Origin of the sequence: Psychrobacter maritimus, assembly GCF_904846345.1 — a bacterium.
In the GTDB taxonomy this organism is placed as follows: Bacteria; Pseudomonadota; Gammaproteobacteria; order Pseudomonadales; family Moraxellaceae; genus Psychrobacter; species Psychrobacter maritimus.
The window spans coordinates 634,385-692,055 of the sequence record NZ_CAJHAJ010000001.1; the positions used below are offsets into that span (position 1 = coordinate 634,385).

The window sequence follows — 57,671 nt, forward strand, 5'->3', positions numbered from 1 at the left end:
CAGTATTTGCGGCGCAGCAGCGGTGATTGCCGCAGAGCCGGTGGTCAAAGCGGAAGCACATAAGGTCACTATCGCCGTCGCCACCGTGGTGGTCTTTGGTACGATTGCCATGTTGCTCTATCCATTTTTATATCAGCTTGGCTGGCTACAACCTTGGCTAAACGCCCAGCAATACGGCATTTATACTGGTTCAACCATTCATGAAGTGGCGCAAGTGGTGGTCGCTGGTAATGCCGTTAGTACCGAGGTTGGGAATACGGCGGTCGTGACTAAGATGATACGGGTAATGATGCTTGCGCCTTTTTTACTGATTTTATCGTTTGCTTTAACCACAGCCAGTAGCAAAAATGGCAAAAAACCCTCATTGATAAATCGCGTACAACAAGTCAAAGTGCCATGGTTTGCCTTCGTCTTTATTTTGGTAGTGTTACTGCATACTTGGGTGCCAATGACGGCAGGCTTTGAGCGCAGTATGGTCATGCTCGATGATGTGTTGCTTACCATGGCAATGTTTGCGCTGGGCTTAACCACACACCTAAGCGCCATTAAACAAGCAGGGGTTAAACCGCTTATCTTAGGCGCAATGATGTTTGCTTGGCTTATCATTGGCGGCGGACTGATTAATATCGGCATTGCTGCACTCTAATTAATTCACTCTAAAACATTTACTGACTACACACCAAACTCTTAACACCAAACCAAAAATGCCTACGACTATAGTGATAGTCGTAGGCATTTTTACTTTAAAAGCTTTGCTTAACGCCTTATTATTAAGGCATTTACCATAAGCGATAAACATAAACAACAGACGAAAAAAAACGAACCCGAAGGTTCGTTTTTTATTCATCTTGCTCTAGTTGTCTATAAAGACAGATTAGATAGCAACGATGTTATGAGCTTGTGGACCTTTTTGACCTTGAGTTACAGTGAACTCAACTTCTTGGCCTTCAGCTAAAGTTTTGAAGCCTGAACCAGTGATTTCGCTGTAATGAGCAAAAACGTCTGCGCCAGTTTCTGGAGCGATAAAACCAAAGCCTTTAGCTTCGTTGAACCACTTAACTGTACCTTTTTGAGTATCTGACATATTGATAATCCTACTTTTTAATTTATTAATGGTCTAGTGACCGGTAACGCTTGCAAATAGCTACTGAACGATAAATATTAAAACGAAGGATTATAACTAATACTACGAGGTAATGATTTGGTGCAGAACTGCTCTTAAGCTTGGTCGTATTATAGGGAGGTTAGTTCAGTATCGCAAGCCTTATCTCACCTTTCGTGTAACTAAGTGCAAAGATTGACTGTTTTTTGGCCCTATTTAGCCTATTTTTAAGCATTGGGCAGACGAAATAAAAACACCGCTACGCTAGTACAGACAACGGCTAGCAGCCATGCGACCCATATCATATCGGCAGGAATGTTAAAAAATAACATTATTGTTGATATGGTCATCATTATGGTTGCCAACCACTTCGCATATAGCGGTACGGCGCGGCGATCTTCCCAATCACGGACGTATTTACCAAAATATTTGTGATTAATCAGCCAAAAATGAAAGCGTCGTGAGCTACGCGCCCAGCAACCCGCTGCCAATAGTATAAAAGGCGCGGTCGGCATCACTGGTAGCAAGATGCCAATAATACCCAAGACAAAAAAAACACAACCCAGTATCAAAAACGTCCAACGTACGGTTGGGCTGTTATGTTGATTGGTCTTAGGTCGATAATAAAAAGCTTTTTTATTTTGGCTCATATAAGTGACGTCATTGGCTGATATTGATTGGTTGATATTTGATAAAGATTAAACCGCTAAATCTCTGAATGAGATAGCTCTCTATATAACCACCTATATAGAGAGCTAAGCATGCAATAAAGGCTAAATCCGCTCAAGATTATTTTTGCATCTTTCTGTCATCTTTCGCACTGGCGAACCCTCAATCTGTAACTCACGAAACATTAACACCCATGATTAACAAAATAATAGATAGCGTCTATTTTAATTACTAGAATATTGTTGAATTATAAGGCATAATTTCTTTGTTGCTAGTTTATGTTTATTAGTAACTATTCATATCAACATGTTTTACTTCTATCAAAAACACTGTTATCAAATTGCTTTCTATAAACGTGATTTTGACAGAGTTTTCTTCAATAAATCACAGAAATTAAAACCATTAAAATCCAAAGATAAACCAAGGCATTGTCTAAATAAGAGACCCTTTTATGACCAAATTTAACACCCTTACTGCCAGTATATTGTTTACCGCTTTGAGCTTAACAGCTTGTGGTGATAACAATGATACAGTCGTTCAGCCCAATCAACCTGACACAAATACTCAAGAACAGCGTATCAGCGGCATGATCAAAGATGCCAATGGCAGCCCTGTGGTAGGTGCTGAAGTCAAAATTGGTAAAAGTACGGTGACTACCGATAGCGCAGGTACTTATTCTTTGAGCTTAGATAAGTCAGAGTCTGATGCAGTGATTTTAGTACGTAAGACCGGCTATCTGACGATGGCGCGTGAATTCAAAGTAGCGCCTAAGCGTTCGCATAAATTAGACATTACCTTGACTGTCGATCAAGTCACAAGCGCCTTTGCGACCAGTGCAGGTGTTAGTGAGCTACAAGTATCAGGCGCTAAGATAAGCATCCCCGCGAATAGCATCGTCAAAGCAGATGGCAGCAGCTACACAGGTACCGTCAATATCGCTGCCAACTACTACAATCCAGACTCTATCGCAGGGGCACAGTCCTTTGCACAGCCTTTTGCAGGACAAAATGATGATGGCAGTCAGCAGACAGATCTGGTCACCGTCGGCGTCATTGATGTCAAGCTCACTGACCCTGCTACAGGCGCAGCGCTTAACCTCAAAAAAGGCACTCAGGCTACTTTAATCTACCCTAAAGTATCAACTGACCAAAACCTACCTTCTATCCCTTTATGGTATTACGATGAAGAACAAACTGTTTGGGTAAAAGATGGTGTTGCTACTCGTCAAACAGACGGTAGCTATAAAGGACAAGTGTCTCATTTCACATTATGGAATCTCGACATTCCTATTAAAGATTATTACGCCATATTAGAGGGCTGTGTAATTGATGCTAAAACCAAAAAACCTTATGTAAAAGATGATTTTGCTGGTCAAGTGAAAGGACGCGGCAGTTTCTTTAGTGCTGGCGATGCGGATAGTGAAGGTAAATTTAGCATCAAAGTACCTTTTAATACCCCTTTGACCTTATCACCTTATGGGTATTCTGTTCGTTTTAACCCTATACAAATTCCTGCCTTGGCACAAAATGGTACTTATTCAATCAATAACGGTAATTGTATTGAAATAAAGAGTAATAACGATGATAGCGAGATAGATCTAAACAATAGTGATATGGGCGGAGTATTTGATGAGCTACCGTTAGCGCCTGTGCCTGTGACTCCTATACCTGTCATACCAGATGCGCCATTCCAGCCACCAACAGAACAAAATACAACGGGGTTGATCGGTTATAATTTCGATTTTACAACTGACTCAAATGCTGATTCAGAACTTGAGAACATCTCATTTAACACCTTAAGCACTAAAAATAATAACTCACTTAATATCCTTGAAAAATCATTATACCTAAAACAATATTACGATGATTTCGAAGCCGAAAGTGTGCTTTTGCTAACGGCGAATGGGATCAGCCCTCAATTTAGATTCTTTGTGACGGCGGATGGAGATCTCAATATAGAACAGCTTAATACTATATTTGTAAATAACAAATATACCCAAAGTCTGAACAATGGATTTATATCGACGGGCACTTATGCCGACGTCTCCCTGAGTGGTCAAAAAATAGGTAGCGTATTCGCCCTTGAAAATAATGACGATTACTATAATGACATCCCTGATAGCGTAATCAATAAACTAAACAACTTACCTAATTCATTGAGCGTGTTTAGTAGCGGTGCTAGCTGTAAAAAAGCACTGACCGGTAGCGTCAATGTCGACTTTATTGATCTTGCTTATAAACTACCTAACTTAAGCTTTGAGCAAGCGATAAAAGACTTTAGCAATGCTAAAAGAGGTACATGGGCAGGCATCCCTTGGGTTGCTGAAGTAAAAGATGTCAACGATGAAGATGATGATTCACCAGTCGCTGTCGTTAACTATAATAATGAAGTGTATGCTGCTACTTATAACGAGGCTCGTCTAGGGGGTTTAAAAGAATCAGAGAAGGATGATTGTGCTTTTTATAATGAAGTGGCCAAGAATCAGATCATGACTGCTTTACGTACGGCTTATCCTAAGCTTTAAAATATCGTAACTGCCCTAACATTTAACCAAAAACCGCTCACAATTTAGGCTGTGAGCGGTTTTTTTTGTTAAACATGCTATCCTAATTTATTTCGCTATCAATCCTATCTCACGTGCTTCTTTTAGCCAGCTTGGAAACTCTTCTAGCATGTTTTCATATAACGCTTCTTCACTGATATTATCCAAGTTATCTAATTCAAAAAAGTCGCAATTATCGATCACACGCCCTGCCATGTCGTCTAGTTTTTTTAGGATGCCATAACCACGACCACCCAAGCCCACGAACTGCCAAAATATCGGTAGTTTCGCAGCTTCCGTCATCACTCTCGTGATACCACGATTGTCATTCACTCCGCCATCACTGATGAATAGCACGTATACGGGCACATCCAAGCCGTCTTTTTGATAAAACTCCGTCACGGCTTTCATGACTTCTGCTTCGTTATTCACACGTGGGCCAAGTGCCCATTTGCGCCAGCCGCCATGAGCGTTGTCAATAAAACCGTCATAGTTACTCAGCCCAATCTCACCCAAATACTGCGGATCTCGGGCAAACGCCCAACAGTCGAGCGCTTGGTCGTCATCGAAGCTCACTGCCAATGGCAATAAGCGGTTAACCACCTCTTGTACGCGGCCTTTTTTGTACTGTCTGTTCATTGAGCCTGAGGCATCTAATACCAACGCTACCTTTGCGGTTAATTGCTGTAATTGGCGTTTCTCAAGCGATATCGTGGCCTTTTTGGCCAGATTTACCAGTTTTGGGGCTTTGTCTAGCATGACCTTTTCTAACGACGGTTTTGCTTGAACTGGCGTTACGGTCGCCTCTGCTGCTTGTGGGCTACTCTCTTCTACATCGCCACCGAAATGCTGCACGATGGCGGCAAGTCCACCATTAAAGCCTTGCGCGACGTTAGATACCCGCCAAACGCCACTCTTACGGTAAAGCTGCATCAGCATACTGGCTTGCTGCTGGGCAAAGTCTGATGCTTGATATTCTGCTTGCGCCTTTTGCGATTGTTGCCAAATGCCAATCTCTAACGATTGAATTTGATTCAGCGGCGTGTCGGCTGATAACACAAAAAACAAGCTGTCTATATTCGCAGCCAGTTTGGATAAATTGACTTCAAACTCGGCTTGGATGCCTTTATTAGCCGTTGGCTGCGACTCATAATGGGTGAGCTTGATTTGGCCGCACGGTGAGGTTGGCTGATTATAAAACACCATATAATCATCATTGATCAGTTTGCCCGCTGCGTCTAAGGCAAAGCAGCTGATATCCATCTCTATTGGGCTTTGACGAGTGAACTTAAGCTTAATTGGTGCGGTGTCGTCAATAGCGAGGTTGCTTAAAGGCGCGCGTTGTCCGACGGTGAGATTCATTATAATCCCTCTAATTTAAATAAAACATACTATTGAAACTAAGATAACTCATACCAATTTAAAGTGAAACGCTTTTAGACTGATAGGTAAGAATATATATCAAATGATTAAGGATTATTTCGGCGAATATATTATGATGGATTTTGACTTATCTGATGGTTTATCAACTAAAAAAGTCTACATACAAAACGATGGGTTATTAGCTTGCAATCCTGCATTTCAAAAGGTCTCTATAGAGAGTTGTACGGTACTTGAATATGAGTATTTCGGTTGTGTGAATAAAGAAAGCTTTATGAAAAATACAATTGCATACCACCAAATTTTTCAAAAATTAGATTAACAGATACGATTTATTCGTCGATTTCTAGATTTTATAGACAATTTTTTGAGGAGAGTAGATGACATTACTTGTAGCTTGGACTGGTGCTGACTACAAGAAAGGAGGTAATAAAATCTCCTCTCTATATCTCGCTTCAGACAGTCGTATTTCTTGGGGAAAAGCTAATGCTTATGACCATTATCAAAAAGTCTATGGCAGCAATAAGTATCCAGATTTGTTTGGTTTCTGTGGAGATGTTACGTTTCCAACACATATTTTATCACAGCTAATATCTCAGATAGATAATAATTTGCTTTTTAAAGATTGTGATAATGCAGATTTGAAACATGCAAAAGTTTTTGCAATTGTAGAGAAACAACTTTCTTTATATCCAGTTGAACAAAAGCAAAAATTCACTATATTACATGCAAGTAGACACAATGGAGAGTTTAAACTTTTTCAAATAGATTATAATAATATTTGCCGAACACAAGAAATCATTCTTTCTAATGAGTCAAAAGTAGTATTTGCCGGAGGTTCTGGAGGTTCAAGTTTTACTGACAACCTTTTAAGATGGAAAGATGATAGACATAATAATAAAGGAACAACTAGAGGGGTATATCATTGTCTAATAGAAACACTAGAAAGACTCAATGATTTTAGTGTTGGTAAGTCAATTCAGCTTATAGGGTTATACCGAATTAACAATGCACGAATAATTGGAACTACTATTAATAACCAGAGATATTTATTTGGAAAAGAAGTTGAACACAGTGAGCTTTATGATAATATTGAGTGGAGAAATGAAAAATTCGAAAGAATTAGCTCATCTGATCTAAAGTTATTGGAAGGCGCTCAAATTCAGCCTTTCTAAATGAGCGATCCCCTATCTCTCCGCCATCTTATAAATATATTATGGGGAGGTCTAGTGGCGACACTCTATCTCCAAAGTAGAGTGTTTTAGGGTATTCAACCAGCGTATATTCAATTATACGCTGGTTTTCTCTTTTATAATTAGGTTTATACCCATTGTGTCTCTACAACGCCTTCAACTCTTCCATCTGCCCCGCCATAGTCTTAATCTGCCCTTCTAGCTCAGCCAATTTTGCTTTTTCAGCATCGACCACTTCTACAGGCGCTTTACTAACAAAGCCTTCATTACCTAGCTTACGTGCGATACCTTCTGCTTGACCTTTCAACTTATCATATGACTTGCCCAAACGAGCGAGTTCAGCAGTTGGATCGATAAGACCTTTCATTGGCACAAGCACGCGTAGCTGACCAACCATACTTGATGACGATAATGGCACTTCATCACCTTCTTTTAGTATCTCTAGGCTCTCGACTTTGGCAAGCGCTTTAAACTGGTTTTTGATACGTGATAGGCGCGCATCTTCATCAGCAGAGATATTTTGCAGTAGGACTGGCAAGCGTACCGCATTACCGAGTTTCATCTCACCGCGAATATTACGCACGCTGGCGATAAGCTCCTGTAGCCACGCCATATCGGCTTCGACTTGCTCACTGATTTGGGCAGTATCGGTTTGTGGATAGTCAGCAACGACAATGCTATCGGTCTCTTTACGATTCAATAGCGGCGCAACCGTCTGCCAGATTTGCTCGGTCAGATACGGCATGATTGGATGGCTAAAGCGTAGCGCGGTCTCGAGCACGTGCAGCAATACATAGCGGATTTGCGCTTTACGCTCGCTTGATACCGAGTCATCATTGAGGCTGGCTTTGGCAAGCTCAACATACCAGTCACAGTATTCATTCCAGATAAACTCATAAATATCATGGCTGACCATATCGAGGCGATACTGAGCAAAATGCTGATGGATATTACTAATCGTCGAGTTTAGACGACTCATGATCCACTTTTCTGGTAATTCCCAAACCTCAGGATTCGCCGCTTGGTCAATCGCTTGGGCATTGCCTTCTTTATCCACACAATTCATCAGTACAAAGCGGCTGGCGTTCCAGATTTTATTACAGAAGTTACGATAGCCCTCGACACGCTTTAGATCAAAGTTGATATCGCGACCGGTACTGGCAAGGGAGGTAAAGGTGAAGCGCAGCGCATCGGTACCGTAGGCTGGGATACCTTCTGGGAACTCTTTACGCGTTTGCTTTTCAATTTTGGCCGCATCTTTTGGATTCATCATATTGCTGGTGCGTTTTTCAACCAGCGTTTCCAGATCAATACCATCGATCAAATCAATCGGATCTAAGACGTTACCTTTAGATTTAGACATCTTTTGACCATTGCCATCACGTACCAAACCATGCACATAAACGGTCTTAAACGGTACTTGCGGCGTGCCATCTTCGTTTTTGACAAAGTGCATGGTCATCATGATCATGCGTGCAACCCAAAAGAAGATAATGTCAAAACCGGTGACCAACACGCTGGTCGGGTGAAAGGTTTTAAGCACGCGTGGATCGGCGTTAGGGTCTGCCCAATCAAGCGTACTAAACGTCCATAAACCCGAGCTAAACCAGGTATCAAGCACGTCATCGTCTTGGCGCAATTTGACGTCGTCGCTTAGATTGTACTTAGTGCGTACTTCCGCTTCATCACGGGCAACATAAATCTCACCTGTCGCGTCGTCATACCACGCAGGGATACGATGTCCCCACCATAGCTGACGGCTGATACACCAGTCCTGCAAGTCGGTCATCCACGACATATACATGTTTTTATATTGCGCAGGGACGAATTCAATACGACCATCTTCTACGGCATCAATCGCAGGCTTGGCAAGCTTACTGACGGCAACATACCATTGATCGGTCAACCACGGCTCAACGATCGTACCGCCACGCTCAGCACGCGGGGCTTTGAGCGCGTAGTCTTCGATATCTTCTAGCCAGCCTTGCTCGCCCGCTTGCTCAACAAGGAATTTACGCGCCGCGAAACGCTCAAGCCCTGCATACTCACTCGGCGTGGTCTCTAATGTTGGCTCACGTGTTTGCAGATCAGGATAAACTTCCATCGCTGGCAAAATGTTGGCGCGCTCATCAAGGATATTAATCAATGGCAAGTTATGACGACGACCGAGTTCATAGTCATTAAAGTCATGGGCTGGGGTAATTTTTACACAGCCGGTACCAAATTCGATATCAACATAATCATCGGCAACGATAGGCACGATGCGACCAGTAATCGGCAAGGTAATGGTTTTGCCAATCAAATGCGCGTAACGCTCGTCCTTTGGATTAACCGCAACGGCGGTATCACCCAGTAAGGTTTCAGGGCGCGTGGTGGCGACGACCAGATAGTTTTTGCCATTTTGGGTTTGCAATTCTTTATCAGTGAAATGATAGCGGAAATGCCACAGGCTACCTTTCTCATCGACGTTTTCTACTTCCAAATCCGATAACGCCGTTTGGAACTTAGGATCCCAGTTGACCAAACGCTTACCACGATAAATCAAACCATCGTCAAACAGACGCACGAACACTTCTTTAACCGCATTAGACAGGCCATCATCCATGGTAAAGCGCTCACGCGACCAATCGACCGAGCTGCCAAGCCGACGAATCTGACGGGTGATATTGTCGCCCGACTCTTCTTTCCATTCCCACACTTTATCGATAAAGTCTTCACGCGTCATATCACGGCGCTTAATACCTTGCGCTTCCAAACGGCGCTCAACGACCATTTGGGTAGCAATACCTGCATGGTCGGTGCCCGGTTGCCATAGCGTATTATCACCATCCATACGATGATAACGGGTCAGCGCATCCATAATGGCATTATTAAAGCCATGACCCATATGCAGTGAACCGGTGACGTTCGGTGGCGGCAAGGCGATAGAGAACGACTCGTCTTTATCAAAGCTTGGCTTAAAATAACCACTGTCTTCCCAGCCTTGATACATGCCCGCTTCGACATCGCTTGGATTGTAGGCGTTCTCTAATTGACTTAAGGCGGCTTGAATAGATTCGGTCAGGTTGCTCTTGGTATTTTCAGGGGTATTAGGAGTACTCATAATAGAATGGTCTTTTATTAAAAATGAATGTGGTCAAACAAAGTTATCGAAAAATAGGGAAAATAATTAATAGAGTGATTTTAACGCAGATGGGCAGATTTTGTTAGATGCTAAGGTAATTTAGGCGTATAGCGCTTTGAAAATAGACTCTATCTTTGGATGATTATCTGTCATCCACTGATGACAAAGCTGAAAAAACTGATATTGCATTCGATATAACGTTACGGGATCATTATAGCCATGCGTGATGTATCCCATGTAGAAATTGTCGCCAGCATCCTCTATATAATAAAGCAAATCCTTGAACTTACTTATCTCTTTTAAATGACTATCATTGTTGAAGAACTCATCAAATTTATAATAAAATCCTACTGCCTCATTAGCAAAAACATAGTGATTGTTTGGTGCTATCGCATAATTGTTCATGAGCCTGTAAGTATAAATCCACTTAGATTGCTCTGTATCAATGTCTGGAAAACCTAAACTAGAAAGTGCTCTTTGGAACGATTCTTTATTGCCTCTTGGATATATAGGGTCATCGTCAATTATCGATAACATCGCATCATCATAATATCCATTATCGAGTAAGTAATGAGTGTATTCGACAATTTGATTATCGGATAATAAATCAAGCTTTAGAAGACTAGCCGTCACTGCCCTCTCGATTTGCCAAGAACTATATTTGGATAGTATCCGCATAACCTCTCACCACTACATTAAAAGAATAGATTTGACTAAGAATCAGGATAAAGAATTAATAACAGCAATTAGCTGAATACTAAACATAATAGATTATCGTCCTACTATAGAATAGACAATATACTAAAATCATGATCTTATAAACAGCGAGCCGACCGTGTCCCAAGAGACTGAGCACACCTATAGCAATAGCAGCCATTCTAAAGCTGACAACATAGATGATAAGCGCTTGATTGATGAGAGCGCTAATCATCTATCTAGTGCTAAAAATAAAGACGTTAGCAAACAGAACGTTAAAAAGCAGAACGCTGAAGATAAAAATGCGGATGTGCCAGACGACACCGATGCAACAGAAAATTTAGAATATGAGGATTTTTCTGAGGATATTAGCAAAGAAGACCAAGAAACCATCAAAAAATTCGCCAACGATGACAATTTAAGTCAAGCAAAAAGCTATGCCAGTATCTTAGTTGAGCAAGTGATGGATGCCAGAGAAACCTTTGAGCGCTCGCTTGGCTCGCTATTTACCAGTGCTTTTACTGCTGGCCTTGAAATTGGCATCAGCTTCTTTATGATTTTATCGGCTTTTGCGCTTTTGAGTGGCGTGCTACCGAGCCATTATGCCGTGGTACTCGCCTCCCTACTTTACCCGATTGGCTTTATTATCGTCGTCATTGGTCAATCATTATTATTTACCGAACAAACCTCACTCTTAAGCCTACCCGTCCTCAATAAAATCGAACCGCTCAATAAGCTGCTACGCCTGTGGGGCATCGTCATCGCCGGTAACGTCGTTGGTGGCTGTTTATTTGCGGCGTTGATGATAGGTTTGGGTTTAAACATGCAGCTGTTTAGCGTCAGCGACATTGATACTTATGCCGAGCATATCTTAGGGTTTAGATGGTGGGTGATATTCGGCAGCGCCATCTTGGCAGGCTGGATGATGGGCGTCACCGCGTGGCTTGTGACCTCAGCGCGCGATACCCTCAGCCGCATCGTCTTGGTGACGCTTATTACTGGCAGTATCGGCTTTTTGGGTTTGCATCATAGTATCGTGGGTAATATCGAAATATTTTCAGCCTTGCTCTATGGCAATACCGTCAGCTTAGGGCGTTATTTGCTATTTTTAGCCGTGGTGTTGATAGGCAATACCGTTGGCGGCGTGGTGTTTGTCGCGATACTTAAAAACCGTACCTTCCTATTTGAATTAGCCAAAGTAAAGGAAGAAACAGCTAAGGATAAGTTAGAGGCAAAAAACAATATCCGTGGACCTTACTAGAGATAATCAGCACCGTATTTTTAAATCTAACGCTAAAACTCCATAACCGACGTTAACTATAATAATTCCATTTAAAAATAGTACAGGGCTGCTGGGATAAATTTTACGCCGCATCGAGAGTGCAAAGCACACAGCAAGCAAGGAAAATTTATCCCGGCAGCCCGTTATAACATTTGTACTTATTTTATTTAGCACTGACTATATCGAAAACGGTTATGCAGCTTTATAACTAAAAAATTATGCCTGAATAATTATACAAATAACGCATCCCTACTTACAGCATACGCGCTGCCAACACACTACTTTCTATCTCAGACTTTCTCAGCTTATTGTGCCGAGCGCTAAATATACGCACCAAAATCCCTGCCGTTAGGAACATTACCAAGGTATAAATGGCGGGCATCATCGACATATCGTAGTTAGATAATAGCGTTAATGCCATAAATATCGATAACGTACTGTTTTGTAGACCGACTTCTAGCGTCACCGAAGTTCTTTGCGCTAAGTTAAGACCGAACCATTTGCTACTATAATAACCGAGCGCCATGGTTGAGACGTTTAATAATACCGATACAGGGCCGGTCGCGATAAAGGCATCGACAATGATATCGCGTTGCACATAACCTAAAAACAGCACTAAAAACGTTAAAAATATCACCCCAAATCGAGACACATAGACTTGTGAGCGATCGGCAACTTTTGGGGCGTAGCGTTTAATCAGCATTCCGATACTAATAGGCACAATCGTCAGCACCACCAAGGTAAGCACGGTTTTTACTACCGGTAATTCAAACTCACTACCGCTGCCCATAAAATAAATCAATGAAAAACTCAGCACAATGGGAATGGTAAATACGGTAATAACGCTGGCAATCGCTGTCATCGTCACCGACAGCGCCACATCACCTTTAGCCAAATAGGTAAATAAGTTTGAGGTAGTGCCGCCCGGACACAGAACGAGGAGCATAACCCCGACGGCGTATTCTGGGCGTAATGGCATGATATTAGCTAGGGCAAAGCCAATGATTGGCAACAGTATCAGCTGATTGGTCAAGCCAATGCCGACAGCTTTTGGGTATTTTAATACCCGTTTAAAATCATTGGTAATCAGGGTCAAACCCATACCCATCATGATTAAAAACAAGCAAACAGGAATAACAACGGTATTTACTAAGGTGACTAAAGCCAGACTTTCCATAACTACATCCCTGTAGATAAGACCTATTGCTAGGTCAATTTATAATGATTAAATGATGCCTGATTAGCAATCCTTGCTAATGCTTATAGATAACGGACATCACCCGTTTTAAACAATACTTATTTTGAACGATTTTTTATAGCATCTTTCATAGCATGTTATTGCTAACTATCAACAATAATTAAGAATTAATAAAGGGAGTATATAGGGCAAAAGTTAGGTTTAGCTGTTTTATTCAACGACTCACCAGTCAAATACGGCATATCGTGACTAAGTAAAAATAAAAAGGATTTTGACGAGATTAAATGAGAGGGTTTACCGTGAGCTTTCAGATAATTTGGATTCTGATAATTAGCGCTAAATACTTTTAGTTAAATAGCTATGACGGTATAAGAAGTTATATTTTGGAAATATTGATGGAGGTTTTGGTCGGCATAGTGATGGAAGCGTCAGTAGACGCTTTAGTAGAATTCTCAGTACTAAGCACTGCCGTACCATAGGCAATGGCTTCGACCATGCTGCCCAACTGATTGATATTACTCACTTCAAGACGTAAACCATAGATATGGTTATAACCTTGCGCCTGCGCTTGAGTGCGCATACGTACCAATGCTTCACGGCGAGCGCGGTCAAGCAAGGTTTCATAAGTGGTCAGATTTTTGCCAAAGATACTTAAGATGCGCGCTATGACCATTTTAAAATAATCTTGTGCAATCACCACGCTGCCCATGACCAGCTGACCCTCAGTATCCGCAGCAAGTTTTGGCACATAAAAGCGCTCACTTGAGACGATAATATGACTGAGTTCTTGCTCTGCGACTCTTAATTGCGCCAAATGCTGACGCTCATGCCGCGCCCCAAAAAACCAGCCCAGCACAAACAGAACGATAAGCGGCGCGTAGTTCATCAGCATTTGGGTAAGAGAGTTATTCATGGGACGTCTCGTGTCATCAAAAAGCGTTGCCGCTTTTTATGGTTTATTAACCAAAAGGGTTGAAACGTGGCAAATCATCAGCAGCGGTGCTTGGCGACTGAGGCGCTGCTTGGCTGTGACTCTGATCGTTATTGTGATTATTGAAATCCGTATGACCAGAGGGATTGCTCGGTGGTTGCTGAGACAGCGGGACGGCTTTGACCGCTGTACCATAAACAAACAGCTCTGATGCACCTTGGGCAATGCTCGAGGTCGAAAAACGCAGGCCCACGACCGCATCAGCGCCCAAAGCTTCTGCCTTAACCACCATACGATCGATCGCTTCTTGACGTGATTCTTCTAACAGCTCGGTATAAGCCGTCAACTCACCGCCGACGATGTTTTTCAGCCCAGCAAATAAGTCTTTACCAACATGCTTTGAGCGCACGGTACTGCCATATACGACATCTAAGCGTTCGGTAATCTGATAGTTGGGTAAGTGCTCAAGATTGGAGAGTTGCACAGTCATAGTACAGCCTTATCGGTGACTTATAGGGAGTTCAAAGAATATTTAAGGATTCAGCAAATAGTAAGGAAGAATGCTTATCGACAGCATTTATTTGTAGGCAGCGTTTATTGGGATAATGATATCCATTAACGCTGCCTATCTGTTTCTTTATTTAGCTATCTGTTCGTTCGTCTGTCTATTTATATACAAACGGCTCTAGTCGTTGGTATGAAACAATAAAAACAGTTCAGTCAAATTACCTTCGATACTATTGGCCATTTGCGCCATTTTATCTTCATCGGCACGCATTTGCGCGAGCTCAGGATCTTCATCATCAATGCCACTGAGTACAATCATCGGCAAGGTTAATACCGCCACATCTTCTGCAGTTTCTTCATCTTCAAACCAATCACTGGCTTCATCGCCATACATCGCATCAACAAAGCCAATCGACCAAGCTACGATATCTGACTCGTCTGAAAAATCGACCGCCACTTCTTCGTTACCGGCATCTTCACCAAACGGTAACTCAATCGGCGTCTCGTTTTTTAGTTCCGCCATAATCGATTCGCGCCAGCGCTGGATACCGTCGATAACATTTTCTGGAATTTCACTGACATGACCTTCAAACAATGCTTCTATCCAATTTGGCAACGGACGGCCAATGACAGTCGCGGTCAAAAAACCATGGGTGGCAACACTATCGAGCACAAACGCGCTTTCTTCATTGTCCAAATAGTCTAATAATTCATCGAAACTGAGTGGGTTATTCATAGTGTGATAGTCCTTGGAGGATAGATTACGTCAGGCGCAATAAATAAGTTATGAAATACAAGAAATATAAAAGGCGGGAAAGCTAAAAAGCAATGTAGACAACAACAAAAACTGTCTGAACGCATAAAACCTGTCCAAAGCACTTTTATAAAACATGTCTATTGAAGAGCGCTGATTGCCGCGTTATTTTTAATAACCCAATAGCATTATTGAGCAATATTATTAAAAAAACTTAACAACCAGCTTAGCACAATGCATTCGACAGCAGGATTTTAAGCTTGTCAATCGGTTTAATCAGTTAACAACTTTCGGCTAAAAATCACGGAGCCAAGCCATTTTCCTTATCCGTTAAACGGCAGCTGCAACCCGATAATGGGCATGACAATTTAGAGATCGTCATCATCCCAGTCATCACCATCTTCATCAAAATTATCGATATCATCAAGATCGTCTTTTAGCTCTTTGGCCAAACGTTTTTCTTCTAGCAAATTATCGATCAAACGGCGTTTCTCTAGGCTGCTTAAGCGTGTACGCACACTTGTTTCGGCCTCTTCCACCATCTTTGCATCATCATCATCTACAAAATCATCATCAAAATCGTCATCAATATCAGCGTCACTCATGACAAACTCCTATCATTTTTCGGCAAGGGTATTAAAAATACATGAATATATATATGCCTTATAAAGTCTCTATTGAGTGTTGTCAATCCTTTTTATCACTATCATAGCATCACGTACAAAGTTAAAGCCTGCGCAAACGCTTATCGCACAGGCAATTGTAGAGGCTCACCTGTATCTAACGCTACGATTTACTCTTGCTCTTCTGTCTCTTCAATCATTAATACTGCATTGCGCACATCGGCCAAACGCTGAATCATGGCATCATTGCCGCCATCAAATATCGCGCATTCGCGCTCATAAACAGTGGTGGGACGCATGATGCTTTGTACTTGTACATGATGGCTGATTTGTTTAAGACCAGCATTGGGTAGCAAAATAAGCATTTGCTCTTTTTTACCCACGCTATCTAACAGATGGCTCATTGCCTCGACTTGCGCATTATCGCTCACCCCCGCTTTTGCTGGTAAGGCAAAACGTGATAGCTCGACATGCTTATCATGAATGATTTTATTCAGCATCAAATACAGTTTGCCAAGCATCACACCTGCCAACGCGACTTTGGCGTGGCTGTTATTTGCTTTTAGCATCACATAAGCGCCGCTTTCATCAAAGTGTGGTTCATTGAGCGCGCTCACCCCAAGTAGCAGAGGCTGCTTAAGTAGCTCAGTCACTGCTTGGTTCAATAATTGGGTACATAACGCCAAATAAGGCAGCCGCTGCGATGGCGCTAGGCGCTCAAGCATGTTGAACTCATCGTGAAAGACAATCTGAACGCTAACACTATCGAATGGGCGGGTAGCCGACAAGCGCGCAGCACTAGCAGATTTATGGCTACTGCCATTCTCATGACTAGCCGCTATTTCGTCTTGTGTGCTGTCCGTATTATTACTGCCCGCACTATTTACCGTATAGTTTTCAGCGTCATTGCCATTATTGCCCTCATTACCATTATTATTGGCATCAGTGTTCAGCGCGGTGTCCTGACCTTGTTGCCCTCTGACATACTGATTTACCGCACTATGAATGTTTAATTTTCGAGTATGCGGTTTTTTGCTACTGGCATCGTGAGCGGTTTCTTTAATCGCGCTATCGAAACCAGTTGGGTTAGAGGCAGATCCAAGGTTAAGGTTAAGCTCACTGTCTGATTCGCTTTCACGATTAAGGTTGCGCTCATAACCGCGCTCAAATTCACGTTGATCAAGTTGTCGATACTGCTCGCGATGCAAGTCTTGAATATCACGGCTTAGCGCATTGATTTGCTCTCTACTTGGACGCGCAATATAACCATATATCAGCCATAGCAATAAATGCAGCAACATCGAGCCAATGACAAACGGCCATTGCATGGCGATAATCTCACCCTTGCTAATATCTTTTAGCGTCAAGGCCACACTACCGATGACCGCATCGCCTTTGGTGGCGATTTGGCTAATGGTATCACCCTGCTGCATCGGCGCATTCCCGACCGGCACCAAGACATCGCCATTATTGTCTTTAATCAGTATGCGGGTCACGTCCTGCTCACTGGTATAGCGATTGGCTATGACGCTGAGGCTGACGCGGTCTTTATTTTCTAAAGACAAGCGCGCCTCATCAATAAGCTGGGCGACCATTTGCTCGCCCTTTTGGGCACGGCTATTGCTCAGCTGCTGATCGGTACTGATGACCAATAATAGGGTCTGCAAACAAAAACTAACCAGAAGAATAATGGCAAACAACCCTTGCCGCGGCGCTAAATACGTCATGATATGTTAAACTTTTTTGGATAAATGGAATTAAAAAACGAGGCTATGGCTCATTTTCTGGAAGAGTATGCAGCTATCTTTTTTATATTTACTTTGGCTCAATTTACTACCGCAGCTACTCGCTAAATAATATTTAATCAAATGTCATTTACGAGACCTGACTATCGTACATGAGATTTGTTGTGCAAGTATGTTTGGCGCACGCGCACATCGACAAATCCCCGTTTATTTTCTCTACTATATCACCATACTAATGGTGATGGCGTCAGCTAATATCATAAATTTATTGTAAGAATTTTCTTTTATTCAACGGCGATTTTTGCTCATACCAAGCATTTTTATCGGACTGTGAGACTTTATACCTCATCTATAGGCGCTGCCCAGTAAAACTGTTATTATTCCTAATCTTATATCAGCATACAAGGGACAATTGAGCGATGCAAAAAAATACATCTTACTCGTTACCAAAAGACAGCAAAGCATGGCAACAAGCCGTCGATTCTGTAGCGTCATTATTGCCTGCGGGTACTAATCTGCATGATTTTGATGCGCTGCAATCCTTGCCTATTTTTGCGTTGATTGTGGTATTGCCTACGCATGTATCTTCGCTCGATATCCATCAATATGTGCAATCATGGGTGGATGAGCAGCCAAACTGGCATTTGGTGACCGTAGCAGAAGATGCCGACGCCAATTTTGTCGATGTTGAGATTGCTGATATAGACACTACGCAGCCATTTGCCAAGCACTCGTTTATTGATGTGCAAGTGTTCCGCTATTTGCTGGTGCCAGTCACCGATACGCTGATGCACCCTGCTAAAAAGACAGCAGCAGCGTACATTATCGATGACCAATTGACCACGCGTCTACGTCATGACTTAGCCGAAGACTATAAAAACTCGCAAAGTGCAATCGCGGGCGAGCATTTAAATGTTGTCGATTGTCATATCTTATCGCTCGGTCATATGTTACGTACCCATAAGCTTGCCTGTTTCGATATGGACTCTACGTTGATTGAGCAAGAAGTCATCGTTGAGCTGGCAAAAACCGCTGGTATCGGTGAGCAAGTCGAAACCATTACCGAAGCGGCGATGCGCGGTGAGATGGATTTTGACGAATCTTTTGCTCAGCGCGTGGCCTTATTAAAAGGTATTCCAACCAGCGTGCTCGATGATATATGCGGCCGTTTGACCTTGTCGACAGGTGCGCGCACGACTATCAGTGCGCTTAAAGCCTTGGGGTATCATACGGTCTTAGTGTCAGGCGGCTTTACCTATTTTGCCCGCTATATCGCTGAGCAGCTGGGCATCGATGAAGTACATGCCAATGCGCTGGATATCGAAGATGGCGAAGTCACCGGTCATGTGCAACTGCCGATTATTAATGGCGCGAAAAAAGCGGCGATTGCTGAACATACCGCTGAGCGCTTAGGCATTGATATGTCGCAAGTAGTCTGCGTCGGTGATGGGGCCAATGATTTACCAATGATGGCACTGGCAGATTTGGGTGTGGCGTTTAATGCCAAGCCCATCGTCCAAGCGCGAGCAGACGCTGCGGTCAATGTTACAGGGCTTGAAGGCGTGCTTTATGCGCTTGGCTATCCAGCCTTTGTACGTACAAAATAACGCTTAACTATTCTAAAAATAAGCTAGGTTAAGGATTTGTCTTTGACCTAGCTTTTATGATTGAAAACTTTATGTTAAAGCCTTTATATATCTATATCTCTTTTGCCCTATTCATCTCACTTTTATCTTGTTAAATAAGAAAGGAATGTCCATGACGGCATCACAATCACCGCGGCCAGATGCGCCGTCATCTTCCACTCATTTAGATAATGAGCATTTAATTAAAGAAAGCTCGCCTATTTATCACGACAATCCAAAGCAGCTATTAGGTGTCTACGTCAAAGGTATTGCGATGGGTGCAGCGGACATTGTACCCGGTGTTTCTGGCGGTACCATTGCCTTGATTGCGGGGATTTATGAGCGCTTAATTAATGCCTTAAGTAGCGTCGGTCCCAATCTATGGCAGATATTTCGCCAACAAGGCGGGCTTAAAGGTTTCATTGCAGTATGGCGACAGGTCGATGCTACTTTTTTAGTGTGCTTATTACTTGGTATCGCCACCAGTTTTGCCACCTTAGCCGGACTCATTAAGCATTTATTGGACAATCAGCCTTTACTGATTTGGTCGTTCTTTTTTGGCCTAGTAGTCGCCACTGTCTTTATCTTATTAACTGAGATTACGCGCTGGAATATAGGACGGCTCGCATTATTTTTGCTGGGGGCTGGTAGCGCGGTCGTCATCAGTAGCTTGCCGTTATTGACCACGGCACCAAGCTTACCTTATTTATTCCTTGCGGGCGCGATTGCCATTTGTGCGATGATATTACCCGGTATCTCAGGGTCTTTTATCCTATTGTTAATGGGCGCCTATGATTCGGTACTCGAAGCGGTGCATACGCTAAACTTTAGTATTATTTTTACCGTCATTGCCGGTATGGCAACGGGGTTATTATTATTTACCCGTATGCTCAAATGGCTGCTATCACGCTACTATCAAGCAACCCTTGCCTTGCTGACAGGCTTTATCGCCGGCTCACTGGTAAAAGTATGGCCATGGAAAACCGATGCGCTCGGTACATTAAATAGCGATGCCATCAACAATGTCATGCCATGGCAGTATCCTACGGGTGCTCATTGGCTAACTACGTTAGGCTTGATGCTGTTAGGAGCCGTGTTGGTAACCGCTCTATCATGGTGGGGGCGCCGCGGCGTTCGTCCTTAAAGTTAAATAGACCTCAAAAAACACTTTGATTCCAAAAAAGCGCCCATGATTGTGGCGCTTTTTTGTTGGTAACAATGGCAGAATTTGCACAGTATTTCCTTAATATCATTTAAAAAATCAAACGTCAGCTGTTGTCGCAAAGTCGTCGCTAGCCTCTTTAGCTTTAGGTCACAAACTTCCATAATGACCGTGTTGGAATTCACCTGATGAAGAGCGAGATGAACAATGTTATTAACAATATTTTCTATTTTTGCCAGTGAAACATGGGGCGCTGGCGCCATACTAGGTACTGGTCTGCTGCTAGGCTTGCTACTGGCGCTTGCCTTATCGTCGCAGCGTTGGTTGCTATGGTATCTGTTCGGTGGCATGGCCTATTGGTTGGCGGTTGAAGCCATTCATAGTTTATTAAGCTATTGGTTGGTGTTGTCAGAATGGCACAATTATGTGGTTGCTATGGGTATCAGCTGGCTACCTTTGGTTGCTTGGGTACTTTATAGAGCATTGCGTTACGAAGACGTCAGTCGCACTGTCCATGAGCAACGTGAGCTGCAAGCCGCCCGCTATATTGAACATACGCCCGTCTATGATGATGACTATCAACCGCGCTTTCAGTAATTCGGTCATTCAGTAATTCAGTCATTCACTAAGTTTGCCCAATCATACTGCCGTCATCGAATGTTACAAGATACTTAAGGCTCTCTACGTAACTCCTAAAGAATTGAAACCTATCATTCGTTCAATCGTTTATAATCTAATTATATATTTGTCGCAAAAATTGTTATAAAGTACGCATTATTTTGCGTCTCATTCTTTAGGAGTTCGATTATGTTTACTGTTCCTGTATTAGATATTAAGTCTGATCCATTAGATGTTTTATTGGCGGTGATTGGTTACCGTTTATCGATGTTGGCTGATAGCGATAACGAAGACGTCAAAGCGCTGTTTGCTGACCGTAAAGTAACCATCGAGCTTGCTAGCACTGAAGCTGATGTGGCGCGTTATTATAGCTTTGATAATGGTACATTTAGCCAACATAGTGGTCATGCTAAAGCAGCCGATTTGACGATTAACTTCAAAGACTCAATGACCGGCGTTAAGCTGTTGACCAAAGGCAGTCTTCCTGCGTTTATGACCGCTGTGCAAGAAGGCAACTTAAGCATCGAGGGCGATTATAGCCTAATGATGTGGTTCAACAAGCTTGCCAAACACATCGTGCCAGCCGTTCCAGAACAGTGCAAACCTTACATCCAACAAGCCAAACCTTATGCTTATAAAGCCCAAAAATTTGCCAACCATTGGCTCGGCGTTGCTAAGCACAAGTTGGGTAAATAATTGCGTCACCTAATTAAGTAGCTGACCAACCTCTAACGAGCTACTTAGCACTATTCTGATTTTCTAAAAAGGTTGCGGTATACTATACGGCAACCTTTTTTATTGCCTAGATTTTATCGTTTTAACTTTAGCAAGGGCAAAAAATTCAAGGTTACTCAATTCTTCTTAATTTAACTAATAGTTATTAATTTATCTAACACTTCTAAATACCGTTATAAAAGGATTTATCTCATGGCAGGATTGCTTAACATCTCAGAACCGAATGCCAATAACCATAATCATAACCACACTGATACAACACTTAATAATAAAAACGCGTCCCATGATTTTCTAGCGACATTAGCAACAGACGCGACTAATACCAAGCAACAAGCAGCCAGTAAACACAGCCGTGAACAGATTGCTCAGCTGTTTGACTTGCCTTTGATGGATTTATTACTGCAAGCACAGACGATACACCGCCAACACTTTACCGCCAATGAAGTACAAATCAGCACCTTGCTATCTATCAAGACCGGTAACTGTCCAGAAGATTGCGGTTATTGCTCCCAGTCTGGTCATCACCGCGATACCACTAAGTTACAAGCGGAAAAACGTATCGAGGTCGATAAGGTCATCGCCGCCGCTAAGCGCGCCAAAGCCACAGGCTCATCGCGTTTTTGTATGGGTGCAGCGTGGAAGCACCCAAGCGCCAAAGACATGCCTTATGTGGTCGAGCTGGTCAAAGAAGTCAAAGCATTGGGGCTTGAAACCTGTATGACCCTTGGCATGCTAGATACGGATCAAGCAGCACAATTGGCAGATGCGGGTTTAGATTATTACAATCATAATCTCGATACCTCAAGAAGTTACTACGAGCAAGTAGTCAGTACCCGCAGCTATGATGAGCGTCTAGATACCATTGCAAACGTACGCAATTCAGGTATTAACGTTTGTAGCGGCAACATCGTCGGTATGGGCGAAAGCCGTGATGACCGCATCGATTGGGTCCATGAGCTGCTTAAAATGCCAAAAGCACCCGAGTCTATTCCGGTCAATCTATTGGTTCCTATTCAAGGTACACCGATCGGTGATAAGGTTTTAGCAGAAGGTCAGCTGCCCGTCCTTGAATGGATACGGACGATTGCCGTGACACGTATTTGCTGTCCAAGCAGCTACGTACGCTTATCTGCTGGACGCGAAAGTTTATCTGACTCCGAGCAAGCATTGGCATTTATGGCAGGGGCAAATTCATTCTTTTATGGTGATAAGCTACTGACCACGGGCAATGCCAGCCAGTCAGGTGACGATAGATTGATGCGCGAGCTTGGGTTAACCAAGCAATTTGCCGCACCACGAGCGCCAAAGCAAGTACCGGTGCTTGACGCCATGAGTGGTCATCAGTCGCAAGTTGTCTTAGCAGAGTAAATGCCATGCGTGCCGCTACCATTATCGCGTAATCTGCGCTAAGCTTGCCGACATTATTAATCAAGAAATTGTGCATAAGATATCAAATCTTAAGAGAGAATATGATGGCAGATTATTTCAATTGGATTAAAGCGGCACACATTATCTCTATGGTGTGCTGGTTTGCGGCGATATTTTATTTGCCGCGCCTATTCGTTTATCATGCGATGAGCGATGATAGCATCAGCCACGAGCGCTTTGCCATTATGGAGCGCAAGCTCTATCGCGGTATCATGACACCATCGATGATAGCCACCTGGTTGTTTGGTTTATGGATGTTGGGCATGGGCTGGGATGTTTATAAAACCCAAGGCTGGCTACACGTAAAATTATTATTAGTGGTACTGCTATCTGGTTATCATGGGGCTTGCGGATTTTATCGTAAAAAGCTCATTGATAATCCGCATTATAAATCGCATAAATTTTGGCGCTGGTTTAATGAGGTGCCAGTATTTGCATTAATCTTTATCGTAATTTTAGTGGTGGTAAAGCCCTTTTAAAAACAGCTAACAATAAAGCTTATTTACCTTATAAGCATTTTTATCTTGAGTCTAAAATCCATAAAAAAGCGTCCGTTACTCTAATAAGTGACGGACGCTTTTTTTATCTCTCAAGTAAGCTGAATAAATACCCTTAAAAATCAAACGTTTGGTCGCATGATTTGATAGACATTGCTTAAATCATAGACACGGTAGCGCGCAGGCTCACGGCGATTTTCACCGGCATAGCTCAGTATCAAGGCTTGCTTGGCGCGCTCATCGACCCAGCCAACAAACAGTCCGCTATGCTCGACGCCATTGTAGCCGTGGTTTATATAATAGAGCCAATCACCGACTTCAATATCCTTGCTACTGGCATAAGGACCTTGACCGTAAGTGCCTTTATGGATGGTATCGCGGCTCACCCCTGCTCGATTAAACACCGCATTGAGATAGTCCCAGCAGCCACCTTTAATAATCGTCCGCTCATTTAACGCCATCTTGCGCGCAGTGCTAATCACTTCGCGCGCCGCCCGACTGCTTTGGGTTTCAGCATTGCTTAGCAGCGGTAAATATTCGCTATCGACATTATCATAATTGCCGGATAAAAATGCGGGCAGAACAGATGGTGCTTGACGTTGTACTTCTGGATAACGGTCATTGCTTTGGGCATTACCGATGTAAGCATTTTGATTAGAATAGGAGTTATTAGAGTAGTTGTTATTAGAAGAGCTATTACTAGAATAGCTTGGTTGGCCGTTGCTCGAATTCGAGCGATAGCTAGTGGCATTGCCAGCACGTTGAATGGTAGAGCGTGTGCTAATTTTGGCCGAAGGAACCGCTGAATACGTTGGGGTATAACGGGCGCTATAATCAGGTTGGACAGATTTTTGCGCAATCAAGGCGCTCATACTATCGGCATGAACCTGACCGGCCGCAGCAAAGGTAAATAATAAGGCACTGCACGACGTTGTGATTGACCAAAGGGACAAACGCGACATGACTAACTCCTTGTCAACATATTATTGATTAGCCGACTCAATTTAATATTAATAAACGGCTATCAATGCTCAGTATCAATAAGCGTATTAACGATAAGTAAGATAAGATTTTTCAATCCTATTTATAAACCATTTGCACAGGAATCTGCAAGTCTTATTGCTTGGAGATAAGCGATAAAAGGTATGAAATTGAGGATAAACGGTAAAACGAGATAGGAGTTTTAGAAATGAAGGCAGAGATTTAGGAAGGATAATATCATCAGTTCAATATGAAAAAGGTATATTCAACATAGCGTTCTGCTGGAACAAGTTTTGCTCGCTTGCTGTGTGCTTTGCACTCCAGAGGCTTGGCAAAAAATTTTCCAGCAGCACTAAATTCTTTTTCAATTGAATCAGCTATAAGCTATGTTAAATATAACTCACAGAATGAACAGACTAAAACCAATCGACAATCTAATCGTTGCTCATCTTAATATTGGCATGGCGTTTGCTCAGCGGTTGGCCTTGTAAAATGGCTTTGGCCGCGTTAGCTTCTTGAATATTATCAAAGCCGCCAATCAGATATTTACGTATGTCATCACAATCGACAATCTGTAGCTGTTCACCAATCAGAGTAATTTTATCGCCATCAGTCAGGTGAATATGCTCACGTTTGCCTTGATTATCATGCACCAGCTCGCCATCACGCACCCACAATACGCCGCTACTAATAATACCGCTCATGGCTTGTTTATGTTTCAGGCGTTGCCGATTAAAAATAAAACTACCAATAATCAATAAGGCCAAAGCGCCAATAGCCAAGCGCTCAGGCAACAGACTCATGGCTAAAGCAACCGCCACTGCCCCAACCAGTAATGCGGAGCCAAACCAAAATAGCCCATTGTCAGCCGCTGGCGACTGACCTTGTAAGGTGATTTTAGCGCCGTCATCAGTCAGCTTTAGCATGCGCGATTACCTGTTCAAAAGCAGTGAATGGTTAAAAGTTTAAATAAAAAGTCATAAAAGAACGTTTAGAGATTTACCAACCTAGTGCTGTTTTTTGCATAGCAATCAGCTCAGCGATACCTTTTTCCGCAAGAATCAGCATATCGTCTGCTTGCGCGCGGGTAAATGGCTTTTCTTCTGCCGTCCCTTGCAGCTCGATAAATTCGCCCTTTTGCGTCATCACCACGTTCAAATCTGTATCGCAGCTGGCATCTTCTTCGTAATTTAAATCAAGATAGGCTTCGCCATCTTTCATACCAACCGATACCGCAGCGACCAAACCAATTAATGGATCGGCTTTGAGCTTTTTGGTTTTTTGTAGGCTTTCTAGCGCATCGATAAGAGCAATAGCTGCACCGGTCACACTAGCGGTACGCGTGCCGCCATCTGCTTGCAATACATCGCAATCAAGATAAATGGTATTTTCGCCAAGCTTACTTAAATCAATCATCGCCCGTAAACTACGACCGATTAAACGCTGGATTTCTTGCGTACGACCTGATTGCTTACCGCGTGCGGCTTCGCGCTGATTACGGGTATTGGTCGCACGTGGCAACATACCGTATTCTGCGGTAATCCAGCCTTTGCCTTTACCTTTAAGCCAGCGTGGTACGCCCGACTCAACGCTCGCAGTACATAATACTTTGGTATCGCCAAAGCTGACCAATACTGACCCTTCGGCATGCTTAGTGTAATGGCGCTCAAAGCTGATTGAGCGAAGTTGGTTAAGCTCACGGTTGTCAATACGCATAAAATTTCCTAGTACGATGTTGTAAAAGCAGAGTGATGGTTGTATAAAGTTATACAATAACAAGTTCGTCGTTACGTCGACGGATATGCTCGCAGACGTAAATATGACGATATCCTAACGTGGCAGCGGCGCAATAGCAAGATTCTCTCAAGCTATTACGCCGCTGCTTTAGCAGGATTTAGCGTTAACTTTATTCTAAACCTTCCATCTTACGCAATTCTTTACGTAGGATTTTACCGACGTTTGATTTTGGTAATTCATCAACGAATTGGATATGACGCGGACGTTTGTAGCCGGTCAATTGCTTTTTACCAAAATCAAGCAGCTCTTGCTCGGTGACATTGCCTTTTTTGACCACAAATAGCTTTGGATCTTCACCGCGGTCATCATTTGGAATACCAATAGCGCCGCATTCTACCACAGCAGGATGCTCACTCATGGCTTCTTCGATCTCATTTGGATAAACGTTAAAGCCCGAAACCAAAATCATGTCTTTTTTGCGGTCAACGATTTTGATAAAGCCTTTTTCGTCCATGATGCCGATATCGCCCGTTTTCAAGAAGCCACTAGCGGTAAAGGTTTCAGCCGTTTCTTGTGGACGATTTTGATAGCCAATCATTACCTGTGGACCTTTGACACAAATCTCACCGCGATCACCTAATGCCACTTCATTTTCATCATCATCGATTAAAATAATATCAGTGCTAGAAGCAGGAATACCAATTTTTCCGGTAAATTCAGAAATAGTCATTGGGTTAAAGGCGACTACTGGCGAGGTTTCAGACAAACCATAACCTTCAACGATAGGCAGACCAGTGATTTTATGCCACTCTTTTGCGACGCTTGGCAATACCGACATACCGCCGCCAATCGAGGCTTTTAGGTTAGAGAAATCTAAATCTGCAAAGCCTTCTTTATGTACTAAGCCATTAAATAAGGTGTTTACCGCAGGGATAAACGATGGCTTGTATTTGCCCATCTCTTTAATCAAACCATCTAAATCACGCGGGTTTGGAATCAGCAAACCGGCATAACCTTGGTACATACCATACATGCCGCAAACCATAAATGAGAACACATGGTATAGCGGGAGCGCGGTCAAAATCACATCATTGGCATCGACATCATCATCAAAGGCGCTGTTCATCAGGACACTAATCTGTAGCATATTAGCGACCAAGTTACCGTGCGATAGCATCGCGCCTTTGGCAACACCCGTCGTACCACCAGTATATTGCAACAAGGCCACATCGCTTAAGTTCAAATCAGGACGCTTATACTTGCTAGCTGAAACCGCATTTAACGCATGCTTAAAGCTGGTGCTCTCTGGCAGACGATAAGCGGGAATCATTTTTTTAACATGACGCGCGACCAGGTTGACCACTGCCCCTTTGACCAAGCCAAGCATATCGCCAAGCTTACAAACGATGACATGCTTCACTTGCCCTTTATCTTCGGCATCTTGATAGGTTTTTGCAAAGTTCTCAACGATAAACAACGCTTTAGCGCCACTATCATGCAACTGATGCGATAGCTCACGGCTGGTATACAAAGGATTAACATTAACCAGTACCATACCTGCACGGATAATACCCAAAGCCACCACTGGATACTGCAAAATATTGGGCATCATCACCCCAACTTTATCGCCCTTTACCAATCCTAACGACTGTAAATAGCTGGCAATTTGGCGACTGTATAAGTCTAATTGCTTAAAGGTAATGGACGCACCCATGCAAATATACGCAGGTTTTTGCCCATAACGACTAAAGTTACGCTCGAACACTTCAAGTAAAGACGTACTGTCATCTGGCATATCGATGGTCGCATCGATGCCATAGCGCTCATAAGCACTCAGCCACGGACTGTCGCTATCTATCGTCGGCATGGTAGGAAATGCATTTTCAACCATTGATTGAGCGTTGCCCGCAGCGTTATGGTTGGTGGTTTCTTTATTGATACTGTCCGTCATAATCGTCCCTAAATGTTACTGTTAAAATATAGAGTATATGTGCTGCCCTTACCGTGGTCGCCAACCACGTATTGATAAAATCAAAAGTTTGTGAATAAATAACTGCTCATCACCTAAGCTCTGAGCGCAATTGTTATTCACAAACTTTTTACATCAAAAATCTTTAGACATATAAGCCGCATGCCTAAGTTTACTCTCACTATGATGCAAATGCATAAAAGCCATTGTATCACCAGTTGCAAACGCATTAACGCAAAAAGCTATTATTCAAATAGCCAGCATTGTCGATGCTTTTATAACGGCGCTAAGCACTTAAGCATGCACTTTTATCGTGAAATACAAAAATATAATCGGCAGGAACTATAGCAGTTTTGCTCGCCATTCTCTATGCGTACTGCCAAATCATCATAGAAAAATAAAAAAAATGATAAGGTCTTATACAAACGACCTTATCATCTTTCAGTATGACACCAGCGAATATCCGGCTATTTTCGACCCTATTTATCATGTATTAAGGGTGATAAATGTGGGTAAAAAAAATGATATTCGGTGCTAAATTACTTAACCGTGATTCTTCTCTTCTAAAGCGCGCAAGTCTTTATGTAAAATCTTACCGACGTTAGATTTCGGTAACTCATCAATAAATTCAACATAACGAGGACGCTTATAACCGGTTAGATTTTCTTTGCTATAAGCGAGCACGTCTTCTTTAGTCAAGCTGTCATCACTGCGCACGACATAAATCTTCGGTACTTCGCCGCTCTTTTCATCATCGACACCGATAACGCCGCATTCCAAAATCTTTGGATGACCTGACATCACATCTTCTACTTCGTTTGGATAGACGTTAAAGCCTGATACCAAAATCATATTCTTTTTGCGATCGACTATCTTAAAGTAGCCCTCTTCGTCCATCACGCCGATATCACCGGTACGGAAATAACCATCAGACGTCATGACCTCAGCGGTGGCATCATCACGTTTCCAGTAGCCTTTCATGACCTGCGGACCACGAACGCAAATTTCACCGCGCTCACCAAGTGGCACTTCATTGCCCTCTTCATCCAAGATGGCCATGTCTGTGCCAGGCATCGGTAGACCGATATTACCTGAGAACTCGCCTGTACCTTGCGGATTTGCTGAAGCAACAGGAGAGGTTTCCGACAGACCATAACCTTGCACAATGATGTTGCCAGTTATTTTTTCCCATTTAGCCGCGGTATCTTTTAATACTGCCATACCGCCGCCCATCGACATCTCAAGCTTGCTATGGTCTAAGGCTTTAAATGCGTCACTATTAGCGAGCGCATTAAATAGCGTGTTTACCGCTGGGAAAAACGCCGGTGGATAATCTTTATAGGCTTTGATTAAACTTGCGCCATCACGTGGATTCGGTACCAGTAGACCGATACAGCCACGATAGAGGCCATACATACCACAAACTGTAAATGAGAAGATATGATATAGCGGCAAGGCTGTCATAATAACAGGCTGCTCATTACGCGCTTCAAACTTATCAAACGCATCGCCAAGATAGGTATCACACTGAATTAAGTTGGCGACCAAGTTGCCGTGCGTTAGCATCGCGCCTTTTGCCACACCTGTGGTACCACCGGTGTACTGCAATACGGCGACATCATCAAGCCCGATATTGGTTGGGCGGTTATACTTTTTCGCAGACAATTGATTGAGTGCTTTTTTAAAGTTCACGCTCTTTTTAAGCGTGTAATGAGGCACCAGTTTTTTCACATGACGCACGACAGCATTGACAATAAAACCTTTTAACGGGCTCATTAAATCGCCCATCGACGTCACCACCACATGATCGACCAAATCTTTACCGATATCTTCATACGTTTTGGCAAAGTTTTCTAAGATAAACAGCACTTTGGTCTCAGAATCTTCTAACTGATGCTGAAGCTCTTTGGTGGTATAAAGTGGATTGACGTTAACCAAGGTCATGCCAGCACGTAGGACACCTAATACGGCAACCGGTAACTGCAAGATATTGGGCATCATAACGCCGACTTTATCGCCTTTTTTTAGGCCAAGCGACTGTAAATATGCGGCAATCTGTTTGCTATAACGGTCTAAATCTTCGTACGAGAGCTTTACATCCATGCACACAAAGGCGGTACGACCAGCATGAGTAACAAAATTCTGCTCAAGAATATCGATTAAAGAGGTATTGGCGGGCGGCATATTAATCTCGTACTGTATGCCAAGCTTTTCGTAAGTTTTGAGCCACGCTTTGTCATTACGACGAATTAGGTTACCTTGATTTTCCATAATCTTACTGCTCCTAGTAATAGTGTGCTGCTATTAACCCATCTCTATCACAGAGTGATAAACATACCAAACCTCATCGTTCAAGCTAACCATCCATATAACCATGATGGCGGGCGGCTGACGATATAAGCGTCTGGCAATGAGTCAACAATATAGCGATAAATAGCCCTTTGTTGATTAACATACACACTTTATACAAACTACTCAATATAAAAGATTGCTACCTGAGTTCTTAAACGTACTTGACGGCCGTTAATTATATTACTATCAAATACTTAACCATTAAATGACCGGCCATACCACGGATTGTTACCAATTATTTATTACCAAACATTGTTCTATTGTTAATAAAAATAACCGTACCTTACGCTTCTCTTAACGTTTACTATCAAGGGCAGCAGCAAGCTCGGTTAGGGTCACAAAGTTACGCCGCGTGCCATCCTTATCACTATCTGGTTTTTGAGCCAGAGTACTGGTCGCAAGTTTGGCGCTATGGCTATAATGCCAGTCATTAATATAATTGCTTTGGCTTAAGCGTTGACCAAACCCTGCTACGGCGATGGCAAACTGGGTATCGATATTGGCTTTATTTAAAGGGCGGCTGGCATTAATAATCGGTTGGTTAATCAACTTAGAGCTGCCACCTTTTGGCGCTTTATAACGAATATTTAGATAGCCTAGCTCGTTTGTTTTTTTGCCGCGAGCCGTCTTCTTTGATTCATTCTCATTATAACGGCGCTCGCTAAACAATCCTTTTGCACCAGTTGGCGTCACTTCAAACAGCGCAATGACTGCCTTACCTGCTCCAAGCTCGCCGGCATCGACTTTATCATTATTAAAATCTTCCTCATTAAGGACGCGGTTTTCATAACCGATTAAACGCCATTCGCTGACCACATTTGGATTAAATTCGACTTGCACCTTGACGTCTTTGGCGACGGTGTTAAAGGTCGCCGCTAGCTCATCGCTAAAAACTTTTTTGGCCTCAGTCAAACTGTCGATATAGCTATAGTTACCATTACCGTTGTCTGCCATCTGTTCCATCATGTGGTCATTGAGATTGCCACGACCAAAACCGACGGTCGACAAGGAGATACCGCGATCACGATTGGCTTTGACCAACTCTAGCATCTCATCAACACTACTAATACCGACATTAAAATCGCCATCGGTCAGCATCATAATGCGATTGATACCGTTCTTTTTCATGCCTTGTTCTGCTTGTCTATAAGCCAACTTTAAGGCGTCTTCGCCATTGGTCGAGCCAGCGGCAGTTAAGCTCTCTATCGCCGCGAGTATTTTTGCTTTTTGGTCACCACTGGTCGCAGGCAACGCCACACTGGTAGTGCCCGAATAAGTGACAATGCTAATACTGTCTTGGGCGCGCATCTGCTCGGTGAGTAACTTCAATGACGATTGCGCTAGTGGTAGCTTATCGCGTGATGACATGGAGCCTGACACATCGACCAAAAATACCAAGTTGGCGGGCGGCATAACTTGATTGGTGCTTTTATTAGACCAGCTATTATCAACTGCTTTAATCCCAACTTTGACAATTTTATTATCCTGATCGGCCTTGTCCCACGGCGAATCAACCACTTCTGTTGCGACCACAAAAGGTGCGTTGGCAATGCGCTTGCCATCATCAAATTGATAATTAAAATAGTTAATCAACTCCTCTACGCGCACGGCATCGACAGGTGGCAGCTGCCCCTCATTAAGATAGCGGCGCACATTGGCGTAGCTGCCAGTATCGGTATCGATGGATAGAGTGGCAACCGCCATCTCAGTGGTGCGGTGTACCGGATTGGCGTCGTTTTTTTGATAATTATCACGTACTGGTAGCTGTACGCTGATGCCAGATAACGGACGCACACTCCATTGTGGCGCGGAACGTGTCATGCTGCTCATGCTATTACTCATGGTGTTATTGGTAGCGCTCATAGCATTGTCAGCTAAGACAACACGTGGCATCGCCACGTCCGACTCGGCGACTGCTACAATAGGCGGCATAGATTTTTGATTATCTGATTGCTTTATAGCGTTTTGACCGATAGTGCTACGGGTTTGCTCAGCCATCGGCTGACTCACTGGCGATGAGCTACACGCCGTCAATCCCATCATACCGGCGACAGCACTGAATAATAGCGCATTTTTGGCTAGATGCTGAGCACGCGTTCGTGATAAATAGGCAGGTGATATAGATGACGATGACATAATAGCTACTCCATATGATAGACGGCTTGGATAGATAGACGGCTTGGATAGATAGACGGCTTGGATAGACAGTTCGATGATAACGGTTCCGTGTTACAGCCTTTATAATAATTATTGCTGAGCACTATTGCATAGTGCCTTATGAAACAGGCGCTTAGTAAAAAGACAAACTATATGCGTCTGATTCACTATACTTCTCTTATTTTGTAAAAGCTATCAGCCAAAACGCAATCAGCACGTCTATCTAGCACGTCACGACCTGTCGTCTATTCTGACTTATGCCTTTTTAATTTTGCCAATATCCTTTACGATAGCACTATCCTATTTGCACGCTTGCACCAATTATTTATACCTATTAAAACTGATAAGTGAACCCTATTTTATGTCCGATGTTATTGATAATACCATTACACCCATTATCCCAAATGAACCAATGGATACCCGCTCAGTCGCGGAATTCACTGAACAAGCTTATCTCAACTATGCCATGTACGTCATCATGGATCGGGCGCTGCCCAATATCGCCGACGGGCTGAAACCTGTCCAGCGCCGTATCGTCTATGCGATGAGCGAGCTTGGGCTAAAATCGACAGCGAAGGCGAAAAAGTCTGCGCGTACCGTCGGTGACGTGCTGGGTAAATATCATCCGCATGGTGATAGCGCCTGTTATGAGGCGATGGTTCTGATGGCACAGCCGTTTAGTTATCGCTATCCGCTCATCACGGGTCAAGGTAACTGGGGTAGCTCAGATGATCCCAAATCCTTTGCCGCGATGCGCTATACCGAAGCTAAAATGTCGGCTTATGCCAATACCTTGCTTGCAGAACTCGGACAAGGCACGGTCGATTGGCAAGATAACTTCGATGGCACCATGCAGGAACCAACCACCCTACCTGCCCGCCTGCCTAATATTTTATTAAACGGCACGACTGGTATTGCCGTCGGTATGGCGACCGATATCCCGCCGCATAACCTAAATGAAGTGGTACGCGCGGCTATTCGTTTGCTAAAAAATCCTGAGCTATCGGTTAAACAATTAACCCAATCGATACCAGCGCCTGATTTGCCAACCCCTGCTGAGATCATCACCAGTAAAAAAGACTTGCAGGCCATGTATGAGAGCGGCCGTGGTAGCTATAAAATGCGCGCGACCTTTCATATTGACCCTAAAGAGAAAAATCTCGTCATTATCGACGCCCTTCCTTATCAAGTCTCAGGCAATAAGATTCAAGAACAAATCGCTAAGCTGATGATTGATAAAAAGCTGCCGTGGATTACTGATATTCATGATGAATCAGATCATGAAAACGCTTGCCGTATCGTCTTAGAGCTAAAATCTACCCGCGTCGACGTGCAGCGAGTAATGAGTCATCTATTTGCCAGCACTGATTTAGAAAGCAATTACCGCGTCAATATGAACATGATTGGCCTAAATGGTAAACCTCAAGTCAAAAACCTCAAAGAAATTCTTGAAGAATGGCTCGTCTGTCGCCGCTCAGTGGTCACGCGCCGTCTGCAATATCGCCTCGATAAAATCGATAAGCGCTTGCATATCCTTGCAGGCTTACTGATTGCCTATCTAAATATCGATGAAGTCATTCGTATTATTCGTGAAGAAGACGATCCAAAATTATCATTGATGCAAGACTATGACCTGACTGAGATACAAGCCAATGCTATCTTAGATATTCGTCTGCGTCAGCTCGCTAAACTAGAAGAGATTGAGCTTCGCCGCGAGCAAGATGAGCTGGCTGCTGAACGCGCTATCATTCAAGAATACTTGGACAATCCAGACAGCCTGACCAATCTGATGATTGATGAGCTTACCGCCGATATGAAAGAACACGGCAACGAGCGCGTATCACAATTGGCGGAACGCGAGGAAGCGCAAGCATTAAAAGAGTCTGACCTCGTACCGAGTGAGCCTGTCACCGCCATTCTATCGAAAGCGGGCTGGATTCGCGCCGCTAAAGGGCATGACGTCGATGCTGCTGGCATGACCTATCGCTCAGGCGATAGCTATCAAGCCCACGTGCGCGCTAAATCCAATGAGAGAATCTACGTGCTCGATAGCACTGGACGCAGTTATAGTATCGATGCGCATAGCCTCGCCTCCGCCCGTGGTCAAGGCGATCCGCTGACCAGCGTACTCAAACCGCCAGCAGGTGCCAGCTTTGAGCAGCTATTAACGGGTGCTGACGATCAACGTATCATCCTTGCTAGCTCAGCAGGTTATGGTTTTATCAATACTATTGGCAATCTCGATAGCAATCAAAAAGCGGGCAAAAATATCATCAATCTAGCAGCTGATAGTCGTCTGCTCCCTGTTGCGCGTATCGATGCGCCAGCGGATATGACTGCCAATGCTAATAATGAAAATGCCGAAGGTGAGAATAGCAGCGCAAGCGCGATGCCTGACCATGTTGCTGTCGTGACCAATGCAGGATATCTATTGATATTTGCCCTTGATGATTTGCCTGAACAGGCACGTGGTAAAGGTAATAAGCTGATCAAATTAAAAGACGGTGAAGAGGTGCTTGCCATCACGCCACTTAGTCAGCAAGACAGCCTAATCATTACCGCTGGCAAACGTCATGTGACGCTGAAGCCTAATGATTTGGCTAATTATACGGGCACTCGTGGTAATCGCGGTGGGCAGTTGCCAAGAGGCTTTCAGAATGTGACGAGTGTTGAGGTTGGTTGATAATATCTATACTTCGCACTTTAGTCTCTAACATTTAAAGCTCACAATATTCTTAACAAAAAGCCGCCTATACACAAGGTATAGACGGCTTTTTTAGGCAAGCTAAAGCAGATGACAATTATGGTAAAAAGATATTACTCATCTAAAAATTGCTGGATTCGGTATCTGCAAAAACTGCTGTCAAAAAGCTTTCAATCTGATTACTTGTCATGAGATAGGGATTATAGTCAGAACCTGCTGAGAAGCTTTTTAGGGCATATTCTTCATCTTCAGCGCTTGATGTTAGATATTTAACTAAAAACCCATTCCATTGACGCGATTCAATTTCCTCTATATTAACAATATTAGGGAAAATGGTTGAATGCTTGTCAAGTATTTTTCCTAAGGCAATATTGATAGCAGGCCTTGTACCTTGAAAACTTTGAACGAAATAACCTTCACTAATGACTAAAGCTGAAACTATATTGTTTTCTTCAAAATATCTTCGCCAATACTCAAATGCACGAGTCAGCTCGATTCCCGAATCTAGGTCGACATTTTTGGCGATATATGTCATGTTGATAAGAATATGCTCGCCATTTCTTTTTTTGCTTTCTGGAGTATGGCTCGTCGTTATCTGCATAAAAAACCTTATTTATAAAATACTTATCTAAACCAAGATACACTTTATGATGAAATATAATCAATAATATTTTTGGATTTTGACCAATTTCTTTATCAGATATCATGATTTCTTAGAGTTATAGCTATCGTAGATACCATCTTGTACATCTTACTCTGACACTCGAACTAACTAAATATATTGATGCCAAAAGTATCTACAATAAACATGGTCGCACTCAATAATGCACCGATGAATAAACACAGTTTCATGCCAAACGGCATATATTTAAAGGGTATTTGGGTAACACCGTATAGATGCAGGTTTTCAGCTTTGCTAATGGGATAAAACATGATCCCAACAGCGAGCATAAACGTAAACGGTGCCAAAAAGTAAAGGTGCTTTAGTTGTGTTGGCATATCAGCAGTATACAAATTCAACGTATAAGCACTCATCAACATAATAAATAGCGCAATAAAACGACTGGCTAAACGGGACTGAGCAAATTGCTTGGCATGTCTTTGTACATCATATACCCGTTGCGTCTGTGCTTTAATGACAGGGTCTGGATAAAGTTGTTGCTGCGCTTTGATAACAGAGATTAATCTTCCTTTCCTGACAAAGCTACTTATTGACGAGTACGCCCAATAGGTTAAGACTGCGCTCATAAGAAACAGCCACCATATCACGCTGGGGTATGTCGCCCATACCATCAGGATGACTATGAATAACATTAATAGCGCGAGAAAAAACTGTAAGAAATTTCTTATTCGACTAAACTGCAAGCTGAACAATATCATACGCTTTCGAGTAGCGAACGTGGGAGACTCTGCACCTAGTGGAATTTCACCCGCAATTTTTTTGCCAATAATTCTGAACATACCCTTGATACTGCTATCATTTAAACCCGCTCCATGATGTAGCACTTCTACGATCGCATCAGTACGAGCTTGTTCTTTATCGTTCATCACAATATCAATTCCGTTGAAGACACCTCTCAGAATTTTAGGAGTAGTTTTAGTATTTTACAAGCTGCAACGTTGTTTCATTAATGAATAGAACAATTTAAGGCCCAATACTCAAATCCTAACCCTGCCTCAACCCCAAAATCGGAATCACTAAATCTTCCTCATCGGTCAGATGTTGTGAGAGTAAATCGGTCGCCTCCACCAAAGTCTGATGCAATTGCGCTGCCAGCATTTTATCCTCAACCTCACTTCTCGCCAGCACATCATTTTGCACTTGCAACTTATCGAGTAGCGCATCCAAGCGCACATGGTCGCGACCCAATATCTCAAACCCTGCCTGTAGCTGCGGATACATCCGAATAAACTCAGGGAAAAACCCCTCATCCTCGACGCCATGATGCTGATGCAATTTAAGGATATGCATATTGATACGCTTAAGCATCTGCGAGCGATACGCTGCCCAGTCGTACTCGCCAGATTGATAGCCTGCACTAATCTGTGTCAAGATACGCTGACGCTTGCGTATGTTAGTATGTACTTTTAGCCAGCCCGATGTTTTGTAAGCATAATCTGCGCTAAACCATTGATCTGGCGGTAGCTTGTTGAATAAGAACAACCAATCCGTTTCAAGCCGACTGTCAGGATGACGCGGCGACAAAGTAAATAAATCATCGTCTAAGGCTTTTTGGCTCATATTATTTTCGGTAGATAAGCTCATTATGCTGTCCTTATCGGGCAAGTTTGCATTTTATATATTTATTAAGAATACTAAAAGAAATGCTATTTTTATTTAGATCTTATATAAAGTCAAAAAGTATAAAATCAACCGTTTGCTGGCCAGCGCCTTCTAAATATGAAAGGCATTTATCGTTATAAAAGCGCTACATAAATGAGTCACAACCACCCTATTGCTGTATTTTTAGTCATATAAAATTGAATACTTATTGATAAATACAAACTACATTCTTAGCGATAATACTTAAAATTATTCAGTAAATCTCAACGACTCTCAATACCTGCTCTAATTACCTAAATAGTCGTTTTTCAAATATAAAGGATACTCATGTTTATTGTAGATAAGGCGGCGACAGCCAGTATGAATCATACATTGCCTGTGCCAAAAGTGATATTTTTTGACATTGACGATACGCTTAGCCGTAACGGTGTTATCGCCGCGCACAACCAAGCGACCCTTGAAGCGCTTGCCAAAACTGATATTAAATTGGTGATTTCGACGGGTCGCTCTAAAGCGATATTGCCAGCAGATATTTTAGCTTTGTTTGAAGCTGATGTCTTAGATGCGATTATTTGTATGAATGGGCAATATAGCTTTGATAATAAGGGTGTCATCAGTCATTACCCTTTATCTGCTGAGCAGACGGACAAAATCGTCCAGTTATGTGAAACAAGCGAGCTGATTCATAAGTTCGACTCGGCGACGCATATCGCATGGTCAGGTGAAAACGCCCGCTTGCATGAATACAACGCCATAACGCCAAACTCTATTCTTGACCCAGATTATCATAAGGCAAATACGGTTTATCAATGCTCAGTATTTTTTAACAATCCAGAAGAGAAGATGCAAGATATCGACTTTGCAGAGGACGATTTAAAGCTGGTACATTGGCATCATATTGGCGCAGATATTCTGCCAGCAAACGCCTCTAAAGCACGCGGTATCAAAGACGTCTGTCAGTATTATGGCGTAGATGTACGTGAATGCATGGCGTTCGGTGATGGCATGAATGATTTAGAGATGTTTGATTTAGTCGGCTATGCGGTAGCGATGGGCGATGCTCAGCCCGCGTTGATTGAGCGCGCAGACTTCGTCACTGGCACGATTGAAGAGTACGGAATACAAGCAGTGCTTGAACAATTTAATATAGCATCGTAAGTATAAGAATCTTAAGAGAAAGTAGTCATAGCGTTTATCTTTATAACCAAAAAAAACCCCTTGCCAATCGCTGACAAGGTTTTTTGTTTTTCTAGTCATTGCTAATTTTTGGTTGATAACTCACAGCTGGGCGCAAGAATAATGCCGCATATAACTATCTTAATAATTAAATATAGAGCAAAAAAGGACTTAACGCTTCCTTGTCATCAGACTATAAACCCAGCCACCAATTTTATAAAAGCCGACGACCATCAGGATAAGCACCAGCGCTGCCAGTACATAGGCCAGCCAATTAGGCACACTACTCAGCCAACCAATGGTAAATGCCAAGCCCATATAGGTTTCCACCGGCCAGTTTAGGATAGGCGTCGGTGAGCCAGCATGGAACATCATCATAAAAGCAACCATCCCAATTACTGCGGCGATGATTCCAGCTCGTTTACGGTTATTCATCTTATTCCTCTATCTCTTATTTAATCAATGTGGTTAGAACTGCGCTTGTTTTTTATTTTATCTTGCTATTTTTATCAACGTTTAGATATCACGGCCTCAAAGCATCATGACCTCAAAGCCTTAAGGCATCGTCAAACCACCATCGACAGCGATAGACTGTCCGGTGATGGCCAAGCTCAAATCAGACGCCATTAATAGCACCGAATTGGCAAAGTCAGCCACCGAGGTTGCTTGTCGTAATGGCGTGGTGGTGGCGATATAATCAAAGACTTCTTCAGTCGTTAAACGGCTCGCATCCGTGGTTTGTAGCAATCCGCCAGCCAGCAAGTTAACGCGGATGCCGTATTGTCCAAGCTCCGCAGCCAAGTTACGCGTCAGCCCAATCAATGCGGATTTGGCAGTGGTATAGTCGTAATAAGTGACCACCGGATTATAAACAAGATTGGTCGAGATATTGATAATCTTGCCCAATTTTTGCGTTTTCATTTGTGGTAGTACCGCTTGTACGCTATTGACCGCACCTTTGACAATACCGTCAAGCTGCTGCGAAAAATGCGCCCATTTGACGGTTTCGATACTGGTATAGTCGGCACTGGGATTAAACTGATAACTTGGCAAGGCGTTATTGACCAATATATCAATGCGACCATAACGCGCAACCACTTCAGCTGCCAGCGCTTGCATTTGTGCTAAATCGCTAACATCAGCTTGATAAGCAAATGCTTGACCACCTGCGGCGATGATACCGGCAACCACTTGGTCGGCAGCCTCTTTACTATTAAGATAATTGACGCAAACGCGTGCGCCAGCTGCTGCTGTTTGCTCAGCAATCTGAGCGCCAAGTCCGCGACTAGCGCCAGTGACGATAGCGACTTTATCCGTGAGCAGCGCTGGAATCAGTGGGTTACTCTGAGTCATGATGTTGCATCCTTTATTATTGTGTTATGGTTAATCTATTTGTTTTATATAAACTATATTGTTAAGTGATGGCTGAAAAATAAACCAGCGCCCATCATAACATGATTATTTGCGCTTATAATCTTACAAAAGTTTAGCGGAAAACCTCATACTATTAGTTTTAAATAATTCTTAGCCAGTTATTAGCATGAGCCTTAATAGTGGTATGAATATCGGTTGCATCCTTACCCTTTAAATTATTCACAATCATAGCCATAATAGTTTCACATTTGGCTCGATAGCTTATATTCAGTACTTAACACTTAGTATTCAACACTTAGCACTTAGCATTAACTATCTACCATCTAACTTTTACTCATTTGCATCATTCTTATTTAGGAGAGATATTTTGACCCATTTATCATCGTCCCACTCTGTCGCTCACAGCATTGTTCGTGGCACTCGTATACTGCCAAAAGCGCTTTTAGCGGTGACAGTCGGACTTGCACTTGCCAGCTGTAGCAACTCTGACAATGCGGCAACTGACGGTACAACTGCCAGTACAGAAACGCTTAATTTGTATAACTGGTCTGAATATATGCCGCAGGAAATTCTCGACGGCTTTACCGAAGAGACGGGCATTCGGGTCAATTACACTACTTTTGATTCTAACGAAGCCATGTACGCCAAGCTCAAATTGCTTGATGACTCTAGCCAATATGACTTAGCGATTCCATCGACCTATTATGTCGAAAAAATGGCCAAAGAAGGGTTGCTGCAAGAGCTGGATAAATCCAAATTAAGCAACTTTAAGAACCTTGATACCTCATTTACCAATACCAAAGTTGACCCAGAAAACAAATACTCAATTCCTTACATGTGGGGCAGCACCGGTCTTGCCATCAATGGCGAAGCGGTCGATCCTGCGACCGTAAATAGCTGGAATGACTTATGGCGTCCTGAGTATAAAGGTCAAGTGATGCTGATGAATGACATGCGCGAAGTGTTTGGTATGGCGCTATTGACCCTTGGCTATTCAGGTAATAGTAAAAACCCTGACGAAATCAAAGCTGCTTATGAGAAGCTGACGACCTTGATGCCAAATGTGAAAACCTTTAACTCGGATGCCTCGCGCATGCCGTATATGGAAGGCGAAACCACGGTTGGTATGAGTTGGAATGGTGAAGCTATCATCGCCAATAACGAAGGCTTGACCAGCTTGGTGTATAAATACCCAACTGAGGGCGCTATCTTATGGATGGATAACTTTGTGATTCCCAAAAACGCCAAACAGGTCGATGCAGCACACAAATTTATTGACTACTTACTGCGTCCTGAGAACTCTAAAATCGTCAGCGAAGAGATTGGTTATGCCTCACCCAACATCGCCGCGCGTGAGATGATGCCAGAAGAGGTTAGAAACAATCCAACCATTTATCCAAGCAAAGATGTGCTAGCAAAAGCTGAATTCCAAGAAGATGTCGGTGATGAAGCCTTGCAAGTTTATCAGCAGTATTGGGATAAGCTGAAAACCGGTCGTTAATCATTATTTGTTAAAATATGATTATTAATGGCTGATGGTTAATAGCTGTTTTTACTAAATATGGCTATAAAAAAACGCTGACTTTATAGAGTCAGCGTTTTTTATTTGTCTTTTATTTGTTTTTCTATTTATAAATGCAAATCAGTTTCGCTGCCTTTATGCTCAATACGGCGCTGCTCGCGGCGCTGATAACGTAGACCTGAGGCGGCAAACCATTGCGGCTTGGTGGTTTGTAGCAAATCACTGAGCCGCTGCAGTTGTAGTTGTAAGGTTTGAGTTAACCAGAAATAGCCTTGCCACTCAAAGCCCAAATTTTCTACACTTGGATATTCTGATACCGCAATGCGCGTAATAGGACGAAATACCTCATCGTTTGGGCTACGTAATACCGCCGCCATATGCTGCATCGCTTGCGTTAATTCATGCTGATAATGGATAAGCAAAATATGATTTTCATCATCAATCTCAATATTCGCCAAGCGCGGCGCGGCACTTAATAATAAATCAATGGTACCAATAATATTACGATGGGTACGCTGAATGGTCTCTAGCGTTTCTTTTTCAATGCCCGATTCACTGGCTGTCGCGGCGATATGCGGGCGCACGGCAAGCAAGCGCTTATTGATTTTTTGCAGGGCTTTGACCAAAGATTTATTAACGGGTGTATCTGGTACAGAGCTGCTCTTTGGATAAATAATACTGGCTGAACTGGTCGCCTTACTATATTTAAATGGCTTGGGTACCAAAACTTCCGCATCAATATGATTGCCAACCCCAGCGTACAAATTACTGCAGGTTTCAAGATTGCTTGCCAATAAAAACCGCCACATCAAGGTCGATTTAAGCGGTAAAATCAACGTTGCTGCGACCGCCACCCCTGCACCAAGTAAGATATTAAAGGCGCGATATAAACCATCTTGGGCGATATTGCTATGGTCAGGGCTTGAAACAATCATCAGCATCGTAATCCCTGTCAACAGACCAATATAGCCCAGCTGCTTGACCGCTACATAACCGATGATGCCACTGATAATACCAATCAGCCCGTAATATAACCATAGCCAATGACCCGTATCTTGAATCAGCCATAAGAAACTAAGCCCGACCACCACCCCAAGTAAAGTGCCGAGTATCCGCTCTTTGGCCTTGGTATAAATCGCCCCTTGATATTGCAATAAGCCCAATATCACAAACACGGTAATGGTCGTCCACTCGCCATGCGGCAAGTGTGTAAACTCATTTAACAACAGTGCAATCAGCACGGCCACACCCAAACGTATGGCATGCAAAATATCCGCATGCTGATAGCGGGCATATGGCTCCACAAACGGTGCAGTAAATCGTTGCCAAAAAGTCGGTTTCACGCAGGCTGTCTCTTATAATAAATAAATGAATAAAAATGCGGTTAAATAATAACTGCTAGCTTAACTATTGATAAAGCGATAATAAAGCAATGGTCAAAAAATAACGCCTTTCATCTATTAAAAGATAAAAGACGTTAAAGGTCAAAACATGCTAGCACATAACAACAAAAAAGCACGCTAAGATAGTGCTTAGCTGAGAACGTCTGGCTAAGAGCATGTGGCTATTGCTAGAGCCAAATGCTACACCTCTAAGAAATCTAGAATGCCTTCCGCCGCTTCACGACCTTCCCAAATCGCTGTCACGACCAAATCAGAGCCGCGTACCATATCACCACCAGCAAAGATTTTGGGGTTACTGGTTTGAAATTTAAAGGTTTGTTTTTCGGCGGCTACGACCCGACCCGAGCTGTCCATCGAGATTTGCTGCCCTGCAAACCAATCAGCAGGGCTAGGACGGAAACCAAAGGCCAAAATAACCGCATCACATGGGATAATTTCTTCTGAATTGGGAATGGGCTCGGGGCGCTGGCGACCACGGTTGTCAGGCGCGCCTAGATGAGTGGTAATCACTTTGACCGCGTTCACTTTGCCATTTAAGCCAATGATTTCTGTCGGTTGACGATTGAATAAAAACTCAACACCCTCTTCGCGCGCATTGACCACTTCGCGGCGGGAGCCTGGCATATTTTCTTCATCGCGGCGATAAGCACAAACCACTTGCTGCGCCCCTTGACGAATACTGGTACGGTTACAATCCATCGCCGTATCACCGCCGCCTAGCACCACCACTTTTTTACCTTTTAAATCGATATATTCTTCTGGATTTTTCTCCCAGTCGTTGCAGCGATTGACATTGGCAATCAGGTAATCTAGCGCATCATAGACGCCCTCTAGCTCTTCACCAGCAAAGCCGCCACGCATATAGGTATAAGTACCCATACCCATAAATACCGCATCATACTCGCTTAGCAGCTCATCAATGCTGACATCAGTACCGATTTCTGTCTCTAAACGAAACTCCATGCCCATGCCTTCAAAGATGACACGGCGGTTGCGCATGACGTCTTTTTCCATCTTAAATTCTGGAATACCAAAGGTTAATAAGCCGCCAATTTCAGGGCGTTTATCAAAAATAACAGGCGTTACACCATTTCTAACTAAGATATCTGCGCAGCCCAAACCTGCTGGACCAGCGCCAATAATAGCGACTTTTTTGTCCGTCCAAATCACATCGGACATATCAGGACGCCAGCCAAGGGCAAAAGCGGTATCGTTAATATACTTCTCAACATTGCCAATAGTCACCGCGCCAAAGCCGTCGTTTAAGGTACAAGCGCCTTCACATAAGCGGTCTTGCGGGCAGACACGTCCACAAACCTCAGGCAAAGTATTGGTACGGTGGCACAATTCTGCCGCCTGAAATATCTGACCTTCACTCGCCAGTTTAAGCCAATTGGGAATGTAGTTATGTACCGGACATTTCCACTCACAGTACGGGTTACCGCATTCAAGGCAGCGATGCGATTGCTGCGCCACTGACTCGCTTTCAAATGGATGATAAATCTCTACGAACTCGGTTGAACGGGTAGCAATATCTTTTTTGGTGGGCTCAAGGCGTGGTACATCTAAAAACTGAAAACTATTTTCTAAGCGTTTTGCCATGGTATTGTCTCTTTTATATAGAGGTATTTTATAGTGGCTAACGACAGCCAATATCTGCAGCCTCAATGGGGCAAATTTACGGATACCGGCTGTCATTTACCTGCTTAAAATGTGCATTAAGGCTATGTATTAAAACTGCTCGTAAACCTCTTGCTGACTCATCCCGTTTATTGTGGATCAGCCGTCGTGGTCTTAAGCAAGGTCGCAACGTTCGCTGCTTTTGGTTTCACCAAATAGAACTTACGCGCATAATGCTCAAAGTCCGCTAAGATGGTCTGCCCCCACGCACTACCGGTTTTATCGACATGGGTTTCAATGACGTGTTGCAAGTAAATACGATGACCTTCCATTTGCTCACTCGAGATACGATTTAAATCAATCAGCTCATGATTACAGCGATCAAAAAAGTCGCCATCCATATCGAGTACATACGCAAAACCACCCGTCATACCGGCGCCAAAATTCAGACCCGTACGACCAAGGATAGTAATGATACCGCCGGTCATATACTCGCAGCAATGGTCGCCTGTGCCTTCGATGACCGCATGCGCGCCAGAGTTACGTACGCCAAAACGCTCGCCCGCCGTGCCAGCCGCATATAGCTTACCGCCCGTGGCACCATACAAACAGGTATTACCGATGATAGCAGTTTCTTGCGCATGAAAGCTTGAGTCTTTCGGCGGATAAATGACAATCTCACCGCCCGCCATGCCTTTACCGACATAGTCATTGGCATCGCCTTCAAGCTCAATATGTAAGCCGCCCGCATTCCAAACACCCAAACTTTGCCCTGCGGTGCCGTTTAGATGAAGCTTAATGGGCATATCACTCATGCCAATATTGCCCCATACCTGTGCAATCTCACCTGAAATACGCGCGCCGATAGAGCGATCACAGTTGCCGACGGCGTAGCTATAATCGCCGCCGTTCCCTTGACGAATATTGAGCAGCATATCGCTAATCATCTGCTCAGCAAGCAAGCCTTTATCAAACGGCTCATTACGCGCAACCTGACAGGTTTGCGCTTTGCCTGCACTTGCTGGATGGCTAAATAATAACGGCGTTAAATCCAAATGACGCTGCTTATCGGTATTGCCTTCTAGCACTTCAAGCAAATCGGTGCGTCCGACAAGCTCTTCCATACTGCGTACGCCTAATGCGGCAAGCCATTCACGCGTTTCGGTTGCGACAAATTTAAAGAAGTTAATGAGCATCTCAGCTTCACCGATGAAATACTCATCGCGGAGCTGGGCTTTTTGGGTGGCAACGCCGGTCGGACAGTTATTAAGATGGCAAATGCGCAAGTACTTACAACCAACCGCAATCATCGGCGTGGTACCAAAGCCAAAGCTTTCAGCCCCAAGAATTGCGGCTTTGACCACATCAAGACCGGTTTTTAGACCACCATCGGTTTGGATACGGACTTTATCACGCAAGCCATTAACACGTAGCGACTGATGAGTTTCAGCAAGCCCTAGCTCCCACGGCGAGCCAGCATGATGGATAGAGGATAGTGGCGATGCTGCGGTGCCGCCATCATAGCCTGAGATAGTAATTAAATCGGCATAGGCTTTTGCTACGCCCGTTGCAATCGTACCAACACCGGGACGCGAGACCAATTTGACCGAAACTAAAGCATCTGGATTGACTTGTTTTAAATCAAAAATCAGCTGCGCCAAATCTTCAATCGAATAAATATCATGATGCGGCGGCGGTGATATGAGCGTCACCCCCGGTACCGAATAACGCAGACGTGCGATTAACGCATTGACCTTACCGCCCGGCAGCTGACCACCTTCACCGGGTTTTGCGCCTTGGGCAACCTTAATCTGCATCACTTCTGCTGAACGCAGATAGGCCGGCGTCACGCCAAATCGACCAGAGGCAATTTGCTTGATTTTTGAATTACGCAGCGTGCCATAACGTACAGGATCTTCGCCGCCCTCACCAGAGTTTGAGCGCCCACCGATGGTATTCATCGCCATGGCAATCGCTTCATGAGCTTCGGGTGATAATGCCCCTAAAGACATGCCAGCTGAATCAAAGCGTGTCAGGATTTCCGAAATATCTTCGACCTCATTAACATCGATAGCGTTATCCGTCTTTAATTGCAACAAATCACGTAAGGTCGCTACAGGACGGCTATTGACCAAATCGGCATAATGACGATAATTATTATAATCGCCTGTCCGTACGGCGGTATGTAGACTGTTAATCACATCGGGATTAAAGGCATGGTATTCTTTATTAAAGACAAACTTCAGCAGGCCACCTTGATCGAGCGGCGCACGGCGTTTAAAGGCATTGGCAGCCAATTGTGCTTGGTCGGCAGCCAAATCGGCAAAAGTAGCGCCTTTAATACGGCTTTGCACGCCTTTAAAGCATAGGTTTACCACTTCTTCAGAGAGTCCAACCGCTTCAAATAATTGCGCGCCGCGATAAGAGACAATGGTCGAGATGCCCATTTTTGATAAGATTTTTAGCAAACCTTTATCCAAGCCTTTACGGAAATTTACCCGCGCTTGAATCGGATCGCCAAGCAGCTCACCAGTCGCTACCAAATCATCAATGACGTCATAAGCTAAATATGGATAAATACAGGTCGCACCAAAGCCAATCAATACCGCTACTTGATGCGAATCGCGCGCCAGTCCAGTCTCAATAATTAAATTGGCATCGGTACGAATACCTTGTGCTATCAGATAATGATGTACCGCACCGGTGACCATAATGGCATTGGCCGGCACTTTATCGGCAGTAATATTTTTATCAGATAAGACAATCAAAGTATGACCAGCACGGATGCTATTTGCCACTTGCTCACAGATAGCTTTAATAGCAGCTGATAACTGAAGATTGGCATCGTAGTTTAAATCGATACGCGCCATTTGGAACGCTGGATCAGCCAAAGTTTCGAGCTGCTGCATTTTACTGGCTGATAAAACTGGCGACGATAAGATAATACGATGGGCGTCGCGTGCTGATGGCGCAAACACATTGGTCTCAGCACCTAAGCAAGTCTGTAGCGACATCACGATGGACTCGCGCAATGGATCAATCGGTGGATTGGTCACCTGTGCAAACTGCTGGCGGAAAAAGTCGCCGACATGGCGAATTTGCTGTGACAGCACCGCCATAGGCGTATCATCACCCATCGAACCGACTGGCTCTTGACCATTTTCGGCATTAGGGCGAATGATTTCAGTGCGCTCTTCATTGGTGATGTGATACATTTTTTGCAATGCTTTTAGCGGCTCGCCGCGGCAGGCTTGTGCGGCTAACTCTTCTTCTAAGCGCTCATCATCACGGATACGGGTCGCTTCTTCACGTAGCCACTTACGATATGGATGGGCCTTTTTGAGTAACGTCGCAATGGCTTTGGTATCCATAATTTGACCGGTCATGGTATCGATCACCAGCATCTGACCGGGACCGACCCGACCTTTAGCGAGCACGTCTTTTGGCGCATAATCCCAAACGCCAACCTCAGATGCCACAGTGATATAGCCGTTCTTGGTCGTGACCCAACGCGATGGGCGCAGACCATTACGGTCAAGCATACAGACAGCATAACGACCATCTTGAATCACTAAACCTGCTGGGCCATCCCACGCCTCCATATGCTGCGAGTAAAACTCATAAAACGCGCGCAAATCCATATCCATGCTATCGACGTTTTGCCAAGCGGGTGGCACCAGAATCGACATCGAATGGAATAAACTCATACCGCCCGACATCAGTACTTCTAACATATTATCTAAGCTTGATGAATCCGAACCCGTGCTATTAACCAGTGGCGTTAGTTCATTTAAATTGGGCAATTTATCAGATTTTAATTTTGGCGTACGGGCTTCAGACCAGCTACGGTTGCCGGTGATGGTATTCAGCTCACCATTATGCGCCAAATAGCGAAACGGCTGCGCCAGTGGCCAACGCGGTAAGGTATTGGTCGAAAAACGCTGATGGAAGACCACAATATGCGAGGCCAAACGCGTATCTTGTAGGTCTAAAAAGAATGCTGGCAGGTCTGATGGCATGACCAAACCTTTATAAATAATCGTCTGAGAGTTTAATGAGCATACATAAAACAGCTCGTCATCAACCAAGCGTTGTTCAGCTTTTTTACGCGCGACAAATAACTTACGGTTAAAATCATCGGCGGCTAGCTCATCTGCTGCATTGACAAATACTTGCTGAAAACCGGGTAAGGTCTCACGACCAATCTCACCAACGATACTCAAATCAAGTGGCACATCCCGCCAACCAGCTACTTTCAAACCTTGGGCGCTAAGCTCTTCATTGAGCACCTGTCGGCTATACTGCGCTTTTGTCTCGTCTAAATTAACAAAGACCATACCTACTGCAAAATTGGCCGTCAGCGTAAACCCTTGCTCAGCTGCAATATTGCTAAAAAACACGCTTGGCGTCGCCAATAATAAACCGCAACCATCACCTGTCTTACCATCCGCAGCGACACCGCCGCGATGGGTCATACAACTTAAGCTGTGAATGGCTGTTTTTACCAAATCATGGCTGGCTTGGCCCTCAATATGAGCAATTAAACCAAAACCACAATTATCAGAGAAGTCATCTGGGGTCGCCAAATGCGTAGAGGAGGAAATCATTGACATAGCTTGTCCTTTTAAGTAAGCAGACAGCATATACATCTCAGATGATGTACAAACCAAACTCCGCAGGCAGAACGGGTATATATTCACATAAGCGGATTAATAAAACGCAGGCAGAGCAAATAGAGTAAAGATTCTAAAGGTGATAAAAATACTTACCACGATTCTCTTTACTCTTCTAATTACTATACAGTAATTGCAACCTTTACTTTAGGGTTGGCTACTAAAAGGACTGCATTCAGGAGATAAGATAAGATAAATGATCATCACCCTATCTATCCTTTTATCCTTAAAGCCCTTATACATCATTCACTATCGGTCTTTACAGGCTTGCGATCTTCTTTCAGCGGTTAAGGCGCCCAATGTGAGTCACATAAACCTTGGTAAATGCTGATATGCGTTAACCACTTCGATAGATAATGCGCCAAGAAAATGATGGGTAAAGTAGCTACTATCACTAGCCTAAACCGTCAAATTTGAATATCAGACGCTCTGTACTCAAGCGCCTTAATGACCCCAATTAGGGTAATAACGAGAGATTGTGCCACTTGCAATAAGCTTAATAGGGATAGCAAGTAGCAGCGCTTGAGACAACAACATAAGCGTAAGTGCTTGTATTTATAGCAAGCCTACTTACTAAATGCTGCGATGTTAGATCACGATTTACGATAACTATACAGAACGTTGCCCATAGTTATCTTAGTTAATGATTGACAAAAAATCTAGTCTTTTCTATGTCTTTATGTTCTCCATTTTGTAAAAAATTATATTATCAATGATGATGTTATTACTAACTTTCTCGACTGAGACCCCGTTTAAGCCGTTTATATATGCGCTTTTAGATAGTTTTCCATGCCTATGAGCCTTAATATTAAAACCTAATAACCATTGCATACATTCAAATATAATTTTTCTTACCAAAATCACAGGCACAAAAAAACCTACCAAACAGGATAGCTGGTAGGCTTTTCTAATAAACGCTCATTGAAATTAATTGCTTTTTTCTTCAATAAGCTCTTTTATGCTGTCATTGTTGTTCTTTGAGGCGTTGTTTTTTGAGGCATTGTTATTAGCACCGGCATTAACATTAGGATTTTTATTAGCCGCATTGGAATTGGCATTCTTATTAGCCGCATTGGAATTGGCGTTCTTATTAGCCGCATTGGAATTGGCGTTCTTATTAGCCGCATTACTGTTTGCATTCGCACTCGGCGGTTTAGGCGCTTCAACCACAGGTGGTTTTTTCGGTTCATTGTTGTTACTTGCTTCAGATTTTCGGCTATTATCTGCATTTTTTGGTGTTGGTGCAGTCGTTGTCTGCTCTTCGATACCGACCGTACGCTCTTCATTGACAGATAAGGTCTCAGAGGTATCGACTGACTGACGAATACTTTCAGCAGTGCTATTATTCGTCCCTTCTTGCGCGCCGCGATTGGCATTACTTGCTGCTTGCTCGTTGGCACTATCGTTAGCTGGTGCTTTCTGACGCACCGGCACTTCGCGTTTGGTTGGGCGCAAATTGACAGCGCGCGTGCGTTTGGTGCTTAAGTCCTTGACGGGATCAGGACGCTCATAATTATCAATAATACTGACGTAGCGATTAATCTCTTCTGGCAACACACGCACATTAGCAGGCAGCTTAAAGTCTATTAGTTTAGCCGCGCCGACCGCTTCTTGTGGACTGCTCATCAGCCCATAAGTCAACATATAGCGTACTTGATTGTTTTCATCAAGGTAGCGAAAATAAGCAAACTTCTCGCGATCTTCACGGCTTTCTAAATAGCTGACAATGACATCGTTTTCAGCGACATTCATCACCTGTACCGTCCACTTGCCTTTATTAGCCAGCAGATAACGCTTGTCTTTAAACTCATCGGGGTAGCTGCGCAAATCACGGACGGTGGCATCAAAACTAATCGGCTGCACATCGGTATCAAGCTCATGCAAGGATTCTATCTTTAACGGCTGCTCAAGCTCATCAGTTGAGGCTTGCGGCGCTGATATTGGCTCATTCTCGATTTTTGCGCCCATCGCTGGCGTTTGACTAAACATCCAAACTAAGGCGGTAAACACGCCCAATAGCAGTGTCGCTATCAGCCAAATCAGTGCTTGACGGCGATATTTCTGCCCAGCTGTGCGAGTCGTCGAGCGTGATGCTGCCATGGAGATGTCCTTGGGGAAAAATACTTATAAAGATAGTCTGATAAAAAGCCATTTATAACGCAATACTTATAAAGATGCAGTTAAAAAATTGTCACTTAATGATAAGGCCATAAATTAAAATCTTAACGTTATGATGAATAGTATTGACGCCTTTATTAACCTTTAACCACCTTTATGAGTGATGTTGTGACAATACTTCTGTTAACAGTCCAGCATCAAATTCATTGGTCAATACTGCCTCACCTAATGATTTTAACAAAATAAGGCGGATTTGTCCGTGTTTGACTTTTTTATCATGACCCATCAAACCTAATGCCGTCTGTACGTCAATAGCGGGTGGCGTGATAGGTAAATTTGCCAATACCAATACGCGCTTAATACGGGCAACGTCAGCACTCGTTAACCAACCAAGCTTTTGCGACAGCTCAGCTGCTTGTACCATGCCAGCCGCGACCGCCTCACCATGCAGCCAATTACCATAGCCTTCATGGGTTTCAATCACATGACCAAAGGTATGACCGAAGTTTAATAAGGCGCGCACACCGGACTCTCTTTCGTCTTGGGAGACGATATCGGCTTTGTACTGGCAGCAGCGCTTCACCGCTTCGCCAAGTACGGCTAAATCCAAAGCCCTCATCGCTGGTAGATTGTGCTCAAGCCAAGTCAAAAACTCTGCATCCATAATCAGCGCGTACTTAATGACTTCGGCCAATCCTGCTGATAGCTCACGTGCCGGCAAGGTTTTCAGCGTGCTCATATCAGCAAGCACCATTTGCGGCTGCCAAAATGCGCCAATCATGTTTTTACCTTGGGGGTGGTTGATGCCGGTCTTACCACCAACACTTGAATCCACTTGTGATAGCAAGGTGGTTGGAATTTGAATAAAATTGACCCCGCGCATAAAACTTGCGGCGGCAAAGCCTGTCATATCGCCGACCACCCCGCCACCAAGCGCGATTAGGGTCACATCACGGTTAAAGTGCTCGGCCATCAGCGCATCATAAATCTGATTGATACTGGTCTGGTTTTTATATTGTTCACCATCTGGGAGCACACAAACCTTGACGGTAAACTGCGCTTCAAGCTCCTCCTGTATAGCCTTTAAATATAAAGGCGCAACCGTCTCATTGGTGACGATAAGGACTTGACGACCTGTAATATAAGGAGCAATTTGGCTTGCCATGCTGCTTTTTTCAATGCTATTTCCAGCGCTGTTATTAGTAGTGTTTTCAGCAGTGTTACTAACAATGTTTTTAGGGTTGCTTGCATTACTATCTTCAGTAATGACGATAGGATAATCATGACTTTGCGTCTGTACTGTTAGGGTGGCATGAAACAGTGGCGTTGCCATGAAAATCTCCTTAAGTATGAGGATTGAATTAAATTGAGCGGCGTTGTTTATTAAACTTTTTCTTATTCATCTTCTTGATGTGCTGAGCTGATAGAAGTTGAGGCACAAAATGCGTCTAGTTGCTGCAATAACTGATTGACCATATGGCGAGGATAAGTATGACCGGTCGGCATGATAATATGCGCCACTTGCCGATATAAGGGGTCGCGGGCGCTGTATAAATCTTGCAATATTTTTCTAGGATTCGGTTGTTGTAACAATGGTCGCGACTTATCTTTGGCAGTACGCGCCATTTGCACGTCCACCGGAGCATTGAGATAGACGACGATGCCGCGCTCTTTAAGAAAGGCACGGTTTTCGGCCGCCATTACTGCGCCGCCGCCGGTCGCTAAGACGATTTGTGATTGCTGCGTCAGCTCATCGATGGCACGCGTCTCCCGTTCGCGAAAGCCCGCTTCGCCTTCTTTAGCGAATATCCAAGCAATATCTGCGCCGGTTTGTGACTCAATATACCAATCACTGTCTACAAACGAGCGCCCTAACTGCTTAGCCAGTAACCTGCCAATGGTGGTCTTGCCCGCTCCCATCGGCCCCACTAGAAATACCGACGGTAATTCCTCAACCATAATACGCACTCAGCTAAATTAGGTATGATACAACGTCATTGATATTCTGGCTAGTAATGCGCGTTGATTATTGTGAGTAAAATCCAAGCACACGCAAAAATTGGCCATAAAAAAAGCAAGCGCTGATGCTTGCTTTTTTTAGTTATAAAGACATTAAACGCTGATTAATTTAAACGGCTGATGCCATCATTGATCAATTTTGGCGTGACAAAGATGAGTAGCTCTTCTTTAGAGTTATTACGGACATCACGGCGGAAGGCACGACCGATATAAGGCAAGTCACCTAAGAAAGGTACTTTATCAACACCATTACTGCTACGATTTTTAAAGACACCGCCCAGTACAATGGTTTGACCGTCTTCAACAATGACATTGGTCGAGATTGAATCTTCAGCGATCGCTACCTGATTATTAATAATCGTTGGCGTGCCATTGGTAATAACAAGTTGCAAACCAATTTTACCATCAGGCGTAATATTTGGCGTCGCTTCCAGACTCAATGCCGCTTCTTTAAAGCTGGTCGTGGTCGCGCCACTGGCCGAGGCTTCTTGATAAGGAATTTGTGTACCAGAAGATACTTTTGCCGTTTGTTTATCAGCCGTCAAAATCTTTGGTGTCGAAATCACTTCACCGCGGTTATCAGCTTGTAGTGCTGATAGCTCAAGATCGAGCATCACATCTGACATGCTAAGTAGCCCAAAAGCAATACTACCCGCTGGGTTAGCAACACCTAAGTCAACGTTTAAGTTATCAGGGCGGCTGATGTCATATTTAGGATAAGAAACGGTTTGACCATTAACTGTCGTTGTTTCTACGTCAAAATCTTTTAAGTCCCATAGCGTCTGATTACTACCACCGACCAACAAGTTACGGTTATTGGCAGCGCCGTTTGACAAAATACCCCAACGCACGCCGATCTCTTTACTAAAGCTATCGGTAGCGCTAACAATACGCGCTTCAATCATTACTTGACGGACTGGAATATCAATTTTACCAATCAGCTTATGAATATTTTCAATGCTTTCAGCGACATCTTTGATAATCAAGGTATTGGTACGCTCATCAACCGTTACCGTACCACGGTTAGACAACAAGGTATTGTTATCAGTAGAATTTGTGTTGCCAGTACCGCTGCCACCTGATGAGCCACTACCCTGAGAGATAAGCGTCAAGACATCAGCCGCTTTAGCATAGCTTAAGCGAATGTATTCCGTGCGTAGCGGCGCATACGACTCAACCGCTTGCTGCGCTTCAAGCTCACGAGCTTCTTGTTCAGCAAGCTCAGTCGAAGGCGCAACCAAAATTACGTTGCCATTTTCACGCTTACCAAGATTTTTACTCTTTAGAATAATATCTAGCGCTTGATCCCAAGGTACATTAATCAGGCGCAAGGTGATATTACCCGCGACCGAATCACTAGCCACGATATTCATATCAGTAAACTGTGCCAAGATATCTAACACACTACGGATTTCGACGTCTTGGAATTCCATAGATAGCGCTTCACCGCTATATACTTTCTCTTCAAGCGTTGGCTCACGAAGTAGCTCAGGCTTGCGGATATTGATATTTAACTGGTTACCCGATTGATAAGCTTGATACTCATAATCTTCTTTAATATTGATGGTAATCACACCATTTTGACCTTGGTTTTTAGTATCAATACTATCAACCAGACCACTATTCACGTTTAAGCGACGTAATAAGTTTCTCGGAACGGTGCTGCCGGTTAAACGTACAACCAACTTATTACCTTGACGCTGGACGTCAACTGGAATGGCTTCGTTGGCAAGCGCAATACTGACATTACCGCCACCATCATTGCCTGCGGTAAAATTAACCGCCGTTAAACCGTCATAACTATACTGCTTACTCACTTGTGAGGCCGCAAGCTGTGGGCTTAGCAACGGATTGACGCGCACCACCATGGTATCAGCAGGTACTTGGGTTTTGTTTACTGTAGAGCTAGTAGCTGTGGTACGAATAGGCGCACTTGATTTGCTACTGGTCTCAACTATCGGTGTAACAACAGCAGTGGTAGTGATACCCGCATTGCCATTAAGCACGTCTTGCACAGGGTCATTGGTAACTACTTGATTAACCACTGGACGACTAGGGTCGCTAATCGTTAACAACAAATCATTGCCCTCAATAGCGGTGGTATAATTGCCCGCTTGTTTGAGCCCAACAATCAGACGGGTGGTATTGTCGCTATTTAGGGTAGTGACATCCTTGATCATACCGACGTTATATTCATTAAAACGACTGGCAAGTCCGTTTTGTACTTTTTCAAAATCCAATACCAAACGGCTCGGATTATCAAGCTGGTAGGCTGCAGGTAATACTGGTTTGCCGGCAAAGCCCAAACGCATTTGGGTAACGGCCGGTGCGGTCTGTACCACAGAGACGTTATTGATGCGCTGCTCAGCATGAGCACTGCTACTAACTGCTACCATACTCATTGCCAATGCAGAGATGGCAAACGTAGAAGATACGCGGTTGTTCATCGTCATTACCTTGTTATTGCGTACTGTCATTATGTATTCCTCAAAAAATCTGCCGACTTAGCTTATAGGGGAGACCAGCGACTGGGGTTTTTCTACAAACCCAGCGCGGCTGTCTGGCACAATTTCAATCAAGTTAATCTGGGTCGGCGTGATTTCAACAATACGGCCGTCATTTAATCCAAGATAATTACCGACTCTAACGCTCGCAACTGAACCATCGGGGCGCTGTACTAAGGCATATTGCTGACCTTCAGGGGAAATAACGACACCGCGAAAGACGAGTTGCGATAGCTCATATTGCTCAAGCGGTTCTTTTACTCGGGTGATATCAGGGCGCACGCCATCGATAGAGGTAGCAGGGCCTTGAACGTTCACTAAGCTTGGTGGCAAAAATGGACTACGCTGCGCACTGGCACTATAGACAAAATCTTCTACCAGCTCAGCCTTAGGCGGCGGTTCAATCGGCTGCGCTGGCTGGTTACGAATATCAGCCATCGCCTGCTCTGCCATGCCAATACGGTCAGTACAACCCATTATTGACAAAACAGTGGCGCTTAAAATAAGCAGCATGGGCAGTTTTTGGATATTCATTAGTTGCCTCCTGCAGCATCAGGCGTAGCAGCATCAGGCGTGACAGCTTCATCACCTTCAGGAGCCGCTTCTTTTGAGCGATACGTTTTGGTTTGTAGCACCAGATTGAGCTCAGGTAAAACATCCAAAGTTGGCTGCGGATTACTGACTTCAAAATCATGCATCGTAATAATACGCGGCAAAGCAGCAAGCCCGCTGATAAAGCTACCAAACTGATGGTATTCACCTAAAGCGGCAATACGAATAGGCTGCTCAATAAAGAACTCATTTTCAATCTCAGGCTCTACTGAAATATCTTGGAAACGGATATTACTGCCAACGCCCGTCATATTGATACCTTCGACCAATTCTGATACACGGGTATCTTTGGGTAGCTGATCAAGTAAGGTATTGAACTCCGCTTCCATTTGAATCACTTGCGCTTGATAGGTCTTTAGATGGCGCGCCCGCGATTCTTTTTCACGGTAGCTATCCAGTAAGGTTTGCTGTTGACTTTCAGCAGCAGTAATCTCATCAATTTTACTGCTAATCGGCAATGCCCATGACAACGCAGCGATTAAGGCAATAATAAATCCAATCACGGTGACTTTGACAGGAATAGGCCAACTGCCATAGTTCTCAGCATCCAATGACTCAAAGCTGCGGCGGAATTCATTCAAATCAAACGGCTTTTTAGCACTAACCGCCGTCTTTTTGGTTTTAATGAGGCTTTTTTTACGGTTCAGTTTCATAA

47 protein-coding genes (2 of these 47 running past the window's edge) are annotated in these 57,671 nt (G+C 43.7%); 15 read left to right on the forward strand and 32 right to left on the reverse strand.

The window, feature by feature from the left end; translation table 11 throughout:
- A protein-coding gene (locus JMX50_RS02595) for a YeiH family protein (RefSeq protein ID WP_201628291.1) crosses the window boundary here: on the forward strand, positions 1 to 646 show its 3' portion. The gene continues 437 nt to the left of window position 1, outside the view; only the last 646 of its 1,083 coding nucleotides appear in the window; its start codon lies off the left edge, out of view; its stop codon occupies positions 644 to 646.
- Positions 647 to 874: 228 nt separating this feature from the next.
- On the opposite strand, the gene JMX50_RS02600 is transcribed toward JMX50_RS02595, so the two are convergent.
- Both JMX50_RS02600 and JMX50_RS02605 read right to left on the reverse strand, forming a co-directional pair.
- Entirely contained in the window at positions 875 to 1,084 is a 210-nt protein-coding gene (locus tag JMX50_RS02600; protein WP_010201661.1) for a cold-shock protein, read from the reverse strand.
- Positions 1,085 to 1,329: 245 nt separating this feature from the next.
- Entirely contained in the window at positions 1,330 to 1,752 is a 423-nt protein-coding gene (locus JMX50_RS02605) for a YbaN family protein (protein ID WP_201628292.1), read from the reverse strand.
- A 470-nt stretch (positions 1,753 to 2,222) separates the two neighbouring features.
- Here JMX50_RS02605 and JMX50_RS02610 point away from each other — a divergent pair, with 470 nt between their 5' ends.
- A complete protein-coding gene (locus JMX50_RS02610; protein WP_201628293.1) occupies positions 2,223 to 4,295 on the forward strand; it encodes a carboxypeptidase-like regulatory domain-containing protein in 2,073 nt (690 codons plus the stop codon).
- 87 nt (positions 4,296 to 4,382) lie between these two features.
- Here JMX50_RS02610 and JMX50_RS02615 read toward each other — a convergent pair whose 3' ends face one another.
- Entirely contained in the window at positions 4,383 to 5,675 is a 1,293-nt protein-coding gene (locus tag JMX50_RS02615) for a VWA domain-containing protein (protein ID WP_201628294.1), read from the reverse strand.
- 133 nt (positions 5,676 to 5,808) lie between these two features.
- Here JMX50_RS02615 and JMX50_RS02620 point away from each other — a divergent pair, with 133 nt between their 5' ends.
- Positions 5,809 to 6,015: a hypothetical protein gene (locus tag JMX50_RS02620; RefSeq protein WP_201628295.1), complete on the forward strand. Its 207-nt coding sequence runs from the start codon at positions 5,809 to 5,811 to the stop codon at positions 6,013 to 6,015.
- Between the two features lie 58 nt (positions 6,016 to 6,073).
- Entirely contained in the window at positions 6,074 to 6,868 is a 795-nt protein-coding gene (locus JMX50_RS02625) for a hypothetical protein (protein WP_201628296.1), read from the forward strand.
- A 163-nt stretch (positions 6,869 to 7,031) separates the two neighbouring features.
- On the opposite strand, the gene JMX50_RS02630 is transcribed toward JMX50_RS02625, so the two are convergent.
- Both JMX50_RS02630 and JMX50_RS02635 read right to left on the reverse strand, forming a co-directional pair.
- The gene (locus JMX50_RS02630; RefSeq protein WP_201628297.1) at positions 7,032 to 9,989 is read right to left on the reverse strand and encodes a valine--tRNA ligase; all 2,958 of its coding nucleotides are present in this window, start codon (positions 9,987 to 9,989) and stop codon (positions 7,032 to 7,034) included.
- A 120-nt stretch (positions 9,990 to 10,109) separates the two neighbouring features.
- Entirely contained in the window at positions 10,110 to 10,688 is a 579-nt protein-coding gene (locus JMX50_RS02635) for a hypothetical protein (protein ID WP_201624666.1), read from the reverse strand.
- Between the two features lie 157 nt (positions 10,689 to 10,845).
- Between JMX50_RS02635 and JMX50_RS02640 the strand changes: the two genes are divergently transcribed.
- On the forward strand, positions 10,846 to 11,967 hold the full coding sequence (locus tag JMX50_RS02640; RefSeq protein ID WP_201628298.1) for a formate/nitrite transporter family protein: 1,122 nt from the start codon (positions 10,846 to 10,848) through the stop codon (positions 11,965 to 11,967).
- Between the two features lie 274 nt (positions 11,968 to 12,241).
- Here JMX50_RS02640 and JMX50_RS02645 read toward each other — a convergent pair whose 3' ends face one another.
- From JMX50_RS02645 to JMX50_RS02670, 6 genes are all read right to left on the reverse strand, one after another.
- On the reverse strand, positions 12,242 to 13,165 hold the full coding sequence (locus JMX50_RS02645; RefSeq protein ID WP_201565043.1) for a bile acid:sodium symporter family protein: 924 nt from the start codon (positions 13,163 to 13,165) through the stop codon (positions 12,242 to 12,244).
- Positions 13,166 to 13,562: 397 nt separating this feature from the next.
- Positions 13,563 to 14,099 carry a YbjQ family protein gene (locus tag JMX50_RS02650; protein ID WP_201628299.1) on the reverse strand — a complete coding sequence of 179 codons (537 nt, stop codon included), beginning with the start codon at positions 14,097 to 14,099 and terminating at the stop codon, positions 13,563 to 13,565.
- A gap of 46 nt (positions 14,100 to 14,145) precedes the next feature.
- Positions 14,146 to 14,607 (reverse strand): YbjQ family protein, encoded by a 462-nt coding sequence (locus JMX50_RS02655; RefSeq protein WP_201628300.1) that lies wholly within the window; start codon positions 14,605 to 14,607, stop codon positions 14,146 to 14,148.
- 195 nt (positions 14,608 to 14,802) lie between these two features.
- A complete protein-coding gene (locus JMX50_RS02660) occupies positions 14,803 to 15,360 on the reverse strand; it encodes a UPF0149 family protein (RefSeq protein WP_201565040.1) in 558 nt (185 codons plus the stop codon).
- A gap of 386 nt (positions 15,361 to 15,746) precedes the next feature.
- Entirely contained in the window at positions 15,747 to 15,983 is a 237-nt protein-coding gene (locus JMX50_RS02665) for a PA3496 family putative envelope integrity protein (RefSeq protein ID WP_045443968.1), read from the reverse strand.
- 188 nt (positions 15,984 to 16,171) lie between these two features.
- On the reverse strand, positions 16,172 to 17,728 hold the full coding sequence (locus tag JMX50_RS02670; RefSeq protein WP_201628301.1) for a hypothetical protein: 1,557 nt from the start codon (positions 17,726 to 17,728) through the stop codon (positions 16,172 to 16,174).
- Between the two features lie 437 nt (positions 17,729 to 18,165).
- Between JMX50_RS02670 and serB the strand changes: the two genes are divergently transcribed.
- From serB to hemJ, 7 genes are all read left to right on the forward strand, one after another.
- Positions 18,166 to 19,353, forward strand: coding sequence for a phosphoserine phosphatase SerB (serB, locus tag JMX50_RS02675; protein WP_201628302.1), 1,188 nt, complete (start codon positions 18,166 to 18,168; stop codon positions 19,351 to 19,353).
- Between the two features lie 151 nt (positions 19,354 to 19,504).
- Complete coding sequence (locus tag JMX50_RS02680; protein ID WP_201628303.1) at positions 19,505 to 20,515, forward strand: DUF368 domain-containing protein; 1,011 nt, start codon at positions 19,505 to 19,507, stop codon at positions 20,513 to 20,515.
- A 206-nt stretch (positions 20,516 to 20,721) separates the two neighbouring features.
- Positions 20,722 to 20,775: a hypothetical protein gene (locus tag JMX50_RS13305; RefSeq protein ID WP_372829526.1), complete on the forward strand. Its 54-nt coding sequence runs from the start codon at positions 20,722 to 20,724 to the stop codon at positions 20,773 to 20,775.
- Positions 20,762 to 21,130 carry an AciT family ciprofloxacin tolerance protein gene (aciT, locus tag JMX50_RS13170; protein ID WP_413786808.1) on the forward strand — a complete coding sequence of 123 codons (369 nt, stop codon included), beginning with the start codon at positions 20,762 to 20,764 and terminating at the stop codon, positions 21,128 to 21,130. Before JMX50_RS13305 ends, aciT begins: the two co-directional genes overlap by 14 nt.
- Positions 21,131 to 21,340: 210 nt before the next feature.
- On the forward strand, positions 21,341 to 21,847 hold the full coding sequence (locus tag JMX50_RS02690) for a hypothetical protein (RefSeq protein ID WP_201624673.1): 507 nt from the start codon (positions 21,341 to 21,343) through the stop codon (positions 21,845 to 21,847).
- A 231-nt stretch (positions 21,848 to 22,078) separates the two neighbouring features.
- Positions 22,079 to 23,254 carry a biotin synthase BioB gene (gene bioB / locus JMX50_RS02695; RefSeq protein WP_201628304.1) on the forward strand — a complete coding sequence of 392 codons (1,176 nt, stop codon included), beginning with the start codon at positions 22,079 to 22,081 and terminating at the stop codon, positions 23,252 to 23,254.
- 104 nt (positions 23,255 to 23,358) lie between these two features.
- Entirely contained in the window at positions 23,359 to 23,793 is a 435-nt protein-coding gene (gene hemJ / locus JMX50_RS02700; RefSeq protein WP_183620804.1) for a protoporphyrinogen oxidase HemJ, read from the forward strand.
- Between the two features lie 140 nt (positions 23,794 to 23,933).
- Here hemJ and JMX50_RS02705 read toward each other — a convergent pair whose 3' ends face one another.
- The 6 genes from JMX50_RS02705 to JMX50_RS02730 all read right to left on the reverse strand — a co-directional run bounded on the left by JMX50_RS02705 (position 23,934) and on the right by JMX50_RS02730 (position 32,986).
- Positions 23,934 to 24,773 (reverse strand): hypothetical protein, encoded by an 840-nt coding sequence (locus JMX50_RS02705; protein WP_201628305.1) that lies wholly within the window; start codon positions 24,771 to 24,773, stop codon positions 23,934 to 23,936.
- A 453-nt stretch (positions 24,774 to 25,226) separates the two neighbouring features.
- Positions 25,227 to 25,718, reverse strand: coding sequence for a hypothetical protein (locus JMX50_RS02710; RefSeq protein WP_201619247.1), 492 nt, complete (start codon positions 25,716 to 25,718; stop codon positions 25,227 to 25,229).
- Between the two features lie 73 nt (positions 25,719 to 25,791).
- On the reverse strand, positions 25,792 to 26,508 hold the full coding sequence (gene rph, locus JMX50_RS02715) for a ribonuclease PH (protein WP_183620154.1): 717 nt from the start codon (positions 26,506 to 26,508) through the stop codon (positions 25,792 to 25,794).
- 190 nt (positions 26,509 to 26,698) lie between these two features.
- Positions 26,699 to 28,420: an AMP-binding protein gene (locus JMX50_RS02720; RefSeq protein WP_201624695.1), complete on the reverse strand. Its 1,722-nt coding sequence runs from the start codon at positions 28,418 to 28,420 to the stop codon at positions 26,699 to 26,701.
- A gap of 621 nt (positions 28,421 to 29,041) precedes the next feature.
- Entirely contained in the window at positions 29,042 to 30,769 is a 1,728-nt protein-coding gene (locus JMX50_RS02725) for an AMP-binding protein (protein WP_201624677.1), read from the reverse strand.
- A 375-nt stretch (positions 30,770 to 31,144) separates the two neighbouring features.
- Positions 31,145 to 32,986: a vWA domain-containing protein gene (locus JMX50_RS02730; protein WP_201628306.1), complete on the reverse strand. Its 1,842-nt coding sequence runs from the start codon at positions 32,984 to 32,986 to the stop codon at positions 31,145 to 31,147.
- 382 nt (positions 32,987 to 33,368) lie between these two features.
- On the opposite strand from JMX50_RS02730, the gene parC reads away from it, so the two are divergent.
- The gene (gene parC, locus JMX50_RS02735; protein WP_201628307.1) at positions 33,369 to 35,690 is read left to right on the forward strand and encodes a DNA topoisomerase IV subunit A; all 2,322 of its coding nucleotides are present in this window, start codon (positions 33,369 to 33,371) and stop codon (positions 35,688 to 35,690) included.
- Positions 35,691 to 35,832: 142 nt separating this feature from the next.
- Here the strand turns inward: parC and JMX50_RS02740 are convergent, their stop codons facing one another.
- From JMX50_RS02740 to JMX50_RS02750, 3 genes are all read right to left on the reverse strand, one after another.
- Positions 35,833 to 36,312 (reverse strand): hypothetical protein, encoded by a 480-nt coding sequence (locus JMX50_RS02740; protein ID WP_201628308.1) that lies wholly within the window; start codon positions 36,310 to 36,312, stop codon positions 35,833 to 35,835.
- A gap of 167 nt (positions 36,313 to 36,479) precedes the next feature.
- Positions 36,480 to 37,262: a hypothetical protein gene (locus tag JMX50_RS02745; protein ID WP_201628309.1), complete on the reverse strand. Its 783-nt coding sequence runs from the start codon at positions 37,260 to 37,262 to the stop codon at positions 36,480 to 36,482.
- A 115-nt stretch (positions 37,263 to 37,377) separates the two neighbouring features.
- Positions 37,378 to 37,977, reverse strand: coding sequence for a hemerythrin domain-containing protein (locus JMX50_RS02750; protein WP_201628310.1), 600 nt, complete (start codon positions 37,975 to 37,977; stop codon positions 37,378 to 37,380).
- Positions 37,978 to 38,322: 345 nt separating this feature from the next.
- On the opposite strand from JMX50_RS02750, the gene JMX50_RS02755 reads away from it, so the two are divergent.
- A complete protein-coding gene (locus JMX50_RS02755) occupies positions 38,323 to 39,153 on the forward strand; it encodes an HAD family hydrolase (protein ID WP_227670869.1) in 831 nt (276 codons plus the stop codon).
- Positions 39,154 to 39,342: 189 nt separating this feature from the next.
- Here the strand turns inward: JMX50_RS02755 and JMX50_RS02760 are convergent, their stop codons facing one another.
- Together JMX50_RS02760 and JMX50_RS02765 are read right to left on the reverse strand one after the other, a co-directional pair.
- Positions 39,343 to 39,606 (reverse strand): hypothetical protein, encoded by a 264-nt coding sequence (locus tag JMX50_RS02760; protein WP_201565026.1) that lies wholly within the window; start codon positions 39,604 to 39,606, stop codon positions 39,343 to 39,345.
- Between the two features lie 120 nt (positions 39,607 to 39,726).
- Positions 39,727 to 40,524 carry a 3-oxoacyl-ACP reductase gene (locus JMX50_RS02765; protein ID WP_201628311.1) on the reverse strand — a complete coding sequence of 266 codons (798 nt, stop codon included), beginning with the start codon at positions 40,522 to 40,524 and terminating at the stop codon, positions 39,727 to 39,729.
- Between the two features lie 388 nt (positions 40,525 to 40,912).
- On the opposite strand from JMX50_RS02765, the gene JMX50_RS02770 reads away from it, so the two are divergent.
- Positions 40,913 to 42,046 carry an ABC transporter substrate-binding protein gene (locus tag JMX50_RS02770; RefSeq protein WP_201628312.1) on the forward strand — a complete coding sequence of 378 codons (1,134 nt, stop codon included), beginning with the start codon at positions 40,913 to 40,915 and terminating at the stop codon, positions 42,044 to 42,046.
- 128 nt (positions 42,047 to 42,174) lie between these two features.
- Here the strand turns inward: JMX50_RS02770 and JMX50_RS02775 are convergent, their stop codons facing one another.
- The 10 genes from JMX50_RS02775 to JMX50_RS02820 all read right to left on the reverse strand — a co-directional run.
- Complete coding sequence (locus JMX50_RS02775) at positions 42,175 to 43,410, reverse strand: FUSC family protein (RefSeq protein WP_201565023.1); 1,236 nt, start codon at positions 43,408 to 43,410, stop codon at positions 42,175 to 42,177.
- 240 nt (positions 43,411 to 43,650) lie between these two features.
- Complete coding sequence (locus JMX50_RS02780; protein ID WP_201628313.1) at positions 43,651 to 45,072, reverse strand: FAD-dependent oxidoreductase; 1,422 nt, start codon at positions 45,070 to 45,072, stop codon at positions 43,651 to 43,653.
- 167 nt (positions 45,073 to 45,239) lie between these two features.
- On the reverse strand, positions 45,240 to 49,703 hold the full coding sequence (gene gltB / locus JMX50_RS02785; RefSeq protein ID WP_201628314.1) for a glutamate synthase large subunit: 4,464 nt from the start codon (positions 49,701 to 49,703) through the stop codon (positions 45,240 to 45,242).
- A 987-nt stretch (positions 49,704 to 50,690) separates the two neighbouring features.
- Entirely contained in the window at positions 50,691 to 51,863 is a 1,173-nt protein-coding gene (locus JMX50_RS02790; RefSeq protein WP_227670870.1) for a hypothetical protein, read from the reverse strand.
- 172 nt (positions 51,864 to 52,035) lie between these two features.
- Positions 52,036 to 53,214 carry a 3-dehydroquinate synthase gene (gene aroB, locus JMX50_RS02795; protein WP_201628315.1) on the reverse strand — a complete coding sequence of 393 codons (1,179 nt, stop codon included), beginning with the start codon at positions 53,212 to 53,214 and terminating at the stop codon, positions 52,036 to 52,038.
- A gap of 62 nt (positions 53,215 to 53,276) precedes the next feature.
- Positions 53,277 to 53,840 (reverse strand): shikimate kinase AroK, encoded by a 564-nt coding sequence (gene aroK, locus JMX50_RS02800; protein ID WP_201565531.1) that lies wholly within the window; start codon positions 53,838 to 53,840, stop codon positions 53,277 to 53,279.
- 164 nt (positions 53,841 to 54,004) lie between these two features.
- On the reverse strand, positions 54,005 to 56,377 hold the full coding sequence (gene pilQ / locus JMX50_RS02805) for a type IV pilus secretin PilQ (RefSeq protein WP_201628316.1): 2,373 nt from the start codon (positions 56,375 to 56,377) through the stop codon (positions 54,005 to 54,007).
- Between the two features lie 27 nt (positions 56,378 to 56,404).
- Entirely contained in the window at positions 56,405 to 56,938 is a 534-nt protein-coding gene (locus JMX50_RS02810) for a pilus assembly protein PilP (protein ID WP_201628317.1), read from the reverse strand.
- The gene (locus JMX50_RS02815; RefSeq protein ID WP_201628318.1) at positions 56,938 to 57,669 is read right to left on the reverse strand and encodes a type 4a pilus biogenesis protein PilO; all 732 of its coding nucleotides are present in this window, start codon (positions 57,667 to 57,669) and stop codon (positions 56,938 to 56,940) included. Before JMX50_RS02815 ends, JMX50_RS02810 begins: the two co-directional genes overlap by 1 nt.
- A protein-coding gene (locus JMX50_RS02820) for a PilN domain-containing protein (RefSeq protein ID WP_201628319.1) crosses the window boundary here: on the reverse strand, positions 57,666 to 57,671 show its final stretch. The gene runs 654 nt beyond the window's last position; only the last 6 of its 660 coding nucleotides appear in the window; its start codon lies off the right edge, out of view; it ends in the stop codon at positions 57,666 to 57,668. The genes JMX50_RS02815 and JMX50_RS02820 overlap by 4 nt, the downstream gene beginning before the upstream one ends.

What these genes read in the sequence shown, in the direction of transcription:
- JMX50_RS02600 (WP_010201661.1), bottom strand. Translation starts at nt 1,084, where the DNA reads ATGTCAGATACTCAAAAAGGTACAGTTAAGTGGTTCAACGAAGCTAAA.
- JMX50_RS02605 (WP_201628292.1), bottom strand. Translation starts at nt 1,752, where the DNA reads ATGAGCCAAAATAAAAAAGCTTTTTATTATCGACCTAAGACCAATCAA.
- JMX50_RS02610 (WP_201628293.1), top strand. Translation starts at nt 2,223, where the DNA reads ATGACCAAATTTAACACCCTTACTGCCAGTATATTGTTTACCGCTTTG.
- JMX50_RS02615 (WP_201628294.1), bottom strand. Translation starts at nt 5,675, where the DNA reads ATGAATCTCACCGTCGGACAACGCGCGCCTTTAAGCAACCTCGCTATT.
- JMX50_RS02620 (WP_201628295.1), top strand. Translation starts at nt 5,809, where the DNA reads ATGATGGATTTTGACTTATCTGATGGTTTATCAACTAAAAAAGTCTAC.
- JMX50_RS02625 (WP_201628296.1), top strand. Translation starts at nt 6,074, where the DNA reads ATGACATTACTTGTAGCTTGGACTGGTGCTGACTACAAGAAAGGAGGT.
- JMX50_RS02630 (WP_201628297.1), bottom strand. Translation starts at nt 9,989, where the DNA reads ATGAGTACTCCTAATACCCCTGAAAATACCAAGAGCAACCTGACCGAA.
- JMX50_RS02635 (WP_201624666.1), bottom strand. Translation starts at nt 10,688, where the DNA reads ATGCGGATACTATCCAAATATAGTTCTTGGCAAATCGAGAGGGCAGTG.
- JMX50_RS02645 (WP_201565043.1), bottom strand. Translation starts at nt 13,165, where the DNA reads ATGGAAAGTCTGGCTTTAGTCACCTTAGTAAATACCGTTGTTATTCCT.
- JMX50_RS02650 (WP_201628299.1), bottom strand. Translation starts at nt 14,099, where the DNA reads ATGAATAACTCTCTTACCCAAATGCTGATGAACTACGCGCCGCTTATC.
- JMX50_RS02655 (WP_201628300.1), bottom strand. Translation starts at nt 14,607, where the DNA reads ATGACTGTGCAACTCTCCAATCTTGAGCACTTACCCAACTATCAGATT.
- JMX50_RS02660 (WP_201565040.1), bottom strand. Translation starts at nt 15,360, where the DNA reads ATGAATAACCCACTCAGTTTCGATGAATTATTAGACTATTTGGACAAT.
- JMX50_RS02665 (WP_045443968.1), bottom strand. Translation starts at nt 15,983, where the DNA reads ATGAGTGACGCTGATATTGATGACGATTTTGATGATGATTTTGTAGAT.
- JMX50_RS02670 (WP_201628301.1), bottom strand. Translation starts at nt 17,728, where the DNA reads ATGACGTATTTAGCGCCGCGGCAAGGGTTGTTTGCCATTATTCTTCTG.
- serB (WP_201628302.1), top strand. Translation starts at nt 18,166, where the DNA reads ATGCAAAAAAATACATCTTACTCGTTACCAAAAGACAGCAAAGCATGG.
- JMX50_RS02680 (WP_201628303.1), top strand. Translation starts at nt 19,505, where the DNA reads ATGACGGCATCACAATCACCGCGGCCAGATGCGCCGTCATCTTCCACT.
- JMX50_RS02690 (WP_201624673.1), top strand. Translation starts at nt 21,341, where the DNA reads ATGTTTACTGTTCCTGTATTAGATATTAAGTCTGATCCATTAGATGTT.
- bioB (WP_201628304.1), top strand. Translation starts at nt 22,079, where the DNA reads ATGGCAGGATTGCTTAACATCTCAGAACCGAATGCCAATAACCATAAT.
- hemJ (WP_183620804.1), top strand. Translation starts at nt 23,359, where the DNA reads ATGGCAGATTATTTCAATTGGATTAAAGCGGCACACATTATCTCTATG.
- JMX50_RS02705 (WP_201628305.1), bottom strand. Translation starts at nt 24,773, where the DNA reads ATGTCGCGTTTGTCCCTTTGGTCAATCACAACGTCGTGCAGTGCCTTA.
- JMX50_RS02710 (WP_201619247.1), bottom strand. Translation starts at nt 25,718, where the DNA reads ATGCTAAAGCTGACTGATGACGGCGCTAAAATCACCTTACAAGGTCAG.
- rph (WP_183620154.1), bottom strand. Translation starts at nt 26,508, where the DNA reads ATGCGTATTGACAACCGTGAGCTTAACCAACTTCGCTCAATCAGCTTT.
- JMX50_RS02720 (WP_201624695.1), bottom strand. Translation starts at nt 28,420, where the DNA reads ATGGTTGAAAATGCATTTCCTACCATGCCGACGATAGATAGCGACAGT.
- JMX50_RS02725 (WP_201624677.1), bottom strand. Translation starts at nt 30,769, where the DNA reads ATGGAAAATCAAGGTAACCTAATTCGTCGTAATGACAAAGCGTGGCTC.
- JMX50_RS02730 (WP_201628306.1), bottom strand. Translation starts at nt 32,986, where the DNA reads ATGTCATCGTCATCTATATCACCTGCCTATTTATCACGAACGCGTGCT.
- parC (WP_201628307.1), top strand. Translation starts at nt 33,369, where the DNA reads ATGTCCGATGTTATTGATAATACCATTACACCCATTATCCCAAATGAA.
- JMX50_RS02740 (WP_201628308.1), bottom strand. Translation starts at nt 36,312, where the DNA reads ATGCAGATAACGACGAGCCATACTCCAGAAAGCAAAAAAAGAAATGGC.
- JMX50_RS02750 (WP_201628310.1), bottom strand. Translation starts at nt 37,977, where the DNA reads ATGAGCTTATCTACCGAAAATAATATGAGCCAAAAAGCCTTAGACGAT.
- JMX50_RS02755 (WP_227670869.1), top strand. Translation starts at nt 38,323, where the DNA reads ATGTTTATTGTAGATAAGGCGGCGACAGCCAGTATGAATCATACATTG.
- JMX50_RS02760 (WP_201565026.1), bottom strand. Translation starts at nt 39,606, where the DNA reads ATGAATAACCGTAAACGAGCTGGAATCATCGCCGCAGTAATTGGGATG.
- JMX50_RS02765 (WP_201628311.1), bottom strand. Translation starts at nt 40,524, where the DNA reads ATGACTCAGAGTAACCCACTGATTCCAGCGCTGCTCACGGATAAAGTC.
- JMX50_RS02780 (WP_201628313.1), bottom strand. Translation starts at nt 45,072, where the DNA reads ATGGCAAAACGCTTAGAAAATAGTTTTCAGTTTTTAGATGTACCACGC.
- gltB (WP_201628314.1), bottom strand. Translation starts at nt 49,703, where the DNA reads ATGTCAATGATTTCCTCCTCTACGCATTTGGCGACCCCAGATGACTTC.
- JMX50_RS02790 (WP_227670870.1), bottom strand. Translation starts at nt 51,863, where the DNA reads ATGGCAGCATCACGCTCGACGACTCGCACAGCTGGGCAGAAATATCGC.
- aroB (WP_201628315.1), bottom strand. Translation starts at nt 53,214, where the DNA reads ATGGCAACGCCACTGTTTCATGCCACCCTAACAGTACAGACGCAAAGT.
- aroK (WP_201565531.1), bottom strand. Translation starts at nt 53,840, where the DNA reads ATGGTTGAGGAATTACCGTCGGTATTTCTAGTGGGGCCGATGGGAGCG.
- pilQ (WP_201628316.1), bottom strand. Translation starts at nt 56,377, where the DNA reads ATGACAGTACGCAATAACAAGGTAATGACGATGAACAACCGCGTATCT.
- JMX50_RS02810 (WP_201628317.1), bottom strand. Translation starts at nt 56,938, where the DNA reads ATGAATATCCAAAAACTGCCCATGCTGCTTATTTTAAGCGCCACTGTT.
- JMX50_RS02815 (WP_201628318.1), bottom strand. Translation starts at nt 57,669, where the DNA reads ATGAAACTGAACCGTAAAAAAAGCCTCATTAAAACCAAAAAGACGGCG.